Genomic DNA, 56,120 nt, shown 5'->3' with positions numbered 1-56,120 from the left:
GAGGTCCTGGCCGAGGTGCCGCACGACCCGTCGGCCTTCACCCAGGGGTTCGAGGTGCACGAGGGCGCCCTCTACGAGGGCACCGGGCTCGCGGGCCGGTCCCAGCTGCGCGAGGTCGACCCCGCGACCGGCGAGGTGCGGCGGTCCGCGCCGCTCCCCGGCCGGCTGTTCGGCGAGGGCATCACGGTGGTCGACGACCGCATCTGGCAGCTGACCTGGCAGGACGGGGTGGTGCTCGAGTGGGACCGGGCCACGCTCACCCTCCGGCAGGAGGTGCCGCTGGAGGGCGAGGGCTGGGGGCTGTGCTTCGACGGGACCCGCCTCGTGCGCAGCGACGGCACGGACCAGCTGCGCTTCCACGACCCCGTCACCTTCGCCGAGACCGGCTCGGTCGCCGTCACCTTCGACGACGAGCCGGTGACCCAGCTCAACGAGCTGGAGTGCGTCGACGGACAGGTCTGGGCGAACGTGTGGCCGTCCGACGTCCTCGTCCGCATCGACCCGGCGAGCGGGCGGGTGACCGCGCTGGTCGACACCGCCGGCCTGCTCGACCAGGAGCAGCGCGCGGACGCCAACGCGGTCCTCAACGGCATCGCCGCCCTGGGCGACGACGAGTACCTGCTCACCGGCAAGCTGTGGCCCGTCTCGTTCCGCGTGCGGTTCGTGGAGTAGTCCGGTCCGCCGGTGCGGGCGCGCCCGGTCCCGGGCACCGTGTCGTCCCCGGCCGTCCCGCACCAGCGGGCGGGCACCACGGACGCAGCCGGTCGGCACCACCGAGGTGCGGGCAGGGACCACGGGACCGGTCCGGGGACCGCACCCTGCGCCGCCGCGACGTGCTGGGATGGCGCGACGAGGGGTGCGTCGCCCGCCGGCGGCGTCCCGACGACCACCCCACGACCGTCCGGAGGTACCCGTGGAGAGTCGGTTCCCCGTCCTGCTCTCGGCGCTGCTCCTGGTGTGCGCCTCGTTCTCCTGGAGCAGCTCCGCCGGTCCTGCCGGTCCGCTGTCCGGGTGGCTGAGCTCGATCGGCGTCAGCGCCGCCGTGGGGGGCGGCTCCGGGTCCGTGAGCCTGGTGTCGTGCTCCGGGGACTCCTGCTCGGTGACGCTGGGAGGGAGCGGCGCCCGGGCCCACGTGCTCGGGACGACGATCGGGCTCACCGGGATCGACGGCCCCTCGGCGACCCTCCGGGTCGAGGACCGGGACGTCTCCTGCACGGTGGGGCGGACGACCTCGGTGGGCGGGCTGCAGCTGACCTGCACGGAGGTCGCGGACGGCCGGGTGGCGTTCACGGTCACCCGCGGCTGAGGTCCGACCGCCGGCGGCGGCCTCGGCCCGCCGCCGCGCGATCGGCCGGCCGGCTCAGCCGGTGGGCACCTCGGCGTCGAGGATGGCGCCGAGCACGCCGTTGACGTAGGCCGGCGAGTCGTCGGTGGACAGCGCGCGGGCGAGTTCCACGGCCTCGTCGATGACGACGGCGTCGGGCACGTCGTCGGCCCAGAGCAGCTCGAACACCGCCATGCGCAGGATCGCGCGGTCGACGTCGGGGAGGCGCTCGAGCGACCAGCCGCGGGCGTGCTGCCCGATCAGCTCGTCGATGCGCGCCTGGTGCGCCGCCACGCCCTCGACCAGCCGGACGGCGTGGTCGGGGACGGGCGGCGACGGGTCGGCGATCCGCTCGCGCAGCAGCTCCACCGGGTCGGTGCCCCGCAGGTCCGCCTCGTAGAGGACGTCGACGGCGCGCTTGCGCGCCTTGGTGCGGGCAGCCATGGCTCGGAGGGGTGCGTCAGTTGGCGCGGCCGAGGTACCGGCCGTCGCGGGTGTCGACCTTGAGCTTGTCGCCGGTGTTGACGAACAGCGGCACGTTGATCTGCGCGCCGGTCTCGAGGGTGGCGGGCTTGGTGCCGCCGGTGGAGCGGTCGCCCTGCAGGCCCGGGTCGGTGTGCTGGACGACGAGCTCCATGGTCACCGGCAGCTCGACGTAGAGCGGGGTGCCCTCGTGCACCGCGACGACGACCTCGGTGTTGTCGAGCAGGTAGTCCGCGCCGCTGCCGACGGTCTCGGCCGGCACGTAGATCTGCTCGAAGGTGTCGCCGTCCATGAACACGAAGTCGTCGCCCTCGCGGTACAGGTAGGTCATGTTCCGCTTGTCGACGGTGGCCGTGTCGACCTTGGTGCCGGCGTTGAAGGTGCGGTCGACGACCTTGCCCGAGAGCACGTTCTTCAGCGTCGTCCGCACGAACGCGCCGCCCTTGCCGGGCTTGACGTGCTGGAACTCGGTGACGGACCACAGCTGGCCGTCGAGGTTGAGGACCATGCCGTTCTTGAGGTCGTTGGTGGTAGCCATCTAGAGGACCAGCAGTTCCTTGCTCGTGAGGGTCAACAACTCGGGCGCGTCCGCCGTGACGACGAGCGTGTCCTCGATCCGGACACCGCCGTGTCCGGGGAGGTAGACCCCCGGCTCCACGGTGACGGCCATGCCGGCGGCCAGACTACCCGCGCCCAGCGGGCCGATGCCCGGCGCCTCGTGGATCTCCAGCCCCACCCCGTGCCCCAGGCCGTGGGGGAAGTGGTCGGCGTGCCCGGCCGCGGCGATGACGTCGCGGGAGGCGGCGTCGACGGCGACGACGTCGGCCCCGACCGCCAGCGCCGCCCGCCCGGCCGCCTGCGCCTCGGCCACCAGCGCATAGACCTCGCGCTGCCAGTCGGCGGCGTGCCCGAGCACCAGCGTGCGGGTCATGTCGGAGTGGTAGCCGTCGACGGTCGCGCCGAAGTCGAGCTTGAGGAGGTCGCCGCCGGCCAGCACCGTGCGGTCGGGCCGGTGGTGCGGGATCGCGGAGTTCGCGCCGGTGGCCACGATCGTCTCGAACGACGGCGCCTCGGCGCCCAGCGTCAGCATGCGGGCGTCGAGCTCCCGGCCGACCTCCAGCTCGGTGCGCCCGGGCCGCAGCGCGCCCTCGGCGGCGAGCTCGGCCAGCGCCTGGTCGGCGACCGCGCACGCCCGGCGCAGCGCCGCGACCTCGTCGTCGTCCTTGACCGCGCGCAGCTCCTCGACCGCGCGGCGGACCGACACCAGCTCCGGCACGGTCCCGCCGGCCGCGGCGTCGGCGAGCACCCGCTCGAGCTGGGCCAGCCCGTCGACGGTGACCACGTGGCTCTCGTAGCCGATCCGGCCCGCGCCGCGGCGCACCGCCTCCTGCGCGAGCGCGGGCACCGTGCCGCGGTCGACCAGCAGCTCGACGTCGGGCACCTGGGTGCCGGCCTGGGTCGTGTACCGGCCGTCGGTGCCGAACAGGTCGGCCCCGTCGGTGCGCAGCAGCAGCGCGCCGTTGGACCCGGTGAACCCGGTCAGGTACCGGACGTTGAGCAGGTCGGTCACCAGGACGGCGTCCAGCCCGCGCTCGGCGGCGGTCGCCCGCAGCCGCTCCCGCCGTTCGGCCGCCCTGCTCACGAGGCCCCCTTCGCCGCCAGGTACCGCAGCGCCAGCTCGTAGCCGTGCACGCCGAGCCCGGCGATGACGCCGTCGGCGACGCGGGAGACGTAGGAGTGGTGCCGGAACTCCTCGCGCCGGTGGATGTTCGAGATGTGCACCTCCACGACCGGTGCGGTCACCGCGGCCAGGGCGTCGTGCAGCACCACCGAGGTGTGCGACCAGCCGCCGGGGTTGACCACGACCGGGTCACCGGCGTCGGTCGCCTCGTGCACCCAGCCGAGCAGCTCGGCCTCGGAGTCGGTCTGCCGCACCCGCACGGCGAGCCCGAGCCCGGCGGCGGCCTCCTCGACCGTCGCCACGAGCTCCGCGTACGTCGTCGTGCCGTAGACCTCGGGCTCGCGGGTGCCGAGCCGGCCCAGGTTGGCGCCGTTGAGGACCTGGATCGTCACGCTGCCTCCGCCACTGCGGCCCACGCCGCGTCCAGCCACGCCTGCTCGGGGTCGGTCAGGATCGTCGGGTTGCCGATGCCGTCGAGGACGACGAACCGCAGCGTCGCCCCGCGGGCCTTCTTGTCCACGCGCATCACCGCCTGCAGCGCCGCCCAGTCACCCCGGTAGCGGGTCGGCAGGCCCATCGCCGCCACCAGCTCGCGGTGCCGGTCGGCCTCCGCGCGGGGGAGCAGGCCGGCCTGCGCGCCGAGCTCGGCGGCGAAGACCAGCCCGACGGCGACCGCCTCGCCGTGCCGCCAGCGGAAGTCCTCGACCCGCTCGATGGCGTGGCCGAGGGTGTGCCCGTAGTTGAGGTACTCGCGGACGCCGGTGTCGAACAGGTCCTGGCCCACCGCGTCGGCCTTGACCCGCACGGCCCGTTCCACGAGCTCCCCGGTGTCGCGCCGGCCCGTGGGGTCGGCGGCGAGCAGGTCGAGGATCGTGCCGTCGGCGATGAACCCGCACTTGACCACCTCGGCCATCCCGGCGCGGAACTCCGCCTCCGGGAGCCCGGCGAGCACGTCGGTGTCGGCGAGGACGCCGGCCGGCGGGTGGAACGCGCCGACGAGGTTCTTGCCGGCGCCGGTGTTGATGCCGGTCTTGCCGCCCACCGCGGCGTCGACCATGCCGAGCACGCTGGTCGGGAGGTGCACCACGCGGACGCCGCGGGTCCAGGTGGCGGCGAGGAACCCGGCGAGGTCGGTGACCGCTCCCCCGCCGACGCCGACGACGGCGTCCGAGCGGGTCAGCCCGAGCCGGCCGAACTCCTCCCAGGCGGCCGCGGCGACCGCGGCGGTCTTCGCCGCCTCGCCGTCGGGGACGACGACGGCCTCGGCGGCCACCCCGGCGGTCTGCAGCGTCTCGACGGCGGCGCCGGCGAGCGCGGCCAGCGGCGGGCTGTGCACGACCGCGGCCTTGGGCGTCCCGGCGAGCAGCAGGCCCAGCTCGGCCTGCGCGCCCGGCCCGATGACGACGTCGTAGGGCTTCTCGCCCGGGACGGTCACGCGCCTCACCGGGCGGTCCCGGCGGGCAGGGCGGACAGCACGTCCGCGACGACGTCCTCCGGCGTGCGGCCGGCGGTGGGCACGACCACGGTGGCGACCTCCGCGTAGAGCGGGGCGCGCTGCTCGAGCAGGGTGCGCAGCATCGCCCGCGGGTTGACCGCCAGCAGCGGGCGGTCCCGGGACAGGCCGGCCCGGCGGGCGGCCGAGGGGACGTCGACGTCGAGGTGGACGACGGTGCCGCCGGCGCGGCCGTAGCCGACCAGCGACTCGCGGGTGGCGGCGCTGAGCACCGCGCCGCCACCGAGCGCGAGGACGCCGTCGTGCTCCCCGAGCGCGCGGGCGACCGCCTGCTCCTCCAGCGCCCGGAAGTGCGGCTCGCCGTGCGTGACGAACAGGTCGGCGACGCTGGTGCCGGCGGCGGCCTCGACGTCGGCGTCGGTGTCCCGGAACGGCAGTCCCAGCGCGGTCGCCACCGCCGTCCCGACGGTCGTCTTGCCCGACGCCGGCGGGCCGACGAGGACGAGGACGGGCCGCGTCACCGGTACGGGAGCGCGTCGAGGTAGGCCTGCGCGTTGCGGCGGGTCTCGGCCACCGAGTCGCCGCCGAACTTCTCCAGCGCGGCGTCGGCGAGCACCAGCGCGACCATCGCCTCCATCACCACCGCCCCGCGGGGCACCGCGCAGGCGTCGCTGCGCTGGTTGATCGCGACCGCGGCGTCCCCGGTGGCGACGTCGACGGTGGCCAGCGCCCGCGGCACGGTGGAGATCGGCTTCATCGCCGCGCGCACGCGCAGCGCCTCGCCGTTGGTCATGCCGCCCTCGATGCCGCCGGCGCGGTCGGTGACCCGGCGCAGCCGGCCGTCCTCGCTGACGATCTCGTCGTGGGCCACCGAGCCCCGGCGGCGGGCGGTCTCCAGGCCGTCGCCGACCTCCACCGCCTTGACCGACTGCACGCCCATGAGCGCCGCGGCCAGCCGGGCGTCGAGGCGGCGGTCCCAGTGCACGTGGCTGCCCAGGCCCGGCGGCAGCCCGTGGACGACCACCTCGACGACGCCGCCGAGCGTGTCGCCGTTCTTCCGGGCGTCGTCGACCTCGGCGACCATCGCCTCGCTGGAGGCCGGGTCGGCGCAGCGCACCGGGTCCTCGTCGATGCGCGGGTTGTCCTGCGGGCCGGGCAGCACGCCGTCGGGGACGGTGACCGGGCCGATCGCGACGACGTGACTGACCACCTCGACGCCGAGCGCCTGCCGCAGGAACGCCTTCGCGACGGCGCCGAGCGCCACCCGGGCGGCGGTCTCCCGGGCGCTGGCCCGCTCCAGCACCGGGCGGGCGTCGTCGAAGCCGTACTTCTGCATGCCGGCGAGGTCGGCGTGGCCGGGCCGCGGCCGGGTCAGCGGCGCGTTCCGGGCCTGGCCCTCGAGCACCGCGGGGTCGACCGGGTCGGCCGACATGACCGTCGTCCACTTGGGCCACTCGGTGTTGCCCACCTGGACCGCGATCGGCCCCCCCATGGTCAACCCGTGCCGGACGCCCCCGGTGAGGGTGACGACGTCCTGCTCGAAGGACATCCGCGCGCCCCGGCCGTGGCCCAGCCGGCGGCGGGCCAGGTCGACGTCGAGGTCGGAGGTCTGCACCCGCACGCCGGCGGGCAGGCCCTCGAGGATGGCGGTGAGCTGCTGGCCGTGCGACTCACCGGCGGTCAGCCAGCGCAACATGGCGCCGATTCTGCCAGTCGGTGTCGTCACGCCAGCGGCCCCTCGACCACCAGGGCGAGGACCGCGCCGAGCAGCAGCGGCGGGCCGAACGCGACGGGCGTGGTCCAGCCGGCCCGGCCGGTCGCCACCAGGACGAGCGAGGCGGCGGCACCGGCGAGCAGGCCGAGGAACACGCCCGCGAGCAGCACGCCCCAGCCGGCCCAGCCCAGCAGCAGCCCGAGCAGCGCGAGCAGCTTGACGTCGCCGAGGCCCAGCCCCGACGGCCCGGCCAGGGCGGCGAGCAGCGCGATCCCGCCGGCGGCGGCCGCGGCGAGCAGCGCCCGCAGCAGCGCGGGCCAGGTGCCGAGCAGGGCGGCGTCGGCGAGCAGGGCGGCGGCGCACACGGCCGCGGCCGGGAGCGTGACCCGGTCGGGCAGCCGGTGGACGGCGAGGTCGACCTGGGCGAGGACGACGGCGGCGCCGGCGGCCCAGGCGTAGGCGGCGGTCGCCGGGCGGGCGCCGGTGAGCAGCACCGTGCCGCACAGCAGCAGGACGAGGACGAGCGCGGTGAGCAGCGCGCGGGCGGGCCTGGCCCGTGCCGCGGGGTCCCGGCCGGCCAGCCGGACGGCGGCGCGCGCCAGCAGCGGACCGAGCGCCGCGGCGGCCAGGACGGCGGCCGCCAGCAGCAGCTCGCGCGGGACCGTCGGGCTCAGCGGGCGTCCAGCGCGGCGCGCATGGGGCCCAGCGGCGCGGGCAGCCCGGTCATCAGCTCGACCTGCACCGTGGCCTGCCAGAACAGCATCTCGATGCCGCTGACCACCGTGGCGCCGGCCCGGTCGGCCGCGGCGGCCACCGGCGTGGGCCACGGCGCGTAGAGCACGTCGAGCACCGTCTGCCCGGCGTGCCAGCCGAGGCCCGCGAGGTCCCGGTGCGCGCCGATCGGCACGGTGCTGACGACGACCGGCGCCTCGACCGGGCCGGGCTCCAGGACGCGGACCACGGCCTCCACCCCGAGGACCCCGAGCACCCGGGTGACGTCGGCGGCGCGGGACGGGTCGCGGACCAGCACGTCGACCGACTCCGCGCCGAGCTCGGCCAGCGCGACGGCGGCGGCCGCGGCCGTCCCGCCCGCGCCGACGATCGCCGCGTGGGAGACCCGCTCGACGCCGCCGGCCTGCAGCGCCATGCCGACGCCGTGGGCGTCGGTGTTCTCCGCCCGCCAGCCGGCGTCGGTGTGCACGAGGGTGTTCGCCGCGCCCAGCAGCCGGGGCAGCGGCTCGACGGCGTCGGCGACGGCGACCGCCGCCTGCTTGCACGGCATGGTCACCGAGAACCCCCGCCACTCCGGGCCGAGGCCGGCGACCAGGTCGGGCAGGTCCTCGGCGCCCACGTCGAGCGCGTCGTAGGTCCAGCCGGTCAGGCCGAGCGCGGCGTAGGCGGCGCGGTGCAGCAGCGGGGAGAGCGAGTGCCCGACCGGGCGGCCGACGACGGCCGCCCGGCCGGGCGGGGCCGGTGCGGGCACGGGCCGGTCAGCCACCACACCCGAGGCCGGCGTCGGCGCACCGCTGGCGGGCCGCCAGGAACTCGTCGTAGCTGGCGGTGAAGAAGTGCCGCCCGTCCGGGGACTCCAGCACGTAGTACAGGAGGTCCCCGGTCGTCGGCGCCAGCGCCGCCTCCAGGCTCGCCTCACCGGGCGCCGCGATCGGCGTCGGCGGGAGGCCGGCCCGGGTCCGCGTGTTGTACGGGCTGTCGGTCTGCAGGTCGGTGACGGTGAGGTCGTTGCCGTTCTTGCCGAGCCCGTAGGCCAGCGTCGCGTCGATCCCGAGCGGGATGCCCTGCGACAGGCGGTTGTAGACGACCTGCGCCACGTCCACCCGCTCGTCGTCGACCTTGGTCTCCCGCTCGATCATCGAGGCGACGACGACGACGTCGTACACCGAGCGCCCGGCCGCGGCGGCCCGCTGCTCGAGCTGCACGTCGGCCGCCGTGTCGGTGAACCGGGAGACCATCGCGCGCAGCACGTCGACGGCGGTGTCGTCGGGCTCGACGTCGTAGGTGGCCGGGAACAGGAAGCCCTCGAGCTGCCCGTTCGCGTAGGCCGGCAGGCCCAGCGCGGCCGGGTCGGCGGCCGCCGCCTGGAGTTCCTCGATCGGCGTGCCCGTCGCCTCGGAGATCCGCTGCAGCGTGCCCGCGAGCGTGGAGCCCTCGGGGACGGTGACCCGCGAGACCTGCCGGGCGGCCGGGTCGAGCAGCAGGTCGAGGGCGGCCTGGCCGCTCATCTGCGACCGCAGCTCGTAGACGCCGGGCTGGATGCCGGTCGCCGCCGCGTTCGCCTCGGCGGCGTCGACGAACGGCTCGGAGGAGGCGATGACGTCGGCGTCGACGAGGGTGCGGGCGATGTCGCTGAGGGTGTCGCCCTCGCCGACGCGCACCTCGACGCTGCCGGTGCCCGCGCCGGCGTAGTCCTCGGCCTCGGGGTTGACCAGGCCGATGAGGGCCCTGCCGCCGAAGACGATGCCGGCGACGAGCCCGGCGAGGACCAGCAGCGCCAGGACGTTGGCCAGCGGGCTGCGGCGGCGGCCGGAGCGCCGGCGGGGCGCGGGTGCGGCCTCGTGGTCGTCGTAGAGGTCGCCGTCGTGGAGGTCGCCGTCGTGGAGGTCGGCGTCGTGGAGGTCGGCGTCGTGGAGGTCGGCGGAGCCGGTCTCGTCGGGGTCGTCGCCGAAGACGGCGGCGTGCCCGTGCTCCTCGGCCTCGTCGCGGGCGCGCCGGCCGCGCCGGCGGGGGCGGTCCGCGCTGCCGGCGCCGAGGACCTCGAGGCCGCCGGTGGGGTCCTCGTCGTCGGCGGGCTCGTCGTGCGGGCCGACGGCGGCCGCGGCCACGGTGGGCGCGTCGTCGGGGTCGGTGGTCTCGTTGCGGCGGGCGAGCTTCGACCACGGGCCGGACGGCCGCGGCGGGACGCCGGGCAGCGGCGGCACGGGCTGGCTGTCGCCGGGCAGCGGGCCGGTGCGGTCGTCCTCGGGCGCGCCGCCCCCGGCACCGGCGTCGGCGTCGTCCGGGGCGGCGTGCCGGCCGGCGGTCACCGGCCGGACGTCACGGTCCAGCAGGCCGGCGCGGGACGGGGTGCCGGGACGGGCCGGGCCGGGGCCGAGGGGCAGCCGTGTCGTCTGCGGGCCGGCCGGCCAGGCACCCGCGGGGGGTGCCGGGACGTCCGGCATGCCGGGGAGGCCCCGCCCGTACGGCGGGACCGGACCGGTCACCGGCACACCTCGCTGACGCTCGGCGTACCGGTGCCCACCGGTGCTGTGCCCTTGCACGACCTCGCGAGCCCGGTCACGAGCGCCCCCGCTGGGCGTCGAGATACGCCTGGAGGATGACCACGGCGGCGGCCTGGTCGATCACGGGACGCTGGGCGCGGCTGTCGAGCCCGTTGGCCCGCAGGGAACTGGCTGCGGTCACGGTGGAGAGCCTCTCGTCGACGAGGTGCACGGGCACGCTGCCGATGCGCCCGGCGAGTGACCGAGAGTAGGCACGCGCTTCCCGGGCGGAGGCGCCCGACGCACCCGACAGGTGCCTCGGCTCCCCCACGATCACCTCTGTCACCTCGTGTTCCTCGACGAGGGCGGCGATCCGGTCGAGGTCGCCGCCGTCGCGGCGGCGCTCCACGGTCTCCAGCGGGCTGGCCAGCGTGCCGGTGGGGTCCGACAGCGCGACGCCGATCCGCACCGTGCCGACGTCGAGCCCGAGCCGGCGGCCCTGGCGGGACCGGCGCGGCGGCAGCGGCAGCCCCGCGGGCAGCCCCTGGGACAGGTCGATCTCGGTGGTCTCGTTGCGCACCGGCGGGAAGCCGGCACGCAGGTCGATCTGCTCGGTGCGGTGGTGCACCGGCTGCTGCGCCGGGGGCGGGGTCTGCCGGGGCCGCGACGGCGGCACCGCCGGGCGGCCCTGCACGCGCCGCTCCCCCACCGGACCGGTCTCGTCGGGGCGCTGCTCGGGCACTCCGCTCACCTCCCTGTGGCGGTCGCGACCGCCTCTTCGCCGGCCTGCAGGGCGGCGGGTATGCCGCCCGGGTCCGTGCCGCCGCCCTGGGCGACGTCGGGCTTGCCACCACCGCGGCCCCCCACCGGGGCCGCCGCGGCACGCAGCACGTCGCTGGCGGACAACCCGCGCTGCTGGGCGGCGGGGTTCAGTGCTGCGACCAGAGCCACCTTGCCCCCCGACTCCGAGGCCAGCAAGACGACCGCGGGACGCTCGCCGAGCCGCCCGCGGACGTCCAGGGCGAGGGTCCGCAGGTCACCGCCGGACAGGCCGGCCGGCGCCGCGGTGACGACGGCGACCCCGCCGACGTCCGTCGCGCCCGCCGCCAGCTGACCGGCCGCGGCCTGGGTCTGCTGGGCGCGCAGGTCGGCGACCTCCCGCTCCACGTCGCGCAGCCGGGACAGGATGCCGCCGACCCGGTCGACCAGCCCGTCGGTGGGCGACTTGAGCAGCTCGCCGAGCTGGCGCACCAGGTCGCGCTCGCGGGCCAGGTAGCGGAAGCCCTCGAGGCCGACGACGGCCTCCACGCGCCGCGCGCCCGAGCCGACCGACGACTCGCCGGTCAGCGCGAGCGTGCCGATCTGCGCGGAGCCGGCGACGTGCGTGCCACCGCACAGCTCGCGCGACCAGGGGCCGCCGATCTCGACGACGCGCACCTGCTCGCCGTAGGTCTCGCCGAACAGCGCCAGCGCGCCGATCGCCTGCGCCTCGGGCAGCGTCATGTAGGTGGCGGTGACCCGGTGGTCGGCGCGCACGGCCGCGTTGGCGACGTCCTCGATGTCGTGCCGCTGCTGCAGGGTGAGCGCCCCCTGCCAGGCGAAGTCCAGCCGCAGGTAGCCCGGGCGGTTGTAGGAGCCCGACTGCAGCGCCTGCGGGCCGAGCACCTGGCGCAGCGCGGCGTGCACCACGTGCGTGCCCGAGTGCGCCTGGCAGGCCGACAGCCGCCACTCGCGGTCCACCTCGGCGGTGAGCTCCGCGCCCTCGGCCAGCTCGCCCTCGAGGACCCGGACCTGGTGCACGACCAGGCCCTTGACCGGCCGCTGCACGTCGAGCACCTCGGCGCGGCCGCCGTCCCAGGTCAGCGTGCCGGCGTCGGCGACCTGGCCGCCGGACTCGGCGTAGAACGGCGTCCGGTCCAGGACCACGCGGGTGACCTCGCCCGGCCCGGCCGGCGCGGCCGGGGCACCCTCCTCCGCGGCGAGGTCGGCGACCAGGCCGAGCACGCGGGAGTCGGTGCGCAGGGTGGAGTAGGCCCGCCAGTCGGTGGGGCCGTGGTCGGCCAGCAGCCGGCGGTAGGCCAGGACGTCGACCGAGCCGGTGCGCTTGGCGCGGGCGTCGGCGCGGGCCCGGTCGCGCTGCTGCTGCATGAGCGCGCGGAAGCCGTCCTCGTCGACGGTCACGCCCTGCTCGGCGGCCATCTCGAGGGTGACGTCGATCGGGAAGCCGTAGGTGTCGTGCAGGGAGAACGCCTGCTCCCCCGACAGCGACGGCGTCCCGGCGGCCTTGGCCCGCGCGACGGCGGTGTCGAACAGCGCGGTGCCCGAGGCGAGGGTGCGGCGGAACGCCTCCTCCTCGGCGTAGGCCACGGCGGAGATGCGGTCGAAGTCGGTGACCAGCTCGGGGTAGCTCGCGCCCATCGCGTCGCGGGACACCGGCAGCAGCTCGGGCAGCGTGGCGGCGTCGACGCCGAGCAGCCGCATCGAGCGGACCGCGCGGCGCAGCAGCCGGCGGAGGATGTAGCCGCGGCCCTCGTTGCCGGGGGTGACGCCGTCGCCGATGAGCATCAGGCCGCTGCGGACGTGGTCGGCGACCACGCGCAGCCGGACGTCGGCGTCGTGGTCCTTGCCGTAGGTGACGCCGGCGAGGTCGGCGGCGCGGCGCAGCACCGGCGCCACCTCGTCGATCTCGTACATGTTGTCGACGCCCTGCAGCAGGAAGGCCACCCGCTCCAGGCCCATGCCGGTGTCGATGTTCTTCTTCGGCAGCTCGCCGACGATCCGGAAGTCCTCCTTGCTCCGGACGTCGGTGAGCTCGTACTGCATGAAGACGAGGTTCCAGATCTCCAGGAACCGGTCACCGGCCGTGTCGACCAGCGGGCCGCCGTCGGGGCCGTACGCGGGGCCGCGGTCGAAGTAGATCTCCGAGCACGGGCCGCCGGGGCCGTCGGCGCCGGTGTGCCAGTAGTTGTCCTTCTTGCCCAGCCGCTGGATGCGCTCGAGCGGCAGCCCGGCGATGCGGTGCCAGGCCTCGGCGGCCTCGTCGTCGTCGAGGTAGACGGTGACCCAGATGCGGTCGGGGTCGAAGCCCAGCCCGCCGTCCTCCACCCGCCCGGTGACCAGGTCCCAGGCGTGCTGGATCGCCCCCTCCTTGAAGTAGTCCCCGAAGGAGAAGTTGCCGTTCATCTGGAAGAACGTGCCGTGGCGGGTGGTCTTGCCCACCTCCTCGATGTCGAGGGTGCGCACGCACTTCTGCACGCTGGTGGCCCGCGGGAACGGCGCGGGCTCGCGGCCGGTCAGGTAGGGGATGAACGGCACCATGCCGGCGACGGTGAACAGCAGGGAGGGGTCCGGCGACACCAGCGAGGCGCTGGGGACGACGGTGTGGCCGCGCTGCTCGAAGTGCTGCAGGAAGCGGCGGCGGATCTCGGCGGTCTGCATGGCCTACTCGGTCTCCGGCGACAGGGGCAGGGTGGCGGGGGCGGCCCCCGCGGGGTGGGTGCTCAGCGGTCGGCGGCGTGGGCGCCGCGTCGCCCGGGGAGCTGGAGCTGGGTCGTGTCGCGCTCGGGCAGCGGCGCGTCGAGCCCGGTGCCGGAGCGCAGCTCCTCCTCGCGGGCCGCGGCCGCGGCGCGCACGTCGGCGCCGAACTCACCGATCGCGTCGGCGAGGTCGCGCAGGCCCTCGACCAGCGCGCCGGCGATGCCCTGCGGGGTGAGCTTCTCCGCGGCCCGGGACAGCTTGCGGACGACGAGCGCGCCGATGGTGATGCCCATCGCCAGCCAGAACAGCCGGCGCATCAGGCGGCCCGCCGGGCGGCGCGGCGCGCGCGGCGCTCGGCCTTGTCACGGGCGGCGGCCTCGGCGATCGCCTGGCCCTCGCGGCGCTTCCTCGTCGCGCTGCGGACGCCGTAGCTGAACGCGGCGACCTTGATCAGCGGGCTGCCCACGGTGGCGGCGACGACGCTGGTCAGCGCCGCGACATTGCTCGACACGTTCGCCGCGTTGCCGGTGATGTCGTCGACCCGCTCGAGGTTGCTGTTGACCTGGGCGATCGTCGTCTGCGCCTGGGTGAGGATCGGCCGGCTCTCCTCCCGGGTCTGCCGGATGGTCAGCGTGGCCTCGTCCAGCGTGCGTCCCAGCTTCAGCAGCGGGACGGCCAGCAGCAGCACCAGCAGCACCAGCGCCAGGGCGGCGATCAGTCCGGCCCACTCTCCTGCGGACACGCGGCGTCTCCTCTTCTCCGTCGGCGGCCGGCGTGGTCGGCAACGACCGGCGTGGCAACAGTAGTCGCGGCCTCCGGCGCCCATCGGGTGCGCCGGACGACGCCGGCCCGTCAGGCGCCGCGGCCCGCCCGCTCCGCGCCCCGGCTCTCCCGCGGGTGCCGGCGGACGATCGCCCGGAGCTTGCCCAGGCGGGCGCCGATGCCCGCCTCCGCGCCGCGCGGCGTGGGCCGGTAGTAGTCGCGGCCGACCAGCCCGTCGGGCGGGTACTGCTGCGGCACGATCCCGTCGGGCGCGTCGTGCGGGTAGACGTAGGTCGAGCCGTGGCCCAGCTTCTCGGCCCCGGCGTAGTGGGCGTCGCGCAGGCCGGCCGGGACCGGCCCGCCCCGGCCCGCGCGGACGTCGGCCACCGACTCGCCGATCGCCACCGTGACCGCGTTCGACTTCGGGGCGGTGGCCAGGTGGACGACGGCGTGCGCCAGCGGGAAGTGCCCCTCGGGCATGCCGATGAGCTGCACCGCCTGCGCGGCGGCGACCGCGGTCTGCAGCGCCGTCGGGTCGGCCATGCCGATGTCCTCGCTGGCGGAGATGACCAGCCGGCGGGCGATGAACCGCGGGTCCTCCCCCGCCACCACCATGCGGGCGAGGTAGTGCAGCGCGGCGTCGACGTCGCTGCCGCGGATCGACTTGATCAGCGCGCTGGCGACGTCGTAGTGCATGTCGCCCTGGCGGTCGTAGCGCACCGCCGCCTGCGCGACGGCGGTCTCCAGGGTGACCAGGTCGATCTCGGCCGCACCCGCGGCCCGCGCGGCACCCGCGCCGGACTCCAGCGCGGTCAGCGCCTTGCGCCCGTCGCCGCCGGCCACGCGCACGAGGTGCTCCTCGGCCTCGGGGCTCAGCGTGAGCGCCCCGCCGAGCCCGCGGTCGCTGGTCAGCGCCCGGTGCAGCAGCGTGCGGACGTCGTCGTCGGACAGCGGCTGCAGCGCGAGCACGAGGCTGCGGGACAGCAGCGGGCTGACGACGGAGAAGAACGGGTTCTCGGTGGTGGCGGCGATCAGGCTGACGATGCGGTCCTCGACGGCCGACAGCAGCGAGTCCTGCTGGGTCTTGGAGAACCGGTGCACCTCGTCGATGAACAGCACGGTGCGCCGGCCGGCGTAGGTGAGCTCCCGCTTGGCGGCGGTGATGACCGCCCGGACCTCCTTGACGCCGGCGTCGAGCGCCGACAGCTGCACGAACTGCCGCTTGGTGGCCAGCGAGATGACGTGCGCCAGCGTCGTCTTGCCGGTGCCCGGCGGGCCGTAGAGGACCAGCGACATCGGCTCGTCGGCCTCCACCAGGCGGCGCAGCGGCGCCCGCGGGCCGAGCAGGTGGGACTGGCCGACGACCTCGTCGAGGGAGCGCGGGCGCATGCGCACCGCCAGCGGCGCGCCCGGGTCGACGACGTCGCTCCCGGCCTCCGCCGGCTCGTCGAACAGGCTCGTCACGGGTAGCGACGCTACCCGCGGGGCACGACAGCCCCGTGCAGCAGCGACGCATCGGAGACCGCACCGTCAGCGCGATCGGCCTGGGGGCCATGCCCCTGTCGACCAAGACCGAGCGGCCGACCCGCGAGGAGGCGGTCGCCGTCGTCCACGCGGCGCTGGACGCCGGCGTGACCCTGGTCGACACCGCCGACGCCTACGCCCGCGACGAGGCCGAGTTCGGGCACAACGAGACGCTCGTGGCCGAGGCGCTGGCCTCCTGGGGCGGCGATCCCTCGCAGGTGCTCGTGGCGACCAAGGGCGGGCACACCCGGCGGGGCACCGACTGGGAGCTCGACGGGTCGCCGGCCCACCTGCGACGGGCGTGCGAGGCCTCGCTGCGGCGGCTGGGCGTGGACGCGATCGGGCTGTACCAGTACCACCGGCCCGACCCGGACACGCCGTGGGAGGACTCGATGGGCGCGCTGCGGCAGCTCGCCGACGACGGCCTGGTGCAGATGGTCGGCATCTCCAACGCCGACGTCGCGCAGATCGACGTCGCCCGCGCCATCGTCGGCCCGGCGCTGGCGGCCGTGCAGAACCAGTTCTCGCCGGGGTGGCGGTTCTCGGCCGACGAGGTGCAGCACTGCGCGGCGCACGGGCTCGCGTTCCTGCCGTGGAGCCCGTTCGGCGGTGTGACCGCGGCCGGGTCGCTGTCGGCCACCGCGCCGGCGTTCGCGGAGGTCGCGTCCGAGCTGGGCGTGTCGGTGTACCGGGTGACGCTGGCCTGGCACCTCGCCCAGGCCGACGTCGTCGTGCCCATCCCCGGCGCGTCGCGGCCGGCGTCCATCCAGGACTCGGCCGCCGCGGCCGACCTGGAGCTCACCCGGGACCAGCTGGCCCGCCTGAACGGCTGAGGCTCCGTGTCGATCACCGGGTGCGTGCACGACACCGCGCGGGACACGCCGCGCCTCCGTGCACGGATCCGATGATCACGGACGACGGCCCGTCGCGACGCACAGCCGACCGCTCCGTCCACAGATGACCGGGCACGGGGTCACGCACGCGGCCGGACCCGACGGTGGCCGGGTGGAACCCCTGGATCTCGGTTCGAGCTGAACGTGGCGAGACGCACGGGCCCGTGGCGCCACCCGGCGGCAGATCGCGGCGGGCGGCGAGGAACGGAGCCGCGGCCTCTACCTCTCGTACGCCGAGGCGGCCTCGTTCCGCGCCCGGTGTGCGGCCTGGACCCGCCTGCTGCCGCCGGACGCCGCCTTCGGGCTGGAGAGCGCCGCGGTGCTGCACGGCGCCCACCGTGACCCTCCACCTGAGGTACAGGTGGTGCTGCGCCCGCGGCCGGTCCTCCCGGAGCGGCGCGGCCTGGTCGTCGCGGTGAGGCAGCTCCGGCGCGAGGACGTCGTCGTCGCGGGCGGTCTGCGTGTCACCTCGGGCGCGCAGACCCTCCTCGACCTGGCGGCCGTCCTGCCGCCCGCCGGGCTGGTCGCGATCGGCGACGCGCTGCTGCGCACCGGGGCCCTGACGCGCGACTCGCTCGACTCACGTCTCCGCCGCGCCGACCGGGTGCGCGGCGTCGTGCGGGCGCGCGAGTGCGCCGGCCTGCTCGACGGACGGGCCGCGTCCCGTCCCGAGAGCCTGCTGCGGTACTGGCTCACCACCAGCGACCTGCCCGCGCCCGAGCCCCAGTTGCCGGTGCACGACCGCTGCGGCCGGGTGGTCGCGCACGCCGACCTGGGCTGGCGCCGCCACCGGGTGGCCGTCGAGTACGAGGGCCGGCAGCACGCTGGCACCGGCCAGTTCGGGCGCGACGTCGACCGCTACTCGCTCATGGCGGCCGACGGCTGGCTGGTGCTGCGCTTCGCCGGACGGCACCTGTCCGGGCCGGCCGTGGTGGTCGAGCGGTCGCGCGGCGCGCTGCTCAGCCGCGGCTGGCGTCCGGGCACCGCGCCGTCGTGATCATCGGAAGCGTGCACGCACCCGATGGTCGACGCGCGGCGCCGGCTCAGCGGCCCAGGACCTCGCGCAGCGCGGCGAGCACCAGGGCGACCGTGTCGGGGCGGGCGTTGTGGCCCATGAGCCCGATCCGCCAGACCGTGGCCGCGTACGCGCCGACGCCGCCGCCGATCTCCAGGTCGTAGCGCTCGAGCAGCTCCTTGCGGACGGCCGCGGAGTCGACGCCGTCGGGCACCCGCACGGTGGTGAGCTCCGGCAGCCGGTGCCCCTCCGCGGCGAACAACTCCAGGCCCATCTCCTGCAGGCCCTCGTGCAGCAGCCGGCCGGCCTCGGCGTGCCGGGCGTGCACCGCGTCCAGGCCCTCGTCGAGGATCCGGCCGAGCCCGGCGTGCAGCGACACGACCATCCCGGTCGGCGCGGTGTGGTGGTAGGTGCGGCCACCCGACCCGGCCGCCTCCCCCGCGTAGCCGCCGAGCATGCCGAGGTCGAGGTACCAGCTGCGCGGCTTCTCCACCCGCCGCTCCCACGCGCGGTCGGAGATGGTGAACGGCGCCAGCCCGGGCGCGACGCCCAGGCACTTCTGCGAGCCGGCGTAGGCGAGGTCGACGCCCCAGTCGTCCAGCCGCACCGGGATGCCGCCCAGCGAGGTCACGCAGTCGGCGAGCAGCAGCGCGTCGCCCCTGCCGGCCGCGAGCGGCTCCAGGTCCGACAGCACGCCCGTCGAGGTCTCCGCGTGGACGGCGGCGATCAGCTTCGGCGCGGGGTGCGCCTCCAGGACCCGGGAGGCGTCCACGGGCGAGCCCCACTCGTGGTCGACCCGCACCACCTCGGCGCCGCACCGGGACGCGACGTCGACCATCCGCTCGCCGAAGAGCCCGTTGACCGCCACGACGACGACGTCGCCCGGCCCCACGGTGTTGACGAACGCCGCCTCCATCCCCGCCGAGCCGGTCGCCGACAGCGGCAGCGTGCGCCGGTTGGCCGTGCCGAAGACGGTGCGCAGCCGCTCGGAGGTCTCGTCGAGGACGCCGAGGAACACCGGGTCGAGGTGGCCGAGCAGCGGCTGCCCGAGGGCGACCGTCGCCTCCGGGTAGGGGTTGGAGGGGCCGGGACCGAGCAGGGTGCGGGCGCGCAGCGGCATGCGCCGCACCCTAGGACCGGCCTCCCGCGACCGCTCCCCCGACACCCCACGGGTCGGGGTCGGCGCGCTCCAGCGGACCGCCCTCGGCGACCAGCCGTTCCAGCAGGTCGGCGGCGGCGGCCGCCCCGCCGTGCCGGGCCAGGGACGCCGCCACGGCCGCCGCCCGCGCGCGCAACGAGGGGTCGGCGAGCACCCGGTCCACCGCGGCGGCCACCTGCCGCGGCGCGGGTCGGCCGGTGCGCAGGTCGACGCCGGCGCCGGAGGCGGCCACCCGGCGGGCGATCTCCGGCTTGTCGAGCGTGCCGCCGGCGACCACCAGCGGCACCCCGGCCCCGAGCGCCGCCAGCACGCCGCCCCAGCCGCCGTTGGTGACCACCACCGCCGTCCGCGGCAGCAGCAGGTCGTACGGGAGGAACTCCGCCTGCCGCGCGTTCGGTGGCACGGCGTCCGCCGGCACCGCCCCGGACCCGGTGGCGGCCGCGACCACGACGTCGGCGCCGGCCAGTCCGCGCAGGGCCGGGAGGAGCAGGTCGCGCGGGTCGACGTCGTAGGTGCCCTGGGTGACGTGCACGACCGGGCGGCCGTCGGCGAGCAGCCCGGGCCACCACGACGGCGGCTCGCGGCCGGCGGCCGGCGGCGCGAGCTGCCCGACGAAGTGCACCTGACGGGGCAGGTCGCTGCGGGGGTGCTCGAGCTCGGGGACGCCGTGGGCGAGCACCAGCTGCGGCGAGGCGAACGCCTCCAGCGCCGTGGACCGCGCCGGCGGCAGGCCGGCCTCGGCGCGCACCTCGGTGAGGACGGCGTCGATGCGGCGCACCAGCGTGCGCGCCACCAGCGCCCGCAGCGCGGCGTCGCGGGCCCGCCCGAGCCGGCCGCGCCCGGGCAGCAGGCCGGTGCCGAACGGCGGGAGGTCCCGCGACGGCATCGACAGCGGCACCAGCGACACCGATGCCCACGGGGTCCCGGTGCGCTCGGCGACCAGGCTGCATCCCAGCGCCAGCTGGTCGCTGACCAGCAGGTCCACCGGCCCGGCGGCCTCGACGTCCCGCGCCTGGCCCGCGCCGGTGCGCAGGAACACGTGCTCGAGGTTCGTGGCCACCGCGCGCATGCCGCGGCCGTCGCCCACCTGCGGGAACGTCGCGCGCAGGTCGGTGTCGTCGAAGTCCGGCGCCCGCTCCCACGGCAGCCAGGACGCCCCGACCGCGGTGAACCGCGCGGCGTACCGCCGGCCGGTGTAGGCGACCACCTCGTGCCCGCGGGCGGTCAGCTCCCCGGCCAGCGCGGCCATGGGCGCCGCGTGGCCGGCGAAGGGCATCGCGGCGACCACCACGCGCATCGCAGACCTCCGTCCGTGCGCGCGCAGTCTCCCGCCGCGGCACCCGGCGCGTCGAGGATGGGCCGGTGAGCACCGACGACGCACCGGCCGCGCCGCGCCGCGAGGAGGCCGCCGCGATGTGGCGGGAGTACACCGCGAGCCGGCCGGGCGGCGGCCCGCCCGAGGACGAGCCGCCCGTCGAGCGCTTCGGCGACAGCCGCGCGCTCGCCGACGAGCTGGTCGGGCTGGTGCTCGCCGGCACCAAGCGGGCCACCGCGGCCCTGGTCGCGGACTTCGTGTACGAGGGCGTGCCGCTGCCCCGCATCGGCGGGCACTGGATCGCCTGCGACGGCGAGGGCCGCCCGCGCGTGGTCCTGCGCAGCACCGAGCTGCGCATCGGCCGTCTCGACAGCGTCGACGACGCCTTCGCGTGGGACGAGGGCGAGGACGACCGCACCCGCGCGAGCTGGCTCGAGGGCCACCTGCGCTACTTCACCCGCACGCAGCAGGCCCGGGGGCAGACCTGGGACGACGCGCTCGAGGTCGTGTTCGAGCGCTTCCGCGTCGTCTGGCCGCCCGAGGTGGCCGACCGGGCCGGCTGAGCAGCCGGCCCGGCCGGGCCCTCACCTGGTCGGGTCGCTCGGGCCGGGGGCGCCGGGCTCGCCGGGCAGCGCGGGCTCGTCGGCGACGGCGTCGATGCCCGCCTCCTTGCGCTGCGCGTCGGTGATCGGCGTCGGCGCGCCGGTCAGCGGGTCGTAGCCGGCGCCGGTCTTCGGGAACGCGATGACCTCGCGGATCGACTCGACCCCGGCCAGCAGCGCGGTCAGCCGGTCCCAGCCGAGCGCGGCGCCGGCGTGCGGCGGCGGGCCGTAGGCGAACGCCTCGAGGAAGAACCCGAAGCGCTCGCGGGCCTCCTCGCGGGACATGCCGAGGGTCTCGAACACCCGCTCCTGCAGCTCCGGGTCCGCGATCCGGACCGACCCGCTGGCCAGTTCGTTGCCGTTGACGACGAGGTCGTAGGCGTCCGACAGCGCGTTGGCCTTGTCCTCGGCGAACCGCTCCCGCCACTCCGGGGTGGGCGAGGTGAACGGGTGGTGCATGAACGTCCAGTCGCCGTCCTCGGTCTCCTCGAACATCGGGAAGTCGACGACGAACAGGAACGACCAGGAGCCGGGCTCGACGAGCTCCAGCCGCCGGGCGATCTCGTTGCGCGCGGCACCGAGCAGCTCCTGGGAGGACCGGCGCGGGCCCGCGGCGAAGAACACGCAGTCCCCCGGGTTCGCGCCGACGGCGGCCACCAGCCCCTCGCGCTCGGCGTCGGAGACGTTCTTGGCCACCGGGCCGCCGAGCGTGCCGTCCTCGCCGACGGTCACGTACGCCAGGCCCCGGTAGCCCCGCGAGCGGGCCCAGTCCTGCCAGGCGTCGAACGCCCGCCGCGGCTGGGAGCCGCCGCCGGGCATGACCACCGCGCCGACGTAGGGCGCCTGGAACACCCGGAACGGCGTGTCGGCGAAGAACTCCGTGAGCTCGGTGAGCTCGACGCCGAAGCGCAGGTCGGGCTTGTCCGACCCGAACCGGTCCATCGCCTCGCGGTAGGTCATCCGCGGGATCTCGGGCACGTCGTAGGAGGCCAGCTCGCGCCACAGCGCCCGGACGACGTCCTCGACGATCGCGAGCACGTCGTCGCGCTCGACGAAGCTCATCTCGAAGTCGAGCTGGGTGAACTCCGGCTGCCGGTCGGCGCGGAAGTCCTCGTCCCGGAAGCAGCGCGCGATCTGGTAGTAGCGCTCCAGCCCGCCGATCATCAGCAGCTGCTTGAACAGCTGCGGCGACTGCGGCAGCGCGTACCACTTGCCCGGCTGCAGCCGCACCGGCACGAGGAAGTCGCGCGCGCCCTCGGGGGTGGAGCGGGTGAGGTCGGGCGTCTCCACCTCGGTGAAGCCGTGCCCGGCCATGACGCCGCGGGCGACCCGGTTGACCTCGCTGCGCAGCCGCAGGATCCGGGCCGGGCCCTGCCGCCGCAGGTCGAGGTAGCGGTACTTGTAGCGGACGTCGTCGCTCGCGGCCTGGTCGGTCTCGATCGGGAACGGCAGCGGCGCCGACGGCGAGAGCACCCGCAGCTCGGCCGCGGCCACCTCGATCTCACCCGTGGGCAGCTCGGGGTTCTCGTTGCCCGCCGGCCGCTGCCGGACCTCGCCGGTCACCAGCACGCAGAACTCGTTGCGGAGGGCGTGCGCCTCCTCCTCGCGGACGACGACCTGGACGTAGCCCGAGGCGTCGCGCAGGTCGACGAAGACGACGCCGCCGTGGTCGCGCCGGCGGGCCACCCAGCCGGCGAGCGTGACGGTGGAACCGGCGTCGGACGCGCGCAGCGTGCCGGCGTCGTGGGTGCGGAGCACGGTCAGGCCTCTCTCGGGGAAGGGGGGATCACCAGCGGTCGTGGACGTGCTGCCGGATGCGCTCGTCGTAGAGCCGCTCGAGGTCGGCGAGCTCGGCGTCGGTCAGCGGCGCGAGGTCGGCGGCGGCGACGTTCGACCGCACCTGCTCCACCGAGCGGGCGCCGGGGATGACGCAGGTGACGCCGGGCTGCTGGACCACCCAGCGCAGCGCCACCTGGGCCGGCGAGCGGTCGCCGCAGATGGCCGTGAACTCGCGCGCGGCGGCCACGCCGACCTCGTAGGGCACGCCGGCGAAGGTCTCGCCGACGTCGAAGGCCTCGCCGTTGCGGTTGAAGTTCCGGTGGTCGTCGGCGCCGAACGTCGTCGACTCGTCGTACTTCCCGGACAGCAGGCCGCTGGCCAGCGGCACCCGCGCCAGGATGCCGACGCCGCGCGCGGCCGCGGCCGGCAGCAGCTCCTCCAGCGGCTTGCGGCGGAAGACGTTGAGGATCACCTGGATCGTCGCCACGCCGGGGTGCTCCAGGGCGGTCAGCCCCTCGGCGACGGTCTCCACCGAGACGCCGTAGGCCGCGATCGCGCCGTCCTCGACGAAGGAGTCGAGCGCGTCGTACACCCGCTGGTCGGAGTAGACCGCGGTCGGCGGGCAGTGCAGCTGCACCAGGTCGAGGGTGTCGACGCCGAGGTTGCGCCGCGACCGGTCGACCCAGGCCCGCAGGTTCTCCGGGGTGTACTGCGCGGCCTCGAACGGGTCGGCGCGGCGGCCGGCCTTCGTGGCCACGAACGGCCGCTCCGACCGGGCGGCCAGCGCCTTGCGGATGCGCTCCTCGCTGCGGCCGTCGCCGTAGACGTCGGCGGTGTCGAGCAGGGTCACGCCGCCGTCGAGCGCCGCCTCCAGGACGGCGAGGGCGCGCTCGTCGTCGACGTCGCCCCAGTCACCGCCCAGCTGCCAGGTGCCCAGGCCGACGACGCCGACCTCCGCGCCGGTCCGTCCGAGGGGTCGGGTCTCCATCACTCGCTCACCACTCCCGTAGCAACCGCAGCTCTCAGCGCCTCGAACAGGTCACCCACGGGGACGGCGCGCTGCTCCCCCGTGCGCAGGTCCTTCAGCTGGCCGACGCCCTCGGCCAGGTCCCGCTCGCCGACGACGACCGCGTGCGAGGCACCCGACCGGTCGGCGGCCTTCATCGCGCCCTTGAGCCCGCGGTCGCCGTAGACGGTGTCCGCGGACACACCCGCCTCGCGCAGCTGCCCGACCAGCCGGACCGCCAGCCGCTTGGCGTCGGCGCCCAGCGGCACGACGAACGCCCGCACGCCGGACGCGGCGGCGACGTCGAGCCCCTCGGCCTCCACGGCCAGCAGCGTCCGGTCGACGCCGACGGCGTACCCGATGCCGCTCACGTCCGGGCCGCCGAGCGCCGCGGACAGCCCGTCGTAGCGCCCGCCGCCCCCGATCGCCGACTGCGCGCCCAGCCCGGAGTGGACGAACTCGAACGTCGTCTTCGTGTAGTAGTCCAGCCCGCGCACCAGCCGGGGCGCCTCGGTCCAGGTCACGCCGAGGTCGGTCAGGTGCTGGCGGACGGCGTCGTAGTGCGCCTTCGTGGAGTCCGACAGGTGGTCGACCATCAGCGGGGCGTCCTCGAGCTGGGCCTGCACCTCGGGCCGCTTGTCGTCGAGCACCCGCAGCGGGTTGATCTCCGCCCGGCGCCGGGTCTCCTCGTCGAGGTCCAGCTTCTCCAGGTAGGCGACGAGCAGCTCGCGGTACTGCGGCCGGCAGGTGGCGTCACCGAGCGAGGTGAGCAGCAGCTCGAAGTCCCGCAGGCCCAGGTCGCGGAACCCCTGCACGCCCAGCGCCACGACCTCGGCGTCCAGCGCGGGGTCGTCGACGCCGAGGGCCTCCATGTCCACCTGCGTGAAGTGCCGGTACCGGCCGGCCTGCGGGCGCTCGTAGCGGAACGCCGAGCCGACGGTCCACAGCTTCACCGGCAGCGGCCCGGTGTGCAGCCGGTGCTCGATGAACGCGCGCATGAGCCCGGCGGTGAGCTCGGGGCGCAGCGTGAGCGAGCGGCCGCCGCGGTCGTCGAAGGTGTACATCTCCTTCGTCACGACGTCGGTGGACTCACCCACGCCGCGGGAGAACACCGCGGTCTCCTCGAACACCGGCGTCTCGACGTAGCCGTAGCCGGCCCGCCGCAGCGGCGCGGTGAGCGTCTCGCGGACGGCGAGGAAGCGCGCCGAGTCCGGCGGCAGGACGTCGAAGGTGCCCTTGGGCGCGCTCAGCCCGCTCACAGTCCGCGTCCCCTCGGAGCCGACGCGGCCTCGGCGAGGTACGGGTTGGTCGCCCGCTCGCGCCCGATCGTCGTCGCCGGGCCGTGGCCGGGCAGCACGACGGTCTCGTCGTCCAGCGGCAGGACCACCTCGCGCAGCGAGGTGAGCATCGCCTCCCAGGAGCCGCCGGGCAGGTCCACCCGGCCGACCGACCCGGCGAACAGCACGTCGCCGGCCAGCAGGCCGGGGGCCTCCCCGAGGTCGAGGGAGAAGACCACCGATCCCTGCGTGTGGCCGGGCGCGTGGCGGACGGTCAGCTCGACGCCGGCCAGCGGGAGGACGGCGCCGTCGGCGAGCGGCTCGACCTCGGTGGGGTCGGGCAGCCGGACGCCGGTGATCAGCGGCGCCAGCGCCGGCCCGTGCCAGCGCGCGGGGTCGGCGAGCATGCCCGAGTCGTCGGGGTGCAGGTAGGCCGGGATGTCGTAGCCCTCGCAGACGGGCAGCACGGAGAAGGTGTGGTCGAGGTGGCCGTGGGTGAGGACGACGGCGACCGGCTTGAGGCCGTCGTCGGCGAGCACCCGGGCCAGCGGCTCGACCGCGTCCATGCCCGGGTCGACGACGACGCACTCCTGGCCGGGCCCGGGGGCGACGGCGTAGCAGTTGGTGCCGAAGGCGCCGGCCGGGAACGAGCGGATGAGCACCCGTGCAGGTTACGCGGGGGATCGGGGCCGCTCCGGTCCGGCAACCGAGGGTCCACAGGAGCGGCACCTACACTCGCGGATCGACCAGCGGGGAGACCGCGGAGCGCGGCCGAGGCCGGGTCCGGACCCCGCGGAACGTCTCGTCCGTCCGAGGAGTGTCCCGACCCGTGCCGACCAACAAGCAGCGGCGGGTTGCCGCCCAGCGCCGCCTGCAGCGCCAGCTCGAGCGGCGCGCCGAGCTCGCCCGCAAGCGCCGTCGCAACCTGCTCGTCGTGGTGACCGTGATGGCCGTCGTGCTCGTCGCCGGGGCGGTGGCCCTGGTGGCCGGGCTCGGCGGGGACGACGACGACAGCGCCCAGGCCGCCGCCAGCAGCAGCTCGGCCGCCGCCACCGAGGGCACCGGGGCGACCGCGGCCCCGGCGGTCACCAACGCCGACGGAACCGTCACCTGCACCTACGCGCCCGACACGTCGGGCAACCCGAACCTGACCGACGTCGGCACCCCGCCGGACCCGGCCTCCACCCCGGCCAGCGGCACCGTGCAGCTGCTCATGAGCACCGACCAGGGCGACGTCCCCCTGACCCTCGACCGCGCCGAGGCCCCCTGCGCCGCGGCGAGCTTCGCCTTCCTCGCCTCGCAGCGGTTCTTCGACGGCAGCATCTGCCACCGCGAGGTCAACCAGCCGACCTTCGGCGTCCTGCAGTGCGGCGACCCGACCGGCACCGGCTCCGGCGGCCCGACCTACAAGTTCGCCGAGGAGGTCACGCCGGAGACGACCTACCCCCGCGGCACGATCGCCATGGCGAACAGCGGCACGCCCGGCTCCACGGGCAGCCAGTTCTTCCTCTGCTTCGTCGACACCGACCTGCCCCCGGACTACACGGCGGTCGGCACCGTGGACGAGGCGGGCCTCGCGGTGCTCGACACCATCGCCGCGGCGGGCAACGACGGCTCGTTCGAGCCGAGCCCCGGCGGCGGCGCCCCGAACCTGCCGGTGACCATCACCTCGATGACCGTCGTCGCGTGAGGCCGGCGCGGGCGGGCGCCGGTGTCACCGGCGCCCTGCTGGCGCTGTCGGCCTGCACGGGCACGGTCCCCGGCTCGGCGTCGCCGGTCCCCGACGGGCCCGGCGACGCCGCGGGCGGCGGTGCGGGCGCCCCGACGGTGACCTGCGAGTGGGTGGCCGCCCGGTCGGGCAACCCCTACGCCGTGGAGGTGGCCCCGCCCGACGACGAGGTGCCCGCCGAGGGCACCGCCGCGCTGCGGATGTCCACCAGCCTGGGCGAGCTGACGCTCACCCTGGACCGGGCCGGCGCCCCGTGCGCGGCGGCGAGCATGCTCCACCTGGCCGCGCGGGGCTTCTTCGACGGCTCCTCCTGCCACCGGCAGGTCGACAGCGAGGGCCTGCAGGTGCTGCAGTGCGGCGACCCGACCGGCACCGGCGCCGGCGGGCCCACCTACGCCTTCCCCACCGACGTCGACGGCGACGAGACCTACCCCCGCGGCACGGTCGCGATGGCCAACAGCGGGCAGGGCCTCGACGGCAGCCAGTTCTTCCTCGTCTGGGGCGACAGCGCGCTGCCGCCGGACTACACCGTCGTCGGCACCGTCGACGACGGCGGCCTCGCCGTCCTCGACGTGGTGGCGGCCAACGGCAACGACGGCTCGCTGGACCCCTCGCCCGGCGGCGGCGCCCCGACCGTCCCGGTGACGGTCACCTCGATGGCCCCCGTGGGATGACGGACGAAGGGCCCCACCCCTCGCCGGCTCGGGGCGGGGCCCGGGACGGGGCCGGAGGGCACACTCGTGGCGGTGACCGCCCGACCTGATGCCTACGCGGGGTTCCCGCCCGGGTTCTTCGCGCGCCACGACGAGCGGCCCGACGCGGAGTTCTACGGCCCGCCGCGGCTGGTCACCCACATCGACGACGCCGCGATCGCCGCGGTCGGCGACCTCTACGCGGAGCTCGGCATCGACGGCTCGGCGCCGGTCCCCCGCCGGGTGCTGGACCTCATGTCCTCGTGGGTCTCGCACTTCCGCACCCCGCCGGCCGAGCTGGTGGTGCTCGGCATGAACGCCCGCGAGCTCGCCGCCAACCCCGCGGCCACCGAGCGGGTGGTGCAGGACCTCAACGCCGACCCGCGGCTGCCGCTGCCCGACGGGGACGTCGACGCCGCGGTGTGCTGCGTGTCGATCGACTACCTGACCCGGCCGATCGAGGTGCTCGCCGAGGCCGGGCGGGTGCTGCGCCCGGGCGGGCCGCTGGTGGTCACCTTCTCGAACCGCTGCTTCCCCACCAAGGCCGTGCACGGCTGGCTGGCCACGACCGACGAGCAGCACGGCGCGCTGGTCGCCGAGCTGGTGCGACGCGCGGGCGCCTTCACCGAGCCGGAGGTGTCGCTGCGCACCCCGCCCGGCGCCGGGGACCCGCTGTACGCGGTGGTGGCGTTCAGGCTGTGACGCGCTCGACGTCGAAGACGCCCTCGACGTTGCGCACCGTCTGCAGCACCGCGCCCAGGTGCGCGGGGTCGGCCAGCTCGAAGGTGAACCGGCTGACCGCCACCCGGTCGCGGCTGGTCTGCACCGACGCCGACAGGATGTTGACCCGCTCGTCGGCCAGCGCCTTGGTGACGTCGGACAGCAGCCGGTGCCGGTCCAGCGCCTCGACCTGGATCGAGACGAGGAACACCGAGCCGGGCTGGCTGGCCCACTCGACCTCGACCAGCCGCTCGCTCTTGCGCCGCAGGTCCGCGGCGTTGGTGCAGTCGGTGCGGTGCACGCTCACGCCGCCGCCGCGGGTGACGAAGCCGAGGACGTCGTCGCCGGGCACCGGGGTGCAGCACTTGGCGAGCTTGGCCCAGACGTCGCTCATCCCGTGGACGACGATCCCGGGGTCGCCGCTGGCCGGCCGCCGGTGCAGCGGCCGCCGGGTGGGGATCGCGGTCTCGGCGATGTCCTCGACCGCGCCCTCGGCGCCGCCGAGCGCGGTGATCAGCTTGTCGACCACCGACGCTGCGGAGATCTGGTTCTCCCCCACCGCCGCGTACAGCGCGGTGACGTCGGCGTAGCGGAGGTCCTTGGCCAGCGTGACCAGCGCCTCGCCGCCGAGCAGCCGCTGCAGCGGCAGGCCCGCCTTGCGCATGGCGCGGGTCAGGGCCTCCTTGCCGGCCTCGACGGCGTCGTCGCGGCGCTCCTTGGTGAACCACTGCCGGATCTTGGTCCGCGCGCGGGAGGAACCGACGAAGGACAGCCAGTCCTTCGAGGGACCGGCCGTGGGCGAGCGGGAGGTGAAGATCTCGACGACGTCGCCGTTGGACAGCTTGCTGTCCAGGCTGACCAGCGTGCCGTTGACCCGGGCGCCGATGCAGCGGTGGCCGACCTCGGTGTGCACCGCGTAGGCGAAGTCCACCGGCGTCGACCCGCCGGGCAGGCTCATGACGTCGCCCTTGGGCGTGAAGACGAAGACCTCCTGCGGACCGAGGTCGTAGCGCAGGGTCTCGAGGAACTCGCCGGGCTCCTGGGCCTCGCGCTGCCAGTCCAGCAGCTGGCGCAGCCACAGCATGTCGTCGGGCGTGCCGGCCTTCGCGGCGCCGAACTCCCCCGGGCCGGGCTTGCCGCCCTGTCGCGCCTTCTCCTTGTACTTCCAGTGCGCGGCGATGCCGTACTCGGCGGTGCGGTGCATGTCGTGCGTGCGGATCTGCAGCTCGACCGGCTTGCCCTGCGGCCCGATGACCGTCGTGTGCAGCGACTGGTACATGTTGAACTTCGGCATCGCGACGAAGTCCTTGAAGCGCCCGGGCACCGGCTGCCAGTGCGCGTGCATGATGCCCAGCGCCGCGTAGCAGTCGCGGACGGTGTCCACCAGGATCCGGATGCCGACCAGGTCCCAGATGTCGGTGAAGTCCCGGCCGCGGACGATCATCTTCTGGTAGATCGAGTAGTAGTGCTTGGGCCGGCCGGTGACGACGGCCTGGATGCCGGCCGCCTTGAGCTGCTCGGTGACCGCCGCGGTCACCTCCGCGAGGTAGGTGTCGCGGGAGGGCGCCCGCTCGGCGACCAGCCTCACGATCTCGTCGTAGCGCTTGGGGTAGAGCGTGGCGAACGCGAGGTCCTCGAGCTCCCACTTGATCGTGTTCATGCCCAGGCGGTGGGCCAGCGGGGCGAGGATCTCCAGCGTCTCGCGCGCCTTCTTCTCCTGCTTCTCCGGCGGGAGGAAGCGCAGCGTGCGCATGTTGTGCAGCCGGTCGGCGAGCTTGATGACCAGCACCCGGGGGTCGCGGGCCATCGCGACGATCATCTTGCGGATCGTCTCGGCCTGGGCGGCGTCGCCCAGCTTCACCTTGTCGATCTTGGTGACGCCGTCGACGAGGTGGGCGACCTCGGGGCCGAAGTCCGCGCTGATGGCCTCCAGGGTCTTGCCGGTGTCCTCGACGGTGTCGTGCAGCAGCGCGGCGACCAGCGTCGTGGTGTCCATCCCGAGCCCGGCGAGCACGGTGGCCACGGCCAGCGGGTGGGTGATGTAGGGGTCGCCGCTCTTGCGCTTCTGGGTGGCGTGCGCGGCCTCGGCGACGTCGTAGGCCCGCTGCAGCAGCGCGAGGTCGGCCTTGGGGTGGCTCTGCCGGTGCAGCGCGGCCAGCGGCTCGAGCACCGGGCGGACCTCGCTGCGCTGGCCGGCGACGATGCGGCGGGCCAGCCGGTCGCGCACCCGGCGCGGGCGGGCGGGGGCGCCCTCCTCCGGCGGCTCGCTGCCGACGTCGTCGGGCCGGCGGACCAGCGGCCGGGACGGCAGCGGGGCGCGCTGGTCCTGCGGCGGGGCCGGGTCCTCCTCGGGCCGCGCGCCAGCCACGGGGGTGGCGGGCGCGTCGGGTGCCACGGCGACTCCTGCGGAGACTGAGGAGGAACGACCGGCACCATGCTAGCCGCGCCCGCCAGGGGCGCGGCGCCACCGGGCCGGGGCCCTCCTCAGGTGGTCCAGAGGGTGTGCACGGCGTGCGGGGCGAGGCGCTCGCGGCCGCCGAGGGCGGCCAGCTCGACGACCACCGACACCGCGGTCACCACACCGCCGAGCTCCTCGACCAGCGCGACGGAGGCCGCCAGCGTGCCGCCGGTGGCGAGCACGTCGTCGACCAGCAGCACCCGCTGCCCGCGGCGGAGCGAGTCGGTGTGCATCTCCACGGTCGCGGTGCCGTACTCGAGCACGTACTCGGCGGCGATCCGCTCCCGGGGCAGCTTGCCGGCCTTGCGCACCGGCACGACGCCGACGCCGGCGTGCAGCGCGACCGCCGCGGCCAGCAGGAACCCGCGGGCCTCGACGCCGACCACGACGTCGAAGCCCGGGTCGCCGGGGCGGCCGTCGTCGGTGTGCGCGACCGCCGCCGCCCGCGGGTCCACCAGCACCGGCGCGGCCAGGCCCTCCACCATGCGGCGGAAGGCCGGGCCGTCGGCGAACACCGGCGTGAGGTCGCGGAAGACGACCCCGGGCTCGGGGAAGTCCGGGACGTCGACGGCCAGCGAGGCGATGAGCTCGTCGAGGGGCGGCAGCGCCTCGGCGGTGCTCACCGGCGCTTCTTCGCCCCGCCCGGCCGCTGCGGCCGGACGCCCGGGCGCGGCGCCGCGGTGGCGCCGCGCGGCCGGCCGGCGTCGGGACCGACCGAGGCCGGCGACTCGACGACGACGTCGGCCTCCGCCGGGCCCAGCGACCCGGCGTCCCGCTCGGCGAGGGCCACCCCGCCGCGGGGGGCGCCGCCGCGGGCCCGGCGGGCGCTGGCGACCGGCCCGGCCGCGGCGCGGGCGCCCTGGCGGGCGGCGGCCGACCGGCGGGCGAGCACCCGCTTGCGCAGCGCGACCACCTCGGGCTCGCGCTCCTTGAGGTCGGCGACGATCGGCGTGGCCAGGAAGATCGACGAGTAGGCGCCCGCCGCGAGACCGACGAACAGCACCAGCGCGAGGTCCTTGAGCGTGCCGACGCCGAGCAGGCCCGCCCCGACGAACAGCAGCCCGGCCACCGGCAGCAGCGCGATCACCGAGGTGTTGATCGAACGCATGAGGGTCTGGTTGACCGCGAGGTTGGCCGCCTCGCCCCAGGTCATGCGCGCGCTCTGCGCCAGGCCGCGGGTGTTCTCGTCGACCTTGTCGAAGACGACGACGGTGTCGTAGAGGGAGAACCCGAGGATGGTCAGCAGGCCGATGATCGTCGACGGCGTGACCTCGAAGCCGACGAGCGAGTAGACGCCCGCGGTGACCACGAGGTCGTGCAGCAGCGCGGCGATCGCGCCGACGGCCATCTTCGGCTGGAACCGGATGGCCAGGAACGCGATGACCGCGGCGAGGAACACCGCCAGCGCGATGAGCGCCTGGTCGGTGATGTCCTGGCCCCACTCGGCGCTCACCGACTCGGGGCTGACGGCGCCCGCGTCCACGCCGGCGGCGTCCGACACCGCCTCGACGACCGCCCGCTCGCCCTCGTTGTCCAGCGCGCCGGTGCGCAGCAGGATCTCGTCGCCGCCGACCACCTGCGCCGAGGCGACGTCGGCGCCGGCGTCGGTGGCGGCCTCGCGCACCTGCTCCAACTGCTCCGCGCCGCCGGGCAGCCGGAAGCTGTTGCCGCCGGCGAAGTCGATGCCGAAGTTGAAGCCGCGGAACACCATCGAGGCGATGCAGACCAGCACGATCACCGCGGTGACCTTGTAGATGAGCCGGCTGCGGCCGACGACGTCGAGGCCGGCCTCGCCGTTGTAGAGCCGGTGCGCCAGGGAGGCCCGCCGCCCGGCGCGGCGGGCCGCGCTGCCCTCCGCGGGCAGGCCGGCGTCGGCGAGCGCGGCGTCGTCGGCGGCCGCGGCGGCCTCCTCGGCCGCCGCCGCGCCGGCCGCGCGGGCCTCGTCGGCCTCGGTGCCCACCGGCACCGGGGTGTCCTGCCCGGTGTCGTCCCTGCGGCCGCTCATGCCCTGCTCCTGTCCTGCGACGCGCGGGCACCCGACCCGGCGCCGACCAGTTCGCGCTCCGCGCGCACGGCCGGGGCGGCCGAGCGCAGGGACCGGTCGACCTGGCCGAGGCCCGAGAACCGGCTCGAGCCGAACGACCGGAACCGGGCGAGCACGGCCATCAGCGGGTGGGTGAAGAGGAAGACGACGACCAGGTCCAGGACCGTGGACAGGCCGAGGGTGAACGCGAAGCCCTTCACGTCGCCGATGGCCAGCCAGTAGAGGATGGCCGCGGCGAGGAAGCTGACCGCGTCGGCCGAGAGGATCGTGCGGCGGGCGCGGACCCAGGCGCGCGGCACCGCCGAGCGCAGCGTCCGGCCCTCGCGGATCTCGTCCTTGAGGCGCTCGAAGTAGACGACGAACGAGTCCGCCGTGATGCCGATCGAGACGATGAACCCGGCGATGCCGGCGAGGCTCAGCGTGAACCCGATCTCCCGGCCCAGCAGCACGAGGCTGGCGTAGACCACGACCGCCGACAGCAGCAGGCTGACGATCATGACCAGGCCCAGCAGCCGGTAGTAGACCAGCGCGTAGACGAACACCAGCGCGATGCCGATGGCGCCGGCGATGAGCCCGGCCTTCAGCTGCTCGGCACCGAGCTCGGTGGAGATCGACTGGGCGGTGGCCTGCTCGAAGGTCAGCGGCAGCGCGCCGTAGCGCAGCTGGTTGGCCAGCTCCTCGGCGCCGGCCTGGTCGAACGAGCCGGTGATCGTCGTCTGGCCGTTGATGGCGCCCTGGATGGTGGGCGCGGAGACGACGCGGCCGTCGAGGGTGAAGGCGACGTTGGTGCCGACGTTGGCGGCGGTGTACTCCGCCCAGGTGGCGCGGCCCTCCGAGTTGAAGTCCAGCAGCACGACCCACTCGCCGGTGGTCTGCTGCGTGCCGGCGCTGGCGTCGGCGATCTCGGTGCCCTCGATGATCGTCGGGCCGAGCAGGTACTTCTGCGTGCCGTCCTCGCTGCACGCGGCGACGTAGTCGTCGGGGCGGGCGACCTCGCTGGTGGTGTCCTCGGGGGCGCAGGTCAGCGTCGCGTACTGCGCCGCGGCCTCCTCCTGGGTCACCGCGGGCCGGTCCGGGTCGAGCGCGGGGTCGCTCACCGCGCCGTCGCTCGGGGTGGCGGAGTCCGTCGTCGCGGCGTCGGTCGGGGTGGCGGCGTCGGTCGGCGCCGCGCTGTCGGTGGGCGCCGCGGAGTCCGTCGGCGTGGCGCCGTCGGTCGGCGTGGCGCCGTCGGTCGGCGTGGCGGAGTCGCTCGGCGTCGCGCCGTCGGTGCTCTCGGCGGGCGCGGCCGCCTCGGGGCCGGTGACCACCGGGCGGAAGCGCAGCTGGGCGGTCTGGCCGAGCTCGCGGGCCTGCTCGCCGTCGTCGCCGGGCACCGAGATGACGATGTTGGCGTCGCCCTCGGTGACCACCTCGGCCTCGGCGACGCCGAGGCCGTTGACCCGCTGCTCGATGATCTGGCGGGCGAGCTCGAGGTCCTCGGGTGCCGGCGCCTGCCCGTCGGGCGTGCGCGCGGTCAGCGTGACCGTGGTCCCGCCGCGGAGGTCCAGGCCGAGCTGGGGGGTGCGGTCGGAGCCGGTGAGGAAGATCAGGCCGTACATGACGGCCACGATCAGGACCAGCGCACCGAAGTAGCGGCGTGCCGGCAGGGCGCGGTTGGCCACGGGTCCTCCGTCAGAGGGTCTTGCCGGTGGAGCCGTCGCCCGGCCGGTCGTCCCGGGGCGTGGTCTCGTCCGGGGCGGGCTCGACCACGGTCTCCCCCGACACCACCGGGCCGGGCACCTCGCCGGCCACCGGGCGGACCTGGAGGACCGCCTGCCGGGCGTAGGTCACGACGACGCCCGGGGCGATCTGGACCTGGATGGTGGCCGGGTCGTCGAGACCGGCCACCGTGCCGTACACGCCGCCGGCCATGGTGACCGGCACGCCGATCGCCAGCGCCGACTGGGTCTGGGTCTGCTGGCGCTTGCGGGCCCGCGCGGGGAGCACGACCAGCGCCACGAACGCCAGGACGAGCAGGAGCAGGGGGAACAGTTCCACGACGGGAGTGCCTCTCTACCGCGCCGGCTGCACGCGGTCGGTGCGGCCCGGGTCGGGACCGCTCGGGTACGTCGGTCGTGGCGCGCGGGGCACCGTCCGCGCCGACACGGGATCGCACGGCCGGGACCGGTCGGCCCGGGGAGGGCCGAGTTGCGCGCCAGCGCCGATGAGTCTAGGCGTCGAAGAGCGGTTCCGACGACGCGCCCGGGTCACGCGGGACGGCTGTGACACCCCCGAGGGGGATGCCGCCGCGCGGCACCGGGTGGCCGAGGTGCCGCCAGGCCGCCTCGGTGGCCACCCGCCCGCGGGGGGTGCGGGCGAGCAGGCCGGCGCGGACGAGGAAGGGCTCGCACACCTCCTCGACGGTGGTGGGCTCCTCCCCCACCGCGACCGCCAGCGTGGAGACGCCGACCGGGCCGCCGGAGAAGCGCACGACCAGCGCCTCGAGCACCGCCCGGTCCAGCCGGTCCAGCCCCAGGTCGTCGACGTCGTAGAGCGCCAGCGCGGCCTGCGCCACGGCACGGGTGACCCGGCCGTCGGCCTCGACCTCGGCGTAGTCGCGCACCCGGCGCAGCAGCCGGTTGGCGATGCGCGGCGTCCCGCGGGAGCGGCCGGCGATCTCGGCCGAGCCGTCGTCGGTGAGCTCGACGCCGAGCAGGTCGGCGCTGCGGGCGAGCACCTGCTGCAGCTCGGCCGGCTCGTAGAACTCCATCTGCCCGACGAAGCCGAACCGGTCGCGCAGCGGCCCGGTCAGCAGCCCGGCGCGGGTGGTGGCGCCGACCAGGGTGAACGGGTTGATCTCCAGCGGGATCGCGGTGGCGCCGGGCCCCTTGCCGACGACGACGTCGACCCGGAAGTCCTCCATTGCCATGTACAGCAGTTCCTCGGCGGGCCGCGCGATGCGGTGGATCTCGTCGATGAACAGCACGTCGCCGGGGCCGAGGTTGGACAGCATCGCGGCGAGGTCGCCGGAGCGCTCGATCGCCGGGCCGCTGGTGATCTTGACCGAGGTGCCGAGCTCCGAGCCGATGATCAGCGCGAGGCTGGTCTTGCCGAGCCCGGGCGGGCCGGACAGCAGCACGTGGTCCGGCGGGCGGCCCCGGCGCTTGGCGCCCTCGAGGACCAGCGCGAGCTGGCGGGCGACCTTGGGCTGGCCGATGAAGTCGGTGAGCGAGTGCGGCCGCAGCGCGGACTCGACCACCCGCTCCTCGTCCCCGGCCTGCGGGGAGACGGCGAAGTCGCGGCTGATGCCGGATTCCACCTCGCCGGTCAGCGACCGGTCGAACGGGGCGCTCACGACCGGCCCAGCAGCTGCAGCGCCTGGCGCAGCAGCAGCGCGACGTCGACCCGGCCGGTGCCGGTGAGCTGCTCGTCGGCGACCGGGGCGAGGGCGGTGAGCGCGGTCTCGGCCTCCTTGGTGGACCAGCCGAGCCCGACCAGGGCCGAGGACAGCTGGTCGCGCCAGGGTGCCACCGGGGTGACCGGCGCGAGGCCGGCCGGGGCGGGGCCGTCCAGCTGGGTGTCGGTGGTGGTGGCGCCGAGCCGGTCGCGCAGCTCGAGGATCAGCCGCTCGGCGCCCTTCTTGCCGATGCCGGGCACCTGCATGAGCGCCTTGACGTCGGCCGTGGACACCGCGCGCCGGACCTCGCGCGGCGGGTGGATGGCCAGCACCGCCTGCGCCAGCCGCGGGCCGACGCCGTTGGCGGTCTGCAGCAGCTCGAACAGCTGCCGCTCGTCGTCGTCGGCGAAGCCGTAGAGGGTGAGGGAGTCCTCGCGCACGACCAGGCTGGTGGCCAGGCGGGCGTCCTCCCCCACCGCGAGCCGGGCGATGGTGCCGGGCGTGCACTGCACGGCCAGGCCGATGCCGCCGACCTCGACGACCGCGCCCTCGGGGCCGACCGCGGCGACCCGGCCGCTCACCGAGGCGATCACCGGGACACCCCCCGCCAGCGTGGCAGCGTCCGCTGCACCACCGGCGCGCCGATGCCGCCGGCGATCGCCGCGACCCGCAGCCGGTCCTGGGCCGGGCCGCGCCACACGTGGCAGACCGCCAGCGCCAGCGCGTCGGCGGCGTCGGCCGGCTTGGGGGCCGACGTCAGCCCCAGCACCCGGGTGACCATGAGGGTGACCTGCTCCTTGTCCGCGCGGCCGTTGCCGGAGATGGCCGCCTTGACCTCGCTGGGCGTGTGCCAGGCGACCGGCCGGTCGGCCTGCGCCGCGGCCAGCGCCGCGACCCCGGCCGCCTGCGCGGTCCCGGTGGCGGTGCCCTTGTTGTTCTGGGTGAACACCCGCTCGATGGCCACGACGTCGGGCCGGTGCTCGCGCAGCAGCGCGGTGACCTGCGTGTGCAGCTCCAGCAGCCGCAGCTCCAGGTCCAGGTCCGCGGAGCTGCGGATCACGCCGACGCCCACGGCGGCCGGGCGCGCGCCGGGACGGCCGTCGACCACACCCCAGCCGCACCGGGTCAGCCCCGGGTCGATGCCGAGCACCCGCATGCCCGCTCCCCCTCTCACCGAACGCGTGTTCGACCGCAACCGTAACCGTCCCCGACGACGGCCCCGGGACGCAACACGCGGCACGGTCCGGGGAGCGACACGCGGGCGCTCAGCCGACCCCGGCGGCCACCAGCGGCGCCGCGCCCGGGTCCGGCCACCCGGGCGGAGCCGCCGGTGTCGACGTCCAGCGGCAGGGCGGCGGGCGGGCTCCGGCGCGGCGGTCCCCGCGGCACCGGGCCCACCGGCGCGCGGCGCCCCACCGGGTCGCGGTCGGCCGGCACGGCCGGGACCGCCGGCGGGCGGACCGTCGCCGCGGCGCCGGGGGGGTGGGCGGCGCGACCCCGCCGAGCCCACCCGCGTCCGCCGGGCGCCCCGGGAGGCGGCGCGTCACCCCGTGCCGGGGCCGGCGGACCGGATCGGGCCGCTGCCGGTGTGGTGTCCGGGGCGGCCGGTGCGCCGGTGGCGCCTCAGCCGACCTTCTCGAGCACCTCGTCGGAGACGTCGTAGTTGGCGTAGACGTTCTGGACGTCGTCGAGGTCCTCGAGCGCGTCGATGAGGCGGAACACCTTGCCGGCGCCCTCCTCGTCGAGCTCGACGGTGACGCTGGGCACGAACCCGGCCTCGGCCGAGTCGTAGTCGATGCCGGCGTCCTGCAGCGCGGTGCGGACGGCGACCAGGTCACCGGGCTCGCAGACGACCTCGAAGGTGTCGCCGAGGTCACGGACCTCCTCGGCGCCGGCGTCGAGGACCGCCACGAGGACGGTGTCCTCGTCGACGCCCTCGGCCTGCGGGACGACGATGACGCCCTTGCGCGTGAACAGGTAGGACACCGAGCCGGGATCGGCCATCGAGCCGCCGTTGCGGGTCATCGCGGTGCGCACCTCGGAGGCCGACCGGTTGCGGTTGTCGGTGAGGCACTCGACGAGCACGGCGACGCCGCCGGAGGCGTAGCCCTCGTAGGTGATCGACTGGTACTCGACGCCACCGGCCTCGGCGCCCGAGCCGCGCTTGACCGCGCGGTCGATGTTGTCGTTGGGGACCGAGGACTTCTTCGCCTTCTGGATGGCGTCGTAGAGCGTCGGGTTGCCCGCCGGGTCACCGCCACCGGTCCGGGCGGCGACCTCGATGTTCTTGATCAGCTTGGCGAACAGCTTGCCGCGCTTGGCGTCGATCGCGGCCTTCTTGTGCTTGGTGGTCGCCCACTTGGAATGGCCGCTCACGACTGTCCTCCCTCGTCCCGGCGCCCGGCACCGGCGCCCGGACGCACCGGTCGATCCTACCGGCGGCGCGCCGGTGCCCGTTCCCACCTCAGAAGCCGGCCGCCCGCCGCGAGCTCCAGGCGAGCAACCCCTCCAGCGGTCCGCGACCCAGCCGGGAGCGCCACGCCGACGCCAGCAGCAGGGCGGTCAGGCTGAAGCGCGCCCACAGCCCCCAGTCCTGCCCGTGCTCGACGTCGAGTACGGCGATGGCGACGATCTGGGCGGTGTAGACCGACAGCGCCAGCGCACCCACCGAGACGACCGGGTGGGTCAGCCGCGGCAGCAGGTCGGCGACGACCAGGCACACCCCGAGGACCGCGACGGCGACCCCGCCGGACCCGACCACCTCGAACGGCGTGCTGCTGTGCGGCTCGGCGCCGGCGAACCAGGCCGGGTCCCAGCCGCCGGCGGCGCCGAAGCCCTCCTCGATCCCGGCCGGCCGCTCCCCCGGCGCGAACGCCCGGGTGGTCAGCCGGCCGCCGAGGTAGCCGAGCACCGCCGTGACCGCCCCGCCGGCGACCAGGCCCGCGCGCACCCGGGCGGCGCCGAGGTCCAGCCGCCCCACCGCGAGCCCCACGAGCACGAAGGCGAGCCACACCGCCGCCGGGTAGTGGCCGGTGAACAGCAGGAAGGCGAACGCGCCGTCCTCCTCGCCCTGCCCGGTGGCGTACCGCCCGGCCGCGAGCGTGAGCGGCGGCCCGGCCAGGGCGACGACGGCCGCGGCGGCCAGCAGCCGCGCCGGGGACCAGCGCAGGAACGGCAGCGCGAGCACGAACAGGACCGCGTAGACGCCGAGGATGATCGCGACGAAGGTGTCCAGCAGCTCCAGGACGCCGCCGATGGCGAACACCCAGGCGGCGCGGACGAGGACCCGGGTCCGGGCCCGCGCGAGCTCCTCGTCCGCGGGCGGGGTGCGTCCCCCGGACAGCAGCGCGATGGACACCCCGGCCAGCGTGGCGAACAGGATCGACGAGCGACCGTCGACCACCGCGCGCCAGGTGGCCGGGTCCCAGCCGAGGTCGCCGGTGTCGCCGAGGTGCGCGCCGAACATGCCGAGGACGGCGAGCCCGCGGGCGAGGTCGACACCGCGCAGCCGCCGGCCCGCCGGCCGCTCCCGCTCCGGGCCCGCGGCGGGACGCGCGTCCCCGGCCTCGTCCTGCCCCGTGGTCATGCGGTCGTCCACCGCGGGCGCTCAGGCGCGGGGCGTCCCGGCGCCGGTCGGGACGGCGTCCAGGCCGTCCTCGACGTCGAAGAAGCGCGGCAGCGGCCGGTCGGCGTGCAGCCGCAGCAGCCGGGGCAGCCGGCGCTGCCGCAGCAGCGCGGTGTCCCGGACGGCGTCGTTGTAGAAGCGCCGGGCCAGGGCCATGCGGGCCTCGGCCTCGGCCAGCTCGGCGAGCAGCTCCGCGGGGACCCCCGGCAGCTCCGCCGGGAGGGCGCGCAGCTCCCGGCCCAGGGCGTTCTCGGCCAGCTCCCGGTCGCCGGCCGGGGTCCGGCGCGCCTCGTAGGCGGCGGTCTTCAGCCGGGTCGCGCGGTCCTCACCGAGCGCGGCGCTGTACCCGGAGGACAGGTCCTCGGCCAGGGCGGCGCGGGCGCGCAGCCGGTCCTCGAGCACCGCCCGCGCGCGGGCGACGCGGGCCTCCAGCCGCCGCAGCCGGGTGAGCGTCCAGGCGGTCCAGGCCAGGAGGAGGACGACGACGACCGCGGCGACGAGCAACCAGGCGCCGGGCGTCACGTCGGCCAACGCTAGCGGCGGACGCGCCTCAGCAGGGAGGGGAGCACCCCGTCGGTGGCGCCCGTCACCTGCGGCCACGCCTCGTCGTCGCCGGCCGTGACCTCCCCTGCGCCGGGGAGCACCACGGTCTCGTAGACGGCGAGCACCCGGCGGGCCACCACCTGCCAGTCGTAACCCGCGGCCACCTCGCTCCCGGTGGCCGACAGCGCCGCGCGCCGGGCGGGGTCGGCGAGCAGGTCCGACAGCGCCCGCGCCAGCGCCGCGCCGTCCCCGCGGCGCACCAGCACCCCGGCCGCGCCGTCCTCGAGCACCCGCGCGAACGCGTCGAGGTCGCTGGCCACGATGGGCGCACCCGCGGCCATGGCCTCGATGAGCACCACGCCGAAGGACTCCCCGAGCAGGTTGGGCGCGCAGTAGACGTCCACCGAGCGCAGGAACGCCGCCTTGTCGGCCTCGGGGAGCTCGCCGAGCAGGGCCACGTGCGGGCGCAGGTCCTCCGCCACCGCGTCCCGCAGGGCGTCGGGGTCGCCGCGGCCGGCCACCAGCAGCCGGGCGCCGGGGTGCTCGCGGACGACGGTCCGCATCGCCTCCAGCAGCACCGGCAGGCCCTTGCGCGGCTCGTCGTAGCGGCCGAGGAAGCCGATCGTCGGCCCGTCGACGCCGCGCGCGGCCCCGGGCAGGGTCGGCCCCTCGGCGAAGAACCCCACGTGGACGCCGTTGGGGATGATCACCGCGTCGCCGCCGAGGTGCTCGACCTGCACGCGCCGGGCGAAGTCGGAGACGGCGATCCGGCCGGTGATCCTCTCCAGCCACGGGCGCACGACCGGGCCCCAGGCGGCCAGCCACTTCGACCGCACGGTGGCGGCGTGGAAGGTGGCCACGATCGGGCCGGTGGCGATCATGCAGACCAGCAGGCCGATCGACGGTGGCGCCGGGTCGTGCACGTGGACGACGTCGAAGTGGCCCTCGCGCAGCCAGCGGCGCACCCGCGCCGCGGACACCGGCCCGAACTGCACGCTGGCCATCGAGCCGTTGTAGGGGATCGGCACGGTGCGCCCGGCCCAGGTGAGCCAGGGGTCGGTGAGCGACTCCTCGTGCTCGGCCGGGGTGAGCACCTCGACGTGGTGGCCGAGCCCGCGCAGCGTCTCGGCGAGGTCGCGCACGTGGTACTGGACGCCCCCGGGCACGTCCCACTGGTAGGGGCAGACCAGGCCGATCCGCATCAGCGACGCTCCCCCGCCGGCGGGTCGGGCGGCACGTCGGCCCAGACACGCCCGAGCACGTGCCAGTCCTCCGGCTGCCGCGCGATGTCAGCGGTGAACGCGTCGGCCACGCCCTGCATCGCCGTCGCCACCCGGTCCCTCAGCCGGGTCCCGCCGTCGAGCGGCACCTCCTCGCCGACCTGCAGCACCCACCCGCGCTCGCTGAACCGGCAGGTGACCGGGTGCAGCGAGGCGCCGGTCTGCGCGGCCAGCAGCGCGGGACCGCCGGGCATGGTGGCCGGCCGGCCGAAGAACTCCACGGGGACGCCGCCGGAGCCGAGGTCGCGGTCGACCAGCAGGCACACCGAGCGCCCGGCCTCCAGCCACTCACGCAGCACCGCCGAGCTCGGCCGCTCCCCGCCGGTCAGGGGCACCACCCGCATGCCGAGGGTCTCCCGGTAGGCGAGGAACCGCTCGTACAGCGACTCCGGCCGCAGCCGCTCGGCGACGGTCATGAACGGCTCGCCGAGCCAGTCGAGGAACCACACCCCGGCCGCGTCCCAGTTGCCGCTGTGCGGCAGCGCCAGGATCACCGGCCGGCCCTGCGCGCGGGCGCGGGCGAGGTGGTCGATCCCGGGGACGACGGTGTCGCGCAGCACCCGCGCGGTGCCCAGGCGGGGCAGCCGGAAGGCCTCCTGCCAGTAGCGGGCGTAGGAGCGCAGCGCGCGGGCGGTGAGCGCGTCGAGCTCGTCCTCGGCGAGCTTGCCGCCGGTGGCCACGCGCAGGTTGGCCCGCAGCTGTCGGGTACCCCGGCCCTCGCGGCCGGCGGCGAAGCGGGCCACCGCGTCGAACGCGCCGCGGGCCACCGGCTCGGGCAGCCACTGCACCGCCTGCCAGCCCGCGGCGTAGCCGAGGTCCGTGGCCCGCGCGGCCGCCCGCGCCTGGAGGCCGCTCACGGGGCCGGCGCCGACGGCGTCAGCGACTTCCCCCGGGCGCCGCGGTGGACGGCGGCCACCCGCTGCGCGACGGTCACCGCGCCGCCCACCACCAGCAGCCACAGCCCCACGTCGACGGCGTACGGCAGACCCAGGCCGGTCAGGCCGGTGCCGGTGAGCACCAGGATCAGCCGCTCGGTGCGCTCGACCAGGCCGACGTCGCACGGGATGCCGACGCCCTCGGCCCGCGCCTTGATGTAGCTGGTCAGCACGCCGAGGACGAGCCCCACCATCGCCAGCAGCGCGAGCAGCCGGTCGTCGCCCTCGCCGGTGTACCACCACACCAGCGCCCCGAAGACGGCGGCGTCGACGGCGCGGTCGCAGGTCGAGTCCAGCACCGCGCCGAACGCCGACCCGCCGCCGCGGGCCCGCGCGAGCGCGCCGTCGAGCATGTCGAGCAGGACGAACAGCGTGACGGTGAACGCGCCCCAGAACAGGACGCCGTGGGCGACGAGCACCACCGCCGCGACGATCGCGCCGACGGTGCCGGTGACCGTGATCGCGTCCGGGGTCACCCCCGCCCGCGCCAGCCGGGTGACCACCGGCGCCCAGAACCGGCCGACGGCCGCCCGGGCGCCCGACCCCAGCACGGTCAGTCCCCCGTCCGCGCGGACGGGGCCGACGACGCAGCCCCCGGCCAGGCCGCGGCCAGCAGCGTGCGGGTCTCGGCCAGCACCTGCGGCAGCACCCGGGTGAGGCCGATGACCGGCATGAAGTTCGTGTCGCCGCCCCAGCGCGGCACCGCGTGCTGGTGCAGGTGGTCGGCGATCCCGGCCCCCGCCACCGACCCCTGGTTCATCCCGATGTTGAAACCGTGTGCTCCGGTCACCTGCCGCACCACCCGCATCGCCGTCTGCGTGAACGCGCCCAGCTCGGCGACCTCGGCGTCGGTCAGGTCGGTGTAGTCGGGCACGTGCCGGTAAGGGACCACCATGAGGTGCCCGGCGTTGTAGGGGTAGAGGTTCAGCACCGCGAAGACGGTCGCGCCGCGCGCCACCACCAGCCCCTGCTCGTCCGGCATCGCCGGGATGAGGCAGAACGGGCAGTCGTGCTCGCCGGTCGGCTTGCCCGAGCCCCGGATGTAGGCCATCCGGTAGGGCGTCCACAGGTGCTCGAAGACGGCGGCCGGCCCGCCGTCGTCGGCGGAGACGGGGACCGTGAAGCCGTCGGGCCCCACGGTCACCGCGACTCCAGGGGCGCGTCCGCCGTCGGGTCGGCGTTGTGCCGCGCGGCCACCCAGGCGACGACGGCGTCGACGGCCTCGTCGACCGGCACGCCGTTGCGCTGGCTGCCGTCGCGGTAGCGGAAGGAGACCGCACCGGCTTGCGCGTCGGTGGCCCCGGCGATGAGCACGAAGGGCACCTTCTGCTTGCTGGCGTTGCGGATCTTCTTCTGCATGCGGTCGTCGGAGTCGTCGACCTCGACCCGGATGCCGTGGGTGCGCAGCTTCAGCGCGACGTCGGTCAGGTACCCGACCTGGTCGTCGGTGACCGGGATGCCGACCACCTGCACCGGCGCGAGCCACGCGGGGAACGCGCCGGCGTAGTGCTCGGTGAGGACGGCGAAGAAGCGCTCGATCGAGCCGAACAGCGCGCGGTGCAGCATCACCGGCCGCTGGCGGGACCCGTCGGCGGCGGTGTACTCCAGGCCGAACCGCTCGGGCAGGTTGAAGTCGACCTGGATGGTCGACATCTGCCAGCTGCGGCCGATGGCGTCGCGGGCCTGCACGGAGATCTTCGGGCCGTAGAACGCCGCGCCGCCCGGGTCGGGGACGAGCTCGAGGCCGGAGTCCAGCGCCGCCTGCCGCAGCGCCTCGGTGGCGACCTCCCAGCTCTCGTCCGACCCCACGGACTTGTCCGGATTGCGGGTGGACAGCTCGAGGTAGAAGTCGCTGAGGCCGTAGTCGGCGAGCAGGCCGAGCACGAAGTCGAGCAGCCCGCGCAGCTCCCCGGCCATCTGCTCGGGGGTGCAGTAGATGTGCGCGTCGTCCTGGGTGAAGCCGCGGGCGCGGGTGAGCCCGTGGATGACGCCGGACTTCTCGTACCGGTAGACGGTGCCGAACTCGAACAGCCGCAGCGGCAGCTCGCGGTAGGAGCGGCCGCGGGACCCGAACACCAGGTTGTGCATCGGGCAGTTCATCGGCTTGAGGTAGTAGTCCTGCCCCTGCCGGCGGACGGTGCCGTCGGCGTCGCGCTCCTCGTCGAGCTGCATGGGCGGGTACATGCCCTCGGCGTACCAGTCGAGGTGGCCGGAGATCTCGAACAACCGGCCCTTGGTGATGTGCGGGGTGTTGACGAAGGAGTACCCACCCTCCTCGTGCCGCCGGCGGCTGTAGGCCTCCAGCTCCCGCCGGACGACACCGCCCTTCGGGTGGAACACCGCCAGGCCCGACCCGATCTCGTCGGGGAAGCTGAACAGGTCCAGCTCGGCGCCGAGGCGGCGGTGGTCGCGGCGCTCGGCCTCGGCGACCTGCTCCAGGTACGCCTTGTGCGCCTCGCGGCTCTCCCACGCGGTGCCGTAGACCCGCTGCAGCTGCGGGTTCTTCTCGCTGCCCCGCCAGTAGGCGGCGGCCGAGCGGGTGAGGCTGAACGCCGGGATGTTCGAGGTGCGCGGCAGGTGCGGGCCGCGGCACAGGTCGGTCCACAGCCGCTCGCCGGTGCGCGGGTCGAGGTTGTCGTACATGGTCAGCTGCGCGCCGCCGACCTCGACGGAGGCGCCGTCATCGGAGGACGCAGCCTCGCCGCCCTTGAGGCCGATCAGCTCGAGCTTGTACGGCTCGTGCGCGAGCTCCGCGCGGGCGTCGTCGTCGCTGATCTCCCGGCGGGCGAAGCGCTGCCCGGCCTTGACGATCTGCTGCATGCGCTTCTCCAGCGCCTGCAGGTCCTCCGGGGTGAACGGCTTCTCGGGGTCGAAGTCGTAGTAGAAGCCGTTCTCGACCGGCGGGCCGATGCCCAGCCGGGTGCCGGGGAACAGGTCCTGCACGGCCTGGGCGAGCACGTGCGCGGTCGAGTGCCGGATGACCGCCCGCCCCTCGGGGCTGGCCGCGACGACGGGCTCGACCTCGGCGTCGGCGTCGGGGGTCCAGGCGAGGTCGCGCAGGTCGCCGGTGGCCAGGTCGCGGACGACGACGGCGCCGTCGGGGCCCTTGAGCGCGACCCCGGCCTGCTTGAGCGCCTGCTCGGCCGTCGTCCCGGCCGGCACCCGGATCGGGGTGGTTGCGGCAGGGGGAAGCGCGGCGGACACGGGGGCTCCTGGGGGGTCGCGAGGTGCTCGGACGGCGCCCGGCCGGAGGCGGACGCGCACCGGCCAGCCTAACGAGCGTCCGCGCCGGCCCCGGGGACCCGACTACGCGGGGAGGACCTCGTCGCCGACCGTGACCGTCCCCGGCTCGGCCACCTCGGCGTAGACGCCCAGGCAGTGCTTCGGCAGCCGCGTGACCTGCAGCACGGCCGAGCCCAGCCGCAGCCGGCGGCCCACCCAGGTCCGCTCGTCGTCGGCGGGCAGGTCGAGGAGCAGGTTGGCCCGTGGGTCCTCGGCGCCGCAGCCGGCCGGGACGACGCCGGCCGCGGCCCGGTCCAGCGCCTGGCGGGAGACCAGGTGCACCGCCGCGGCGCCCTCGGGGCGGCCGGTCAGCGGCTCGAGCCGCACCGGCCGGCCCAGCGCCGCGGCGACGGCGGCGGCGTCGAGGTCGGGGGAACCGGTGGGGACGACGCCGGCGAGTCCCGGGGCGTCCTTGCCGCGCAGCACCCGCCCGTCGAGGTCGACGACGGCCGACTCCCGGTCCCCCGCCAGCCCGGCGGGGCCGACCTCGGCCTGCTGCAGCGGCGTCCCGGCGCACCCGCGGACGGGGTAGACCGAGATGCCGACGACCGTCCCCGCGCTCACGCGGGCCAGGCTAGGCGGACCGGGCGACGACGACACCGCGGCGGCGCAGCCGGCGCAGCTGGGACTCCAGGTACGGCCGGGCCCGGCGCTGCCCGCCGCGGACGGCGATCGCCTCGGCCAGCCCGGTCAGGACGCGGGCCAGCCGCTGCTCGTCGACGGGCCAGCCGCGGCGCAGGCACTCCTCCAGCCACTCGACCGGTGCGGTGTGCCCGCGCTCGCCGTTGCACCGCCGGCAGGCGGCCACCTCGTTCTCCAGCCACGACGGGCCGCCCTTGACCCGCGGCACGACGTGCTCGGTGGTGGGGGGGACGTGCCCGGTGAGCGCGCGGCCGCACCAGATGCAGGTGGGTCCGTCGCGCTCCACGGCCGCGTCCAGTCGGGCGACCCTGTCCAGTGCCCTCCGGTCCGGTGCCATCGCCCCCATGGTGCGCCCGATCCGGGCGGAGGCGGCGGGTGCGCCCGGTCCCGGTGCGCCCGGTCCCCGTGCGCCGGTCCCCGTGCGCTCAGTCCCGGCGGCCGCGCCCGGCCACCCGCGGGGGCCGCGGCAGCAGCGCCGCCGTCAGGGCGGCCTGCCGGCGCCGGCGGACCGCCCGCCGGAACCGCTCGTGGCCGTGGCCGGCACCGGGCGGGTGGGCCGACCACACGAGGTCGCCCGCCGCGGCGCCGTCGTCGCCGGCGCGGTCCCGCAGGTGCGCGAGGACGCGGCCGGCGAGGTCGTCGTCGGCGAGCAGCGCCGCCCAGTCCTCGGGGTCCCGGTCCTCGTCGGCCAGCGCCTCGCCGATCCAGGCGAACACCCCGGGGCCGAAGGACCGCACCGCCAGGTCCCCGACGACGGCGTGCGCGGCGTCGACCGCCGCCCCGGCCTCGAGCGCCACCTCCAGCTCGACGACGGCACGCAGCGTGTACGCATCGGGCACCGGCGGGGTCGGCTCCATCCCCGCATCGTGCAGCACGGCGGGTCCGCCACCGATGAGAAACGGGATCCGCCAGTGTCTGACCCGACGAGACCGGCCGACAGGGCCGGCCGACCGACCGAGGAGCAGGCATGGGCGTCATCCGGGTGCACGAGTTCACCACCGTCGACGGGGTCGTCGACGCACCGATGTGGACGGTCGACTACGGCTTCCCCGACGACCTGGCCGCCTCGATCGGGTCCCTCACGGCGCCGGCGGAGGGGATCCTGCTCGGCCGCACGACCTTCGAGATGTTCGCGCCGGCGTGGTCCACCCGGACCGTCGAGGAGGACCCCGGCGCGCCGTTCTTCAACGACACGACCAAGTACGTCGTCTCCTCGACGCTGTCCGACGCCGAGGGCGTGTGGCGCAACTCCACCTCCCTCGGCGGCTACGACGCCGACCGGATCCGGGAGCTCAAGGCGGACCGGGACCTCTACGTCAGCGGCAGCGCCACCCTCGTGCGGGCGCTGGTGGCCGACGGCCTGGTCGACGAGCTGCACCTGTACGTGTACCCGGTCGCCGTCGGCGAGGGCATCCACCTGTTCCCCGAGGGCACGAAGCAGAAGCTGTCGCTGGTCGGCGTCGAGGCGCTGAGCAACGGCGTCGCGCACCTCACCTACGGCCCGGCCGCCTGAGCCGCCGGGGACTGCGCGAGAGGGCCGGGCTCCCCGTCGTCGGGAGCCCGGCCCTCCCGTCTCCCGGGACGGCAGCCCGCAGGAGTCGTCGCCGTCGTGGTCGGCCGACACCACCGGCCGACACCACCGGCCGGCGTCGCCCTGAGCGGCGTCGGCCCGGGTGACGACGGGGTCTCCCCCCGTGGACGCAGAGAGGGCCGGGCCCCCGTCGGGAGCCCGGCCCTCTCGTGCCGGTGGGCGATACTGGGTTCGAACCAGTGACCTCTTCGGTGTGAACGAAGCGCTCTACCACTGAGCCAATCGCCCGTTGCGCCGTCCATGATGCCAGACGGTCAGCGCCACAGGGGCACCCACCCCGGCACCCAGTCCGGAACGCCGGTGAGGTGCAGCGTGACGACCAGGACGCCGTAGACGAACGCCGCCGTCAGCACGCCGATGCCCAGGCGCACCCACACCGGCTGGCGGCCCAGCCAGTCGGTCCAGGCCTTGACGTGCCGCTTGGTGAACTCCAGCAGCCGCTCGGCCCACATGAACTCGGTGGCCAGCACGAACAGGCCGGCGATGACGGTGAGCCAGCCGGGCCCCGGCAGCGGGATGGTGACCAGGCCGACGGCGACGACCAGGCTGCCGACGATGCCGACGGCCATCCGGTAGGTGTGGTCGACCGAGCGGCGGGCGGCCAGACGCCGCCGCCACCGGGACTCCGCGACCCGCTCGCGCAGGCTGTGGTAGCCGTCCTGCGCGAAGTGCTCCCGCCGCTGCTCCGCGGTCGGTCGTGCCCGCCGCTGCCGCGGGGGCGGCGACACCGTGTCCTGTCCGCTCAGCTGGTCACCTGCCCGTTCGCCACCACGTCCGACGGTTGCGCCGGAGCCTGCCGGCCGGGCTCGATGCTGATCGCGTAGGCCGCGTAGTCGTCGAGACCGGTCGAGGCGGAGCCTACGGTCCGGAGGTCGGTCCGTGGGGAGACGACGTCGAAGGTGCCGAGCGCCACGGGCGCGTCGTCGACCACGCCCCACAGCACGTAGACGCTGTCGCTGCTGTCGTTGACCCGCAGGCCGTGCGCGACGACCTCCAGCTGCGCGTCGCGGGCGACGACGGTGGCCACCGGGTCCCCGTCGCCGTCCTGGACGGGGGCGATGGTCGCCCGGCCCGGCTGCAGCAGCGCCTCGAGGACCTGCTGCTGCTCCACGGCGGCGGCGCGGGCGTCGTCCCGCGCGGAGCTCAGGACGACGTTCCAGGTGCCGAGCGCCAGGATCGCCGCGACGGCCGCGGCGACCAGGGCGTTGGGCAGCACCCGCCGCCACACCGGGCGCGGGTCCGGCGCGGGCTCCTCCGGCGCGGGCACGTAGCCGGGGAAGCCGGTCGCGACGGGACCGTCGGTGCGGCGGCGCCCGCCGGGGGCGCCCGGGACCGGTGGCGGGACGGGCGCCACGGTCGGGGCGGCGGGGTCGACGCCGGCCGGCGGCGGGAGCTGCTCGGACTCCTCGACCGCGGCCCGCAGCCGCTCGCGCAGCCGGTCGTCCGGCTCGGCCGGCGGCAGGTCCGCGGCCAGCGCCGCCATCACCTCGGAGGTCTCGGCGACGGTCCGGGTGCACCGCGGGCAGGTGGGCAGGTGGGCGCCGAACAGCGCCTCGTCCTCGGGCTCGAGCGCGTGCAGCGCCCAGCCGACGGCGAGCTCGTCGAAGGGCTCGTGGGAGTCGGGGCGCGGACTCACCGGGCGCCTCCGTCGACCGCGGCGGGACCGCTGAGCGCACCACCCGCGGTGGGCCCGGCGACCCCGCCGAGCTCCTCCTTCAGCCGGCGCATGCCGGCCAGCATGCGGGTCTTCACCGTCCCCAGCGGGGCGCGGGTCAGGGCCGCGACCTCCCGCTGGGTGTACCCGCCGTAGTAGGCGAGGGTGAGCGCCTCCCGCTGGGCGTCGGGCAGCGCCCCGAGCGCGGTGCGCACGCGCTCGGACACCACCCGGTCCCACGCCTCGTCCTCGACGTCGCGGGCGCCGGTGGGGGCGCTCAGCGCGAGGTCGTCCTCGGCGCGGGCCCGGCGGCGGCGGTGCGACTCCTCCCGGCGGACGGCGTCGACGGCCTTGTGGTGGACCATCGCCATCAGCCAGGCCGAGAAGCTGCCGCGGGCGCCGTCGTAGGCGTGCGGGTCGCGCCAGACGGCGAGGAACACGTCCTGGACGACGTCCTCGGCGAGGGTGTCGTCGGCGAGCACCCGCCGGGCCAGTGCGAACGCCGGCCGCCGGAACCGGTCGTAGAGGTCGTCCACGGCACCCCGGTCGCCCGCCCGTACGCGCGCCACGAGGTCCAGGTCACCGGGGTCGCCCTCCGGACGTCGTGCCGGACGCGTCACGGTTCCCATGGTCACACGTCGCATTCGCGACAGCGCGCTTCGCGGTTCACCACGCCGGGTAGGGAGGTCCCCGGACGGTCTCCGCCCCTGAACCCGGTGGGACCGCGCGGACCGGTCGGGACGATGACCGCCCGCGGCCGGCCCGGCCGCGGCGACACGCCCGGCAACAGGTCGGCGCAACATCCGGCTCCGCTCGTCGTTACACGTGACATGGATCGAGGCGACATGGCACACCGCTCCCCCTCCGGGTACTCCGTCCCGACGACGCTGTACCTGGTCGGACCCACCTCGTGGACCGAGGTGCCGGCCGCCCTCTCCTACGCGGTGCACGACCCCTTCGCGGTGCGGATCGGCTTCGGCGAGGGCGGGGAGGTCGCCGCCGACGGCATCACCTGGCTGGTCGGCCGCGAACTGCTCGCCGCGGGGCTCGAGCGGCCGGCCGGCGACGGCGACGTGCGCATCTGGCCGGCCCGCACCACCGGTGACGTGCTGTACCTGCACCTGCGGGCCCCGTCCGGGGAAGCGCTGTTCGAGCTGTCCCGCGCCACGGTGGCCGCGTTCCTGCAGCGGACCGAGGAGCTCGTGCCCTCCGGGCAGGAGACGGCGGCGCTCGACGTCGACGACGCGCTGGCCGCGCTGCTGTCCGGTGGCGGGGCCGATCCCGGGGCGCGGTGAGCCCGGGGGGACCCCCCGTGAAACCCGCGCCGCGGGTCGGGTATGGTTCTCCCTGCACGACAGCGACACAACAGAACACAGCAACGCGGACGTGGCTCAGTTGGTAGAGCATCACCTTGCCAAGGTGAGGGTCGCGGGTTCGAATCCCGTCGTCCGCTCGGGACCTCGGGCGCTGGTCGCGAGACCGGCGCCCGTGTGTGCGGTGGAGTGGCCGAGAGGCGAGGCAACGGCCTGCAAAGCCGTCTACACGGGTTCAAATCCCGTCTCCACCTCGCCTCCTCGCCGAGCGCGGTGGAGCGGGCCGGTCGGCAGACCGGACTCGGGCGATTGGCTCAGTGGTAGAGCGCTACCTTGACACGGTAGAGGTCACTGGTTCGAACCCAGTATCGCCCACCAGCACGCGGAGCCCCGGACCCCCGCGGTCCGGGGCTCCCGTCGTCTCCGGGCCCTCACCCGGCGCGGCCGGCCGGGCGGGCGCTCACCGCCGTTCCCCCACCGCCGGCGCCACCCGCTCCTCCCAGAACCGCTCCACCTGGGCGGCGAGTGCCTCGGGGGCGCCGCTGTTGTCGAGGACGACGTCGGCCACCGCCCGGCGCTGCTCGTCGGTGGCCTGGGCGGCGATGCGGGCGCGCGCGTCGTCCTCGGTGAGCCCGCGCAGCACCAGCCGGGCGACGCGGGTGTCCAGGTCGGTCTCGACGACCAGCACGAGGTCGTACGCGCCGGCCTGGCCGGTCTCCACCAGCAGCGGGACGTCCTGGACCACGACGGCGTCCTCCGGGGCGGACCGGACGACCTCCAGGGCGCGCGCACGCACCAGGGGGTGCACGATGCCGTCCAGCCGTGCCCGCGCCTGCGGGTCGGCGAAGACGACGGCGGCCAGCGCCGGGCGGTCCAGCGCCCCGTCGGAGGTGAGCACGTCCGGCCCGAAGGCCTCGACGACGGCGGCCAGACCCGCCGTGCCGGGCTCCACGACCTCCCGGGCGATGCGGTCGGCGTCCACGACCAGCGCCCCGCGGGCCGCCAGCAGCGCGGCCACCGTGCTCTTCCCCGACCCGATCCCGCCGGTCAACCCGATGCGCAGCACGGACGGACGGTAACGAGCGCGCGGACGGCGGTCACGGACGGGTAACACCCGCCCCCTGCGCCCGGCGCGTCGCACCAGTCACACCCGTCACTCCTCATAACGTCCGCCCCGTCGGTTCCCCACGGAGGGGGACGCAGCCGAGGAAGGCAGGCAGCCCGATGTCGCAGCCCCGTACCGCCGTCGCGACGGTCCCCGCCGGTCCCCGCACCCCGGGCCGGCACCGGGCGGAGCGTGCGGGCGGGATCCGGGTGGCCGACATCCCCGCCGTGCGCACGCGCATGGCGATGCAGAAGGCGGAGCCCCCGCGCCGTGGGGCGTTCCTCCGCTGGCTGCTCGACGCCGCCCCGGCCGGCCGCCACACCTGGCAGTCGCTGGCCGCGGCCGGCGGCCGCCCGCGCTCCGCCTTCGCGATCATCCTCAGCCTCTGACCAAGGACCTCCTCGCCCCCCACTGCTCGCACGCTCGCAGCGGGCCCCTGCGAGGAGGCCGGTCCGGCGCTCGCTCTGGAGCAGCGCCCGACGAGACCGGGTGCCCGCCCGGACGGGGACGGCGGGCGGGCACCCCCCTGCGCCACCCCGGTGCGCGCACGACGGAGGCCCAGGACCTCGAGGGTCCTGGGCCTCCGTCGTTCGTCAGACCGTCAGCGCACGGTCAGCGGGTCACTCCCCGCCGGCGAGCTTGGCCCGCAGCGCGGCGAGCGCCTCGTCGCTGGCCAGGGTGCCGCCACCGGTGGTGGTGTCCGCGGGGGCGTCACCGCCGGAGGAGTAGTTGCCCCCCGCAGCGGCCTCCGCGTCGGCCGCGCGGGCCTCGGCGATCTGCTTCCGGTGCGCCTCGAAGCGCGCCTGGGCCTCGGCGTACTGCCGCTCCCAGGTCTCCCGGGCCTCCTCGTAGCCCTCGAGCCACTCGCCGGTCTCCGGGTCGAAGCCCTCGGGGTAGATGTAGTTGCCCTGCTCGTCGTACGAGGCGGCCATGCCGTAGGCGGCCGGGTCGAACTGCTCCTCGTCGCCGATGACGCCCTCGTTGGCCTGCTTGAGCGACAGGCTGATGCGGCGCCGGTCGAGGTCGATGTCGATGACCTTGACGAGGATCTCGTCGCCGACCTGCACGACCTGCTCCGGGATCTCCACGTGGCGCTCGGCCAGCTCGGAGATGTGGACCAGACCCTCGATGCCCTCGTCGACCCGGACGAACGCACCGAAGGGCACCAGCTTGGTGACCTTGCCCGGCACGACCTGGCCGATCTGGTGGGTGCGGGCGAACTGGCGCCACGGGTCCTCCTGCGTCGCCTTCAGCGACAGGGAGACCCGCTCGCGGTCGAGGTCGACGTCGAGGACCTCGACGGTGACCTCCTGGCCCACCTCGACGACCTCGGAGGGGTGGTCGATGTGCTTCCAGGACAGCTCGGAGACGTGCACGAGGCCGTCCACGCCGCCGAGGTCGACGAACGCACCGAAGTTGACGATCGAGGAGACGACGCCGGTGCGCACCTGGCCGCGGGCGAGCTTGTTGAGGAACTCGCTGCGGACCTCGGACTGCGTCTGCTCCAGCCACTGCCGGCGGGACAGGACGACGTTGTTGCGGTTCTTGTCGAGCTCGATGATCTTGGCCTCGAGCTCGCGGCCCACGTAGGGCTGCAGGTCGCGGACGCGGCGCATCTCGACCAGCGACGCGGGGAGGAAGCCGCGCAGGCCGATGTCGAGGATGAGACCGCCCTTGACGACCTCGATGACGGTGCCGGTGACGACCTCGTCGGCTTCCTTCTTGGCCTCGATCGTGCCCCAGGCGCGCTCGTACTGGGCGCGCTTCTTGGACAGGATCAGGCGGCCTTCCTTGTCCTCCTTCTGGAGGACGAGAGCTTCCACCTCGTCGCCGACCTTGACGACCTCGTTGGGGTCGACGTCGTGCTTGATGGACAGCTCGCGCGAGGGGATGACGCCCTCGGTCTTGTAGCCGATGTCCAGCAGCACCTCGTCCCGGTCGACCTTGACGATGACGCCTTCGACGATGTCGCCGTCGTTGAAGTACTTGATCGTCTGGTCGATCGCGGCGAGGAAGTCCTCGGCGGTGCCGATGTCGTTCACCGCGATCTGGGGGGTGCTGTCGGGACGGACCTGGGTGGAGGTCATGTGGTCGAGTGCTCCGGACGGGGGATGCGTAGGGACAGGGGGACCGCGGCCGGGTGACCGCGGGAGCGGGGAGAGCCGGCGCGCGCCGATCCCTTGCGGGTAACAGCACTGACAGACCTCTGGCGCATCCCCATGGTACGGACGCGCGCGCACCGGGGTCCACCGGGTGGGCGACCTCTGCCGATCCGGCGCGGCGTGTCACGCTGGGCGTGTCATGGTGCCGCCGCCCACGCTCCCCCTCGGGCCCGACGGCTACCCCGCCGCCGGGGGTGTCGAGCGGCGGCCGGCCGGGTCCGCCGAGTCGGTCCGCGCCAACCGCGGCTGGTGGGACGCCGCCGCGCCGGCCTACCTCGCCGAGCACGGCGACGACCTCGGCGACGTCGACTTCCTGTGGTGCCCGGAGGGCCTGCGCGAGGCCGACGCGCACCTGCTCGGCGACGTCGCCGGCCGCCGGGTGCTCGAGGTCGGCTGCGGGTCGGCGCCGTGCGCGCGGTGGCTGCGCCGGGCCGGGGCCGACGTCGTCGCGCTGGACCTGTCGGCCGGGATGCTCGCCCGCGCGGCGGAGTGGGGCCGGACCACCGGCGTCGTCGTGCCGCTGCTGCAGGCCGACGTGGGCGCGCTCCCGCTGGCCGGCGCGTCGTTCGACGTCGTCTGCTCGGCGTTCGGCGGGCTGCCGTTCGTGGCCGACGTCGAGGGGGCGCTGGCCGAGGTGGCGCGGGTGCTGCGCCCGGGCGGGCGGTTCGCCGCGTCGGTCAACCACCCGTTCCGCTGGCCGCTGCCGGACTCCCCCGACCCCGAGGACCTGCGGGTCGTCTCGTCCTACTTCGACCGCCGGCCCTACGTGGAGACCGACGGCGAGGGCCGGACGGTGTACGTCGAGCACCACCGCACGGTCGGCGACTGGGTGCGCGCCGTCGTCGGGGCGGGCCTGGTCCTCGACGACCTGGTCGAGCCGGAGTGGACGCCGGGCCGCACGCAGGAGTGGGGCCAGTGGTCGCCGGCCCGCGGCGCGCTCGTCCCCGGCACGCTCGTCCTGGTCGCCCACCGGCCCTGGTGAAGGACCCCGGTGCCCCCCACGCCTCGCAGACTCGGCGCGGGCCCCCGCACCGGGGCCGCTCGTGTCGACACCTGACCCTCTGCTCGAGGTCGAGGCTCAGTGGGCGGCGGCGTCCCAGCTGCGGCCCACGCCGACCGAGACCTCCATCGGCACCGACAGCTGCGCGGCCCCGGACATCTCGCGGCGGACCAGCTCCTCCAGCGCCTCCCGCTCCCCCGGCGCCACCTCGAGCACGAGCTCGTCGTGCACCTGCAGCAGCATCCGCGAGCGGAGCCCCTCGGCCCCGATCGCCCGCTCGACCCCGAGCATGGCGACCTTGATGACGTCGGCCGCCGAGCCCTGGATCGGGGCGTTGAGCGCCATCCGCTCGGCCATCTGCCGGCGCTGCCCGTTGTCGCTGGTGAGGTCGGGCAGGTAGCGGCGCCGGCCGAGGGTGGTCTCGGTGTAGCCGCGCAGCCGGGCCTCCTCGACGACGCCGTCGAGGTACTCGCGGATCCCGCCGAAGCGCTCGAAGTAGGCGTGCATCTGCTCGCGCGCCTCCTCGGTGGAGATGCGCAGCTGCTGCGCCAGCCCGTAGGCGCTCAGTCCGTAGGCCAGGCCGTAGCTCATCGCCTTGATCCGGCGCCGCATCTCCGGGTCGACCTCCTCGATGGGGATGTCGTAGGCCCTCGAGGCGACGAAGGAGTGCAGGTCCTCCCCCGAGGTGAAGGCCTCGATCAGCCCCTCGTCCCCGGACAGGTGGGCCATGATCCGCATCTCGATCTGGCTGTAGTCGGCCGTCATCAGCGACTCGAAGCCCGGGCCGACGACGAACGCCTGCCGGATGCGGCGGCCCTCGGCGCTGCGGATCGGGATGTTCTGCAGGTTCGGGTCGATCGAGGACAGCCGGCCGGTGGCGGCGATCGTCTGCTGGAACGTCGTGTGGATGCGGCCGGCGTCGTCGACCATCGGGATCAGCCCGTCGATGACCGTGCGCAGCCGGGTGACGTCGCGGTGGCGCAGCAGGTGCTCGAGGAAGGGGTGCCCGGTCTGCGCCAGCAGCCAGGTGAGCGCGTCGGCGTCGGTGGTGTAGCCGCTCTTGATCTTCTTGGTCTTCGGCAGGCCCAGCTCGTCGAACAGCACCGCCTGGAGCTGCTTGGGCGACCCGAGGTTGATCTCCCGGCCGATGACGGCGTACGCCTCGGCGGCCGCGGCGGCCACACCCTCGGCGAACTCGCGCTGCAGCTCGGCGAGCAGGTCCGTGTCGACGGCGATGCCGCGGTGCTCCATCCGGGCGAGCACCCGGGTCAGCGGCAGCTCCATCCCCTG

General features: G+C 75.6%; 58 protein-coding genes and 4 tRNA genes (2 of these 62 cut by a window edge). 15 read left to right on the top strand and 47 right to left on the bottom strand.

Features of this window, described 5'->3' with window-relative positions; genetic code table 11:
• Together ACI8AB_RS15035 and ACI8AB_RS15030 are read left to right on the top strand one after the other, a co-directional pair.
• Positions 1 to 672 carry the 3' portion of a glutaminyl-peptide cyclotransferase gene (locus ACI8AB_RS15035; protein ID WP_456950753.1) on the top strand. 171 nt of this gene lie to the left of the window's left edge, so 672 of the gene's 843 nt are visible here — the last part of the coding sequence; its start codon lies beyond the left edge, outside the window; its stop codon occupies positions 670 to 672.
• A gap of 241 nt (positions 673 to 913) precedes the next feature.
• Positions 914 to 1,306 (top strand): hypothetical protein, encoded by a 393-nt coding sequence (locus ACI8AB_RS15030; RefSeq protein ID WP_456950752.1) that lies wholly within the window; start codon positions 914 to 916, stop codon positions 1,304 to 1,306.
• A gap of 54 nt (positions 1,307 to 1,360) precedes the next feature.
• Here the strand turns inward: ACI8AB_RS15030 and nusB are convergent, their stop codons facing one another.
• From nusB to ACI8AB_RS14955, 15 genes are all read right to left on the bottom strand, one after another.
• On the bottom strand, positions 1,361 to 1,768 hold the full coding sequence (gene nusB / locus ACI8AB_RS15025; protein WP_387986834.1) for a transcription antitermination factor NusB: 408 nt from the start codon (positions 1,766 to 1,768) through the stop codon (positions 1,361 to 1,363).
• Positions 1,769 to 1,784: 16 nt separating this feature from the next.
• Positions 1,785 to 2,345: an elongation factor P gene (gene efp, locus ACI8AB_RS15020; protein WP_456950751.1), complete on the bottom strand. Its 561-nt coding sequence runs from the start codon at positions 2,343 to 2,345 to the stop codon at positions 1,785 to 1,787.
• Positions 2,346 to 3,449, bottom strand: a complete 1,104-nt coding sequence (locus ACI8AB_RS15015) for a M24 family metallopeptidase (protein ID WP_456950750.1) — start codon at positions 3,447 to 3,449, stop codon at positions 2,346 to 2,348.
• Positions 3,446 to 3,880, bottom strand: a complete 435-nt coding sequence (aroQ, locus tag ACI8AB_RS15010; RefSeq protein WP_456950749.1) for a type II 3-dehydroquinate dehydratase — start codon at positions 3,878 to 3,880, stop codon at positions 3,446 to 3,448. Before aroQ ends, ACI8AB_RS15015 begins: the two co-directional genes overlap by 4 nt.
• A complete protein-coding gene (gene aroB, locus ACI8AB_RS15005; protein WP_387986823.1) occupies positions 3,877 to 4,923 on the bottom strand; it encodes a 3-dehydroquinate synthase in 1,047 nt (348 codons plus the stop codon). Before aroB ends, aroQ begins: the two co-directional genes overlap by 4 nt.
• A 5-nt stretch (positions 4,924 to 4,928) precedes the next feature.
• Positions 4,929 to 5,462, bottom strand: a complete 534-nt coding sequence (locus ACI8AB_RS15000; protein ID WP_456950748.1) for a shikimate kinase — start codon at positions 5,460 to 5,462, stop codon at positions 4,929 to 4,931.
• Positions 5,459 to 6,637 (bottom strand): chorismate synthase, encoded by a 1,179-nt coding sequence (gene aroC, locus ACI8AB_RS14995; protein ID WP_456950747.1) that lies wholly within the window; start codon positions 6,635 to 6,637, stop codon positions 5,459 to 5,461. The genes ACI8AB_RS15000 and aroC overlap by 4 nt, the downstream gene beginning before the upstream one ends.
• A gap of 26 nt (positions 6,638 to 6,663) precedes the next feature.
• The gene (locus ACI8AB_RS14990) at positions 6,664 to 7,149 is read right to left on the bottom strand and encodes a prepilin peptidase (RefSeq protein WP_456950746.1); all 486 of its coding nucleotides are present in this window, start codon (positions 7,147 to 7,149) and stop codon (positions 6,664 to 6,666) included.
• A 176-nt stretch (positions 7,150 to 7,325) separates the two neighbouring features.
• Positions 7,326 to 8,138 carry a shikimate dehydrogenase gene (locus ACI8AB_RS14985; protein WP_387986812.1) on the bottom strand — a complete coding sequence of 271 codons (813 nt, stop codon included), beginning with the start codon at positions 8,136 to 8,138 and terminating at the stop codon, positions 7,326 to 7,328.
• A 7-nt stretch (positions 8,139 to 8,145) separates the two neighbouring features.
• A complete protein-coding gene (gene mltG, locus ACI8AB_RS14980; protein ID WP_456950745.1) occupies positions 8,146 to 9,873 on the bottom strand; it encodes an endolytic transglycosylase MltG in 1,728 nt (575 codons plus the stop codon).
• Positions 9,874 to 9,946: 73 nt separating this feature from the next.
• Entirely contained in the window at positions 9,947 to 10,612 is a 666-nt protein-coding gene (gene ruvX / locus ACI8AB_RS14975; RefSeq protein WP_456950744.1) for a Holliday junction resolvase RuvX, read from the bottom strand.
• 5 nt (positions 10,613 to 10,617) lie between these two features.
• Entirely contained in the window at positions 10,618 to 13,308 is a 2,691-nt protein-coding gene (gene alaS, locus ACI8AB_RS14970; RefSeq protein WP_456950743.1) for an alanine--tRNA ligase, read from the bottom strand.
• Between the two features lie 62 nt (positions 13,309 to 13,370).
• Entirely contained in the window at positions 13,371 to 13,664 is a 294-nt protein-coding gene (locus tag ACI8AB_RS14965; RefSeq protein WP_387986802.1) for a hypothetical protein, read from the bottom strand.
• Positions 13,664 to 14,089 (bottom strand): DUF948 domain-containing protein, encoded by a 426-nt coding sequence (locus ACI8AB_RS14960; protein ID WP_387986799.1) that lies wholly within the window; start codon positions 14,087 to 14,089, stop codon positions 13,664 to 13,666. The genes ACI8AB_RS14965 and ACI8AB_RS14960 overlap by 1 nt, the downstream gene beginning before the upstream one ends.
• A gap of 110 nt (positions 14,090 to 14,199) precedes the next feature.
• Entirely contained in the window at positions 14,200 to 15,573 is a 1,374-nt protein-coding gene (locus tag ACI8AB_RS14955; RefSeq protein ID WP_456950742.1) for a replication-associated recombination protein A, read from the bottom strand.
• Positions 15,574 to 15,608: 35 nt separating this feature from the next.
• Between ACI8AB_RS14955 and ACI8AB_RS14950 the strand changes: the two genes are divergently transcribed.
• Both ACI8AB_RS14950 and ACI8AB_RS14945 read left to right on the top strand, forming a co-directional pair.
• On the top strand, positions 15,609 to 16,466 hold the full coding sequence (locus ACI8AB_RS14950; protein ID WP_456950741.1) for an aldo/keto reductase: 858 nt from the start codon (positions 15,609 to 15,611) through the stop codon (positions 16,464 to 16,466).
• 244 nt (positions 16,467 to 16,710) lie between these two features.
• Entirely contained in the window at positions 16,711 to 17,523 is an 813-nt protein-coding gene (locus tag ACI8AB_RS14945; protein ID WP_456950756.1) for a type IV toxin-antitoxin system AbiEi family antitoxin, read from the top strand.
• A gap of 46 nt (positions 17,524 to 17,569) precedes the next feature.
• Here ACI8AB_RS14945 and ACI8AB_RS14940 read toward each other — a convergent pair whose 3' ends face one another.
• The gene (locus tag ACI8AB_RS14940; protein WP_456950740.1) at positions 17,570 to 18,661 is read right to left on the bottom strand and encodes a pyridoxal-phosphate-dependent aminotransferase family protein; all 1,092 of its coding nucleotides are present in this window, start codon (positions 18,659 to 18,661) and stop codon (positions 17,570 to 17,572) included.
• 10 nt (positions 18,662 to 18,671) lie between these two features.
• Positions 18,672 to 19,997, bottom strand: coding sequence for a glycosyltransferase (locus ACI8AB_RS14935; RefSeq protein ID WP_456950739.1), 1,326 nt, complete (start codon positions 19,995 to 19,997; stop codon positions 18,672 to 18,674).
• Positions 19,998 to 20,062: 65 nt separating this feature from the next.
• On the opposite strand from ACI8AB_RS14935, the gene ACI8AB_RS14930 reads away from it, so the two are divergent.
• A complete protein-coding gene (locus ACI8AB_RS14930) occupies positions 20,063 to 20,578 on the top strand; it encodes an ASCH domain-containing protein (protein WP_456950738.1) in 516 nt (171 codons plus the stop codon).
• A gap of 21 nt (positions 20,579 to 20,599) precedes the next feature.
• Here the strand turns inward: ACI8AB_RS14930 and aspS are convergent, their stop codons facing one another.
• From aspS to ACI8AB_RS14910, 4 genes are read right to left on the bottom strand one after another with little or no spacing between them, the layout of a single operon-like run.
• A complete protein-coding gene (aspS, locus tag ACI8AB_RS14925; protein ID WP_456950737.1) occupies positions 20,600 to 22,375 on the bottom strand; it encodes an aspartate--tRNA ligase in 1,776 nt (591 codons plus the stop codon).
• 28 nt (positions 22,376 to 22,403) lie between these two features.
• Positions 22,404 to 23,384, bottom strand: coding sequence for an aldo/keto reductase (locus ACI8AB_RS14920; protein ID WP_456950736.1), 981 nt, complete (start codon positions 23,382 to 23,384; stop codon positions 22,404 to 22,406).
• Positions 23,384 to 24,661 carry a histidine--tRNA ligase gene (gene hisS, locus ACI8AB_RS14915; RefSeq protein ID WP_456950735.1) on the bottom strand — a complete coding sequence of 426 codons (1,278 nt, stop codon included), beginning with the start codon at positions 24,659 to 24,661 and terminating at the stop codon, positions 23,384 to 23,386. The genes ACI8AB_RS14920 and hisS overlap by 1 nt, the downstream gene beginning before the upstream one ends.
• Entirely contained in the window at positions 24,658 to 25,341 is a 684-nt protein-coding gene (locus ACI8AB_RS14910; RefSeq protein ID WP_456950734.1) for an MBL fold metallo-hydrolase, read from the bottom strand. Before ACI8AB_RS14910 ends, hisS begins: the two co-directional genes overlap by 4 nt.
• A gap of 167 nt (positions 25,342 to 25,508) precedes the next feature.
• Here ACI8AB_RS14910 and ACI8AB_RS14905 point away from each other — a divergent pair, with 167 nt between their 5' ends.
• The 3 genes from ACI8AB_RS14905 (at position 25,509) to ACI8AB_RS14895 (ending at position 27,802) form a co-directional block, all read left to right on the top strand.
• Positions 25,509 to 26,369, top strand: coding sequence for a peptidylprolyl isomerase (locus ACI8AB_RS14905; RefSeq protein WP_456950733.1), 861 nt, complete (start codon positions 25,509 to 25,511; stop codon positions 26,367 to 26,369).
• On the top strand, positions 26,366 to 27,082 hold the full coding sequence (locus tag ACI8AB_RS14900; RefSeq protein ID WP_456950732.1) for a peptidylprolyl isomerase: 717 nt from the start codon (positions 26,366 to 26,368) through the stop codon (positions 27,080 to 27,082). The genes ACI8AB_RS14905 and ACI8AB_RS14900 overlap by 4 nt, the downstream gene beginning before the upstream one ends.
• Positions 27,083 to 27,154: 72 nt before the next feature.
• The gene (locus ACI8AB_RS14895; RefSeq protein WP_456950731.1) at positions 27,155 to 27,802 is read left to right on the top strand and encodes a class I SAM-dependent methyltransferase; all 648 of its coding nucleotides are present in this window, start codon (positions 27,155 to 27,157) and stop codon (positions 27,800 to 27,802) included.
• On the opposite strand, the gene ACI8AB_RS14890 is transcribed toward ACI8AB_RS14895, so the two are convergent.
• The 19 genes from ACI8AB_RS14890 to ACI8AB_RS14800 all read right to left on the bottom strand — a co-directional run bounded on the left by ACI8AB_RS14890 (position 27,792) and on the right by ACI8AB_RS14800 (position 46,862).
• Positions 27,792 to 30,215 carry a RelA/SpoT family protein gene (locus ACI8AB_RS14890; protein ID WP_456950730.1) on the bottom strand — a complete coding sequence of 808 codons (2,424 nt, stop codon included), beginning with the start codon at positions 30,213 to 30,215 and terminating at the stop codon, positions 27,792 to 27,794. The genes ACI8AB_RS14895 and ACI8AB_RS14890 overlap by 11 nt on opposite strands.
• An 89-nt stretch (positions 30,216 to 30,304) precedes the next feature.
• Positions 30,305 to 30,901: an adenine phosphoribosyltransferase gene (locus ACI8AB_RS14885; RefSeq protein ID WP_387986756.1), complete on the bottom strand. Its 597-nt coding sequence runs from the start codon at positions 30,899 to 30,901 to the stop codon at positions 30,305 to 30,307.
• Positions 30,898 to 32,283 carry a protein translocase subunit SecF gene (secF, locus tag ACI8AB_RS14880; protein WP_456950729.1) on the bottom strand — a complete coding sequence of 462 codons (1,386 nt, stop codon included), beginning with the start codon at positions 32,281 to 32,283 and terminating at the stop codon, positions 30,898 to 30,900. Before secF ends, ACI8AB_RS14885 begins: the two co-directional genes overlap by 4 nt.
• Positions 32,280 to 33,983: a protein translocase subunit SecD gene (gene secD / locus ACI8AB_RS14875; RefSeq protein WP_456950728.1), complete on the bottom strand. Its 1,704-nt coding sequence runs from the start codon at positions 33,981 to 33,983 to the stop codon at positions 32,280 to 32,282. The genes secF and secD overlap by 4 nt, the downstream gene beginning before the upstream one ends.
• 10 nt (positions 33,984 to 33,993) lie before the next feature.
• Complete coding sequence (locus ACI8AB_RS14870; protein ID WP_387986749.1) at positions 33,994 to 34,359, bottom strand: preprotein translocase subunit YajC; 366 nt, start codon at positions 34,357 to 34,359, stop codon at positions 33,994 to 33,996.
• A 172-nt stretch (positions 34,360 to 34,531) separates the two neighbouring features.
• Positions 34,532 to 35,656 (bottom strand): Holliday junction branch migration DNA helicase RuvB, encoded by a 1,125-nt coding sequence (gene ruvB / locus ACI8AB_RS14865; RefSeq protein WP_456902765.1) that lies wholly within the window; start codon positions 35,654 to 35,656, stop codon positions 34,532 to 34,534.
• The gene (ruvA, locus tag ACI8AB_RS14860; RefSeq protein ID WP_456950727.1) at positions 35,653 to 36,291 is read right to left on the bottom strand and encodes a Holliday junction branch migration protein RuvA; all 639 of its coding nucleotides are present in this window, start codon (positions 36,289 to 36,291) and stop codon (positions 35,653 to 35,655) included. Before ruvA ends, ruvB begins: the two co-directional genes overlap by 4 nt.
• A complete protein-coding gene (gene ruvC, locus ACI8AB_RS14855) occupies positions 36,288 to 36,854 on the bottom strand; it encodes a crossover junction endodeoxyribonuclease RuvC (protein WP_387986744.1) in 567 nt (188 codons plus the stop codon). Before ruvC ends, ruvA begins: the two co-directional genes overlap by 4 nt.
• Before the next feature lie 467 nt (positions 36,855 to 37,321).
• The gene (locus ACI8AB_RS14850) at positions 37,322 to 38,074 is read right to left on the bottom strand and encodes a YebC/PmpR family DNA-binding transcriptional regulator (protein ID WP_456950726.1); all 753 of its coding nucleotides are present in this window, start codon (positions 38,072 to 38,074) and stop codon (positions 37,322 to 37,324) included.
• A gap of 88 nt (positions 38,075 to 38,162) precedes the next feature.
• On the bottom strand, positions 38,163 to 39,284 hold the full coding sequence (locus ACI8AB_RS14845) for a heparan-alpha-glucosaminide N-acetyltransferase domain-containing protein (RefSeq protein WP_456950725.1): 1,122 nt from the start codon (positions 39,282 to 39,284) through the stop codon (positions 38,163 to 38,165).
• 21 nt (positions 39,285 to 39,305) lie between these two features.
• Positions 39,306 to 39,845: a hypothetical protein gene (locus ACI8AB_RS14840; RefSeq protein ID WP_456950724.1), complete on the bottom strand. Its 540-nt coding sequence runs from the start codon at positions 39,843 to 39,845 to the stop codon at positions 39,306 to 39,308.
• 11 nt (positions 39,846 to 39,856) lie between these two features.
• Positions 39,857 to 41,068: a glycosyltransferase family 4 protein gene (locus ACI8AB_RS14835; protein WP_456950723.1), complete on the bottom strand. Its 1,212-nt coding sequence runs from the start codon at positions 41,066 to 41,068 to the stop codon at positions 39,857 to 39,859.
• On the bottom strand, positions 41,068 to 42,003 hold the full coding sequence (locus ACI8AB_RS14830) for a phosphatidylinositol mannoside acyltransferase (protein ID WP_456950722.1): 936 nt from the start codon (positions 42,001 to 42,003) through the stop codon (positions 41,068 to 41,070). The genes ACI8AB_RS14835 and ACI8AB_RS14830 overlap by 1 nt, the downstream gene beginning before the upstream one ends.
• Positions 42,000 to 42,632 (bottom strand): phosphatidylinositol phosphate synthase, encoded by a 633-nt coding sequence (gene pgsA / locus ACI8AB_RS14825; RefSeq protein ID WP_456950721.1) that lies wholly within the window; start codon positions 42,630 to 42,632, stop codon positions 42,000 to 42,002. The genes ACI8AB_RS14830 and pgsA overlap by 4 nt, the downstream gene beginning before the upstream one ends.
• A 2-nt stretch (positions 42,633 to 42,634) precedes the next feature.
• Positions 42,635 to 43,225: an HIT family protein gene (locus tag ACI8AB_RS14820; protein ID WP_456950720.1), complete on the bottom strand. Its 591-nt coding sequence runs from the start codon at positions 43,223 to 43,225 to the stop codon at positions 42,635 to 42,637.
• Positions 43,222 to 45,285, bottom strand: coding sequence for a threonine--tRNA ligase (gene thrS, locus ACI8AB_RS14815; RefSeq protein ID WP_456950719.1), 2,064 nt, complete (start codon positions 45,283 to 45,285; stop codon positions 43,222 to 43,224). The genes ACI8AB_RS14820 and thrS overlap by 4 nt, the downstream gene beginning before the upstream one ends.
• A gap of 102 nt (positions 45,286 to 45,387) precedes the next feature.
• The gene (locus ACI8AB_RS14810; RefSeq protein ID WP_456950718.1) at positions 45,388 to 45,927 is read right to left on the bottom strand and encodes an MOSC N-terminal beta barrel domain-containing protein; all 540 of its coding nucleotides are present in this window, start codon (positions 45,925 to 45,927) and stop codon (positions 45,388 to 45,390) included.
• 10 nt (positions 45,928 to 45,937) lie between these two features.
• Positions 45,938 to 46,291, bottom strand: coding sequence for an HNH endonuclease (locus ACI8AB_RS14805; protein ID WP_456950717.1), 354 nt, complete (start codon positions 46,289 to 46,291; stop codon positions 45,938 to 45,940).
• A 139-nt stretch (positions 46,292 to 46,430) separates the two neighbouring features.
• A complete protein-coding gene (locus ACI8AB_RS14800; protein ID WP_456950716.1) occupies positions 46,431 to 46,862 on the bottom strand; it encodes a hypothetical protein in 432 nt (143 codons plus the stop codon).
• Between the two features lie 110 nt (positions 46,863 to 46,972).
• Between ACI8AB_RS14800 and ACI8AB_RS14795 the strand changes: the two genes are divergently transcribed.
• Positions 46,973 to 47,518, top strand: a complete 546-nt coding sequence (locus ACI8AB_RS14795) for a dihydrofolate reductase family protein (protein ID WP_387986712.1) — start codon at positions 46,973 to 46,975, stop codon at positions 47,516 to 47,518.
• A 234-nt stretch (positions 47,519 to 47,752) separates the two neighbouring features.
• On the opposite strand, the gene ACI8AB_RS14790 is transcribed toward ACI8AB_RS14795, so the two are convergent.
• The 4 genes from ACI8AB_RS14790 to ACI8AB_RS14775 form a co-directional block, all read right to left on the bottom strand.
• Positions 47,753 to 47,824 (bottom strand) — tRNA-Val (locus tag ACI8AB_RS14790).
• Positions 47,825 to 47,850: 26 nt separating this feature from the next.
• Positions 47,851 to 48,324, bottom strand: coding sequence for a TIGR02611 family protein (locus tag ACI8AB_RS14785; protein ID WP_456950715.1), 474 nt, complete (start codon positions 48,322 to 48,324; stop codon positions 47,851 to 47,853).
• 14 nt (positions 48,325 to 48,338) lie between these two features.
• The gene (locus tag ACI8AB_RS14780; RefSeq protein WP_456950714.1) at positions 48,339 to 49,232 is read right to left on the bottom strand and encodes an anti-sigma factor domain-containing protein; all 894 of its coding nucleotides are present in this window, start codon (positions 49,230 to 49,232) and stop codon (positions 48,339 to 48,341) included.
• Entirely contained in the window at positions 49,229 to 49,879 is a 651-nt protein-coding gene (locus ACI8AB_RS14775) for a sigma-70 family RNA polymerase sigma factor (protein ID WP_456950713.1), read from the bottom strand. The genes ACI8AB_RS14780 and ACI8AB_RS14775 overlap by 4 nt, the downstream gene beginning before the upstream one ends.
• A gap of 216 nt (positions 49,880 to 50,095) precedes the next feature.
• Here ACI8AB_RS14775 and ACI8AB_RS14770 point away from each other — a divergent pair, with 216 nt between their 5' ends.
• The 4 genes from ACI8AB_RS14770 (at position 50,096) to ACI8AB_RS14755 (ending at position 50,941) form a co-directional block, all read left to right on the top strand.
• Positions 50,096 to 50,545 carry an SsgA family sporulation/cell division regulator gene (locus tag ACI8AB_RS14770; protein ID WP_456902755.1) on the top strand — a complete coding sequence of 150 codons (450 nt, stop codon included), beginning with the start codon at positions 50,096 to 50,098 and terminating at the stop codon, positions 50,543 to 50,545.
• A gap of 85 nt (positions 50,546 to 50,630) precedes the next feature.
• Positions 50,631 to 50,703 (top strand) — tRNA-Gly (locus tag ACI8AB_RS14765).
• Positions 50,704 to 50,746: 43 nt separating this feature from the next.
• Positions 50,747 to 50,817, top strand: a tRNA-Cys gene (locus ACI8AB_RS14760).
• A 49-nt stretch (positions 50,818 to 50,866) separates the two neighbouring features.
• A tRNA-Val gene (locus ACI8AB_RS14755) sits at positions 50,867 to 50,941 on the top strand.
• Positions 50,942 to 51,023: 82 nt separating this feature from the next.
• Here ACI8AB_RS14755 and coaE read toward each other — a convergent pair.
• A complete protein-coding gene (gene coaE, locus ACI8AB_RS14750) occupies positions 51,024 to 51,629 on the bottom strand; it encodes a dephospho-CoA kinase (RefSeq protein WP_456950712.1) in 606 nt (201 codons plus the stop codon).
• A gap of 248 nt (positions 51,630 to 51,877) precedes the next feature.
• Between coaE and ACI8AB_RS14745 the strand changes: the two genes are divergently transcribed.
• Entirely contained in the window at positions 51,878 to 52,057 is a 180-nt protein-coding gene (locus tag ACI8AB_RS14745) for a hypothetical protein (RefSeq protein WP_456950711.1), read from the top strand.
• Positions 52,058 to 52,288: 231 nt separating this feature from the next.
• Here ACI8AB_RS14745 and rpsA read toward each other — a convergent pair whose 3' ends face one another.
• A complete protein-coding gene (gene rpsA, locus ACI8AB_RS14740; RefSeq protein ID WP_456902752.1) occupies positions 52,289 to 53,755 on the bottom strand; it encodes a 30S ribosomal protein S1 in 1,467 nt (488 codons plus the stop codon).
• A 214-nt stretch (positions 53,756 to 53,969) separates the two neighbouring features.
• Between rpsA and ACI8AB_RS14735 the strand changes: the two genes are divergently transcribed.
• A complete protein-coding gene (locus tag ACI8AB_RS14735; RefSeq protein ID WP_456950710.1) occupies positions 53,970 to 54,812 on the top strand; it encodes a class I SAM-dependent methyltransferase in 843 nt (280 codons plus the stop codon).
• A 96-nt stretch (positions 54,813 to 54,908) separates the two neighbouring features.
• On the opposite strand, the gene polA is transcribed toward ACI8AB_RS14735, so the two are convergent.
• Positions 54,909 to 56,120, bottom strand: partial view of a DNA polymerase I gene (gene polA, locus ACI8AB_RS14730; RefSeq protein WP_456950709.1) — the 3' end only. The gene runs 1,539 nt beyond the window's last position; 1,212 of the gene's 2,751 nt are visible here — the last part of the coding sequence; its start codon lies beyond the right edge, outside the window; its stop codon occupies positions 54,909 to 54,911.

This window comes from Geodermatophilus sp. SYSU D00698 (assembly GCF_054050335.1).
The sequence above is the reverse complement of the archived record's forward strand: the minus strand, read 5'-3'. Positions and strand labels throughout refer to the sequence as shown.

Excerpts from the sequence above, each read along its gene's own strand:
- nusB (WP_387986834.1), bottom strand. The coding sequence starts at position 1,768 with ATGGCTGCCCGCACCAAGGCGCGCAAGCGCGCCGTCGACGTCCTCTAC.
- efp (WP_456950751.1), bottom strand. The coding sequence starts at position 2,345 with ATGGCTACCACCAACGACCTCAAGAACGGCATGGTCCTCAACCTCGAC.
- aroC (WP_456950747.1), bottom strand. The coding sequence starts at position 6,637 with ATGTTGCGCTGGCTGACCGCCGGTGAGTCGCACGGCCAGCAGCTCACC.
- alaS (WP_456950743.1), bottom strand. The coding sequence starts at position 13,308 with ATGCAGACCGCCGAGATCCGCCGCCGCTTCCTGCAGCACTTCGAGCAG.
- ACI8AB_RS14965 (WP_387986802.1), bottom strand. The coding sequence starts at position 13,664 with ATGCGCCGGCTGTTCTGGCTGGCGATGGGCATCACCATCGGCGCGCTC.
- ACI8AB_RS14940 (WP_456950740.1), bottom strand. The coding sequence starts at position 18,661 with ATGCCGCTGCGCGCCCGCACCCTGCTCGGTCCCGGCCCCTCCAACCCC.
- ACI8AB_RS14935 (WP_456950739.1), bottom strand. The coding sequence starts at position 19,997 with ATGCGCGTGGTGGTCGCCGCGATGCCCTTCGCCGGCCACGCGGCGCCC.
- ACI8AB_RS14920 (WP_456950736.1), bottom strand. The coding sequence starts at position 23,384 with ATGGAGACCCGACCCCTCGGACGGACCGGCGCGGAGGTCGGCGTCGTC.
- secF (WP_456950729.1), bottom strand. The coding sequence starts at position 32,283 with ATGAGCGGCCGCAGGGACGACACCGGGCAGGACACCCCGGTGCCGGTG.
- ruvC (WP_387986744.1), bottom strand. The coding sequence starts at position 36,854 with ATGCGGGTGCTCGGCATCGACCCGGGGCTGACCCGGTGCGGCTGGGGT.
- ACI8AB_RS14845 (WP_456950725.1), bottom strand. The coding sequence starts at position 39,284 with ATGACCACGGGGCAGGACGAGGCCGGGGACGCGCGTCCCGCCGCGGGC.
- ACI8AB_RS14835 (WP_456950723.1), bottom strand. The coding sequence starts at position 41,068 with ATGCGGATCGGCCTGGTCTGCCCCTACCAGTGGGACGTGCCCGGGGGC.
- ACI8AB_RS14800 (WP_456950716.1), bottom strand. The coding sequence starts at position 46,862 with ATGGAGCCGACCCCGCCGGTGCCCGATGCGTACACGCTGCGTGCCGTC.
- ACI8AB_RS14795 (WP_387986712.1), top strand. The coding sequence starts at position 46,973 with ATGGGCGTCATCCGGGTGCACGAGTTCACCACCGTCGACGGGGTCGTC.
- ACI8AB_RS14775 (WP_456950713.1), bottom strand. The coding sequence starts at position 49,879 with ATGGGAACCGTGACGCGTCCGGCACGACGTCCGGAGGGCGACCCCGGT.
- ACI8AB_RS14770 (WP_456902755.1), top strand. The coding sequence starts at position 50,096 with ATGGCACACCGCTCCCCCTCCGGGTACTCCGTCCCGACGACGCTGTAC.
- rpsA (WP_456902752.1), bottom strand. The coding sequence starts at position 53,755 with ATGACCTCCACCCAGGTCCGTCCCGACAGCACCCCCCAGATCGCGGTG.
- ACI8AB_RS14735 (WP_456950710.1), top strand. The coding sequence starts at position 53,970 with ATGGTGCCGCCGCCCACGCTCCCCCTCGGGCCCGACGGCTACCCCGCC.